This is a genomic window from Paracoccus sp. (in: a-proteobacteria), from assembly GCF_047605025.1.
Classification (GTDB): Bacteria; Pseudomonadota; Alphaproteobacteria; order Rhodobacterales; family Rhodobacteraceae; genus Paracoccus.
The window spans coordinates 1-54,342 of the sequence record NZ_JASGGO010000020.1; the positions used below are offsets into that span (position 1 = coordinate 1).

58 protein-coding genes and 2 pseudogenes (1 of these 60 only partly in view) are annotated in these 54,342 nt (G+C 67.3%); 27 read left to right on the plus strand and 33 right to left on the minus strand.

Going from position 1 to position 54,342, the window contains the following annotated elements; genetic code table 11:
• Positions 1-148: 148 nt before the first annotated feature.
• Genes bluB through leuD form a run of 3 tightly spaced genes read right to left on the minus strand, consistent with a single transcriptional unit; the run spans position 149 to position 2,467 of the window.
• Entirely contained in the window at positions 149-772 is a 624-nt protein-coding gene (gene bluB, locus QM682_RS12175) for a 5,6-dimethylbenzimidazole synthase (RefSeq protein ID WP_415130091.1), read from the minus strand.
• Positions 759-1,859, minus strand: a complete 1,101-nt coding sequence (locus QM682_RS12180; RefSeq protein WP_415130093.1) for an endonuclease/exonuclease/phosphatase family protein — start codon at positions 1,857-1,859, stop codon at positions 759-761. The genes bluB and QM682_RS12180 overlap by 14 nt, the downstream gene beginning before the upstream one ends.
• Positions 1,860-1,861: 2 nt before the next feature.
• Positions 1,862-2,467 (minus strand): 3-isopropylmalate dehydratase small subunit, encoded by a 606-nt coding sequence (leuD, locus tag QM682_RS12185; protein ID WP_415130095.1) that lies wholly within the window; start codon positions 2,465-2,467, stop codon positions 1,862-1,864.
• An 88-nt stretch (positions 2,468-2,555) separates the two neighbouring features.
• Between leuD and QM682_RS12190 the strand changes: the two genes are divergently transcribed.
• Entirely contained in the window at positions 2,556-3,200 is a 645-nt protein-coding gene (locus QM682_RS12190) for a hypothetical protein (RefSeq protein ID WP_415130097.1), read from the plus strand.
• Here the strand turns inward: QM682_RS12190 and leuC are convergent.
• Complete coding sequence (gene leuC, locus QM682_RS12195) at positions 3,151-4,575, minus strand: 3-isopropylmalate dehydratase large subunit (RefSeq protein ID WP_415130099.1); 1,425 nt, start codon at positions 4,573-4,575, stop codon at positions 3,151-3,153. The genes QM682_RS12190 and leuC overlap by 50 nt on opposite strands.
• Positions 4,576-4,765: 190 nt before the next feature.
• Between leuC and QM682_RS12200 the strand changes: the two genes are divergently transcribed.
• The 4 genes from QM682_RS12200 to QM682_RS12215 all read left to right on the plus strand — a co-directional run bounded on the left by QM682_RS12200 (position 4,766) and on the right by QM682_RS12215 (position 6,821).
• Positions 4,766-5,146, plus strand: a complete 381-nt coding sequence (locus QM682_RS12200; protein WP_415130101.1) for a hypothetical protein — start codon at positions 4,766-4,768, stop codon at positions 5,144-5,146.
• Between the two features lie 2 nt (positions 5,147-5,148).
• Positions 5,149-5,655 (plus strand): ribosome silencing factor, encoded by a 507-nt coding sequence (gene rsfS, locus QM682_RS12205; RefSeq protein ID WP_415130233.1) that lies wholly within the window; start codon positions 5,149-5,151, stop codon positions 5,653-5,655.
• Between the two features lie 3 nt (positions 5,656-5,658).
• Positions 5,659-6,126, plus strand: a complete 468-nt coding sequence (gene rlmH, locus QM682_RS12210; protein WP_415130103.1) for a 23S rRNA (pseudouridine(1915)-N(3))-methyltransferase RlmH — start codon at positions 5,659-5,661, stop codon at positions 6,124-6,126.
• A 113-nt stretch (positions 6,127-6,239) separates the two neighbouring features.
• Entirely contained in the window at positions 6,240-6,821 is a 582-nt protein-coding gene (locus QM682_RS12215; RefSeq protein ID WP_415130105.1) for a hypothetical protein, read from the plus strand.
• Between the two features lie 165 nt (positions 6,822-6,986).
• Here QM682_RS12215 and QM682_RS12220 read toward each other — a convergent pair whose 3' ends face one another.
• Positions 6,987-7,274, minus strand: coding sequence for an IS66 family transposase (locus QM682_RS12220; RefSeq protein WP_415130107.1), 288 nt, complete (start codon positions 7,272-7,274; stop codon positions 6,987-6,989).
• A gap of 48 nt (positions 7,275-7,322) precedes the next feature.
• On the opposite strand from QM682_RS12220, the pseudogene QM682_RS12225 reads away from it, so the two are divergent.
• Positions 7,323-7,568, plus strand: a pseudogene (locus QM682_RS12225) (integrase core domain-containing protein); the annotation flags it as partial.
• Between the two features lie 412 nt (positions 7,569-7,980).
• Here QM682_RS12225 and QM682_RS12230 read toward each other — a convergent pair.
• Positions 7,981-8,721, minus strand: coding sequence for an N-formylglutamate amidohydrolase (locus QM682_RS12230; RefSeq protein WP_415130109.1), 741 nt, complete (start codon positions 8,719-8,721; stop codon positions 7,981-7,983).
• 121 nt (positions 8,722-8,842) lie between these two features.
• Between QM682_RS12230 and pyk the strand changes: the two genes are divergently transcribed.
• Together pyk and QM682_RS12240 are read left to right on the plus strand one after the other, a co-directional pair.
• Positions 8,843-10,288 carry a pyruvate kinase gene (gene pyk / locus QM682_RS12235; RefSeq protein ID WP_415130111.1) on the plus strand — a complete coding sequence of 482 codons (1,446 nt, stop codon included), beginning with the start codon at positions 8,843-8,845 and terminating at the stop codon, positions 10,286-10,288.
• Positions 10,289-10,373: 85 nt separating this feature from the next.
• Positions 10,374-10,985, plus strand: a complete 612-nt coding sequence (locus QM682_RS12240; RefSeq protein ID WP_415130113.1) for a hypothetical protein — start codon at positions 10,374-10,376, stop codon at positions 10,983-10,985.
• A gap of 25 nt (positions 10,986-11,010) precedes the next feature.
• Here QM682_RS12240 and QM682_RS12245 read toward each other — a convergent pair whose 3' ends face one another.
• Positions 11,011-12,177 carry an aminotransferase class V-fold PLP-dependent enzyme gene (locus QM682_RS12245; protein ID WP_415130115.1) on the minus strand — a complete coding sequence of 389 codons (1,167 nt, stop codon included), beginning with the start codon at positions 12,175-12,177 and terminating at the stop codon, positions 11,011-11,013.
• An 89-nt stretch (positions 12,178-12,266) separates the two neighbouring features.
• On the opposite strand from QM682_RS12245, the gene rpmI reads away from it, so the two are divergent.
• The 7 genes and pseudogenes from rpmI (at position 12,267) to QM682_RS12280 (ending at position 17,896) form a co-directional block, all read left to right on the plus strand.
• Positions 12,267-12,467, plus strand: coding sequence for a 50S ribosomal protein L35 (gene rpmI, locus QM682_RS12250; protein WP_024843601.1), 201 nt, complete (start codon positions 12,267-12,269; stop codon positions 12,465-12,467).
• Between the two features lie 12 nt (positions 12,468-12,479).
• On the plus strand, positions 12,480-12,839 hold the full coding sequence (gene rplT, locus QM682_RS12255) for a 50S ribosomal protein L20 (RefSeq protein ID WP_155062999.1): 360 nt from the start codon (positions 12,480-12,482) through the stop codon (positions 12,837-12,839).
• A 175-nt stretch (positions 12,840-13,014) separates the two neighbouring features.
• Complete coding sequence (locus QM682_RS12260) at positions 13,015-14,364, plus strand: cytochrome P450 (protein ID WP_415130118.1); 1,350 nt, start codon at positions 13,015-13,017, stop codon at positions 14,362-14,364.
• Between the two features lie 32 nt (positions 14,365-14,396).
• Positions 14,397-14,741, plus strand: coding sequence for an arsenate reductase family protein (locus QM682_RS12265; protein WP_415130120.1), 345 nt, complete (start codon positions 14,397-14,399; stop codon positions 14,739-14,741).
• Between the two features lie 57 nt (positions 14,742-14,798).
• A complete protein-coding gene (gene pheS, locus QM682_RS12270; RefSeq protein ID WP_415130122.1) occupies positions 14,799-15,881 on the plus strand; it encodes a phenylalanine--tRNA ligase subunit alpha in 1,083 nt (360 codons plus the stop codon).
• Between the two features lie 203 nt (positions 15,882-16,084).
• A pseudogene (locus QM682_RS12275) lies at positions 16,085-16,291 on the plus strand (IS5/IS1182 family transposase); the annotation flags it as partial.
• A gap of 471 nt (positions 16,292-16,762) precedes the next feature.
• Entirely contained in the window at positions 16,763-17,896 is a 1,134-nt protein-coding gene (locus tag QM682_RS12280) for a Hint domain-containing protein (RefSeq protein ID WP_415130124.1), read from the plus strand.
• A 793-nt stretch (positions 17,897-18,689) separates the two neighbouring features.
• On the opposite strand, the gene QM682_RS12285 is transcribed toward QM682_RS12280, so the two are convergent.
• Positions 18,690-19,016, minus strand: coding sequence for a TM2 domain-containing protein (locus tag QM682_RS12285; RefSeq protein WP_415130126.1), 327 nt, complete (start codon positions 19,014-19,016; stop codon positions 18,690-18,692).
• Between the two features lie 90 nt (positions 19,017-19,106).
• Complete coding sequence (locus QM682_RS12290) at positions 19,107-19,415, minus strand: TM2 domain-containing protein (protein WP_415130128.1); 309 nt, start codon at positions 19,413-19,415, stop codon at positions 19,107-19,109.
• Positions 19,416-19,623: 208 nt separating this feature from the next.
• Between QM682_RS12290 and pheT the strand changes: the two genes are divergently transcribed.
• Positions 19,624-22,011, plus strand: a complete 2,388-nt coding sequence (pheT, locus tag QM682_RS12295; RefSeq protein WP_415130130.1) for a phenylalanine--tRNA ligase subunit beta — start codon at positions 19,624-19,626, stop codon at positions 22,009-22,011.
• A 42-nt stretch (positions 22,012-22,053) separates the two neighbouring features.
• Here pheT and QM682_RS12300 read toward each other — a convergent pair whose 3' ends face one another.
• The 3 genes from QM682_RS12300 to QM682_RS12310 form a co-directional block, all read right to left on the minus strand.
• Positions 22,054-22,425 (minus strand): hypothetical protein, encoded by a 372-nt coding sequence (locus QM682_RS12300; protein WP_415130132.1) that lies wholly within the window; start codon positions 22,423-22,425, stop codon positions 22,054-22,056.
• A gap of 89 nt (positions 22,426-22,514) precedes the next feature.
• Positions 22,515-23,000 carry an NUDIX hydrolase gene (locus tag QM682_RS12305; RefSeq protein WP_415130134.1) on the minus strand — a complete coding sequence of 162 codons (486 nt, stop codon included), beginning with the start codon at positions 22,998-23,000 and terminating at the stop codon, positions 22,515-22,517.
• Positions 23,000-23,701 carry a glutathione S-transferase C-terminal domain-containing protein gene (locus QM682_RS12310; protein ID WP_415130136.1) on the minus strand — a complete coding sequence of 234 codons (702 nt, stop codon included), beginning with the start codon at positions 23,699-23,701 and terminating at the stop codon, positions 23,000-23,002. The genes QM682_RS12305 and QM682_RS12310 overlap by 1 nt, the downstream gene beginning before the upstream one ends.
• A gap of 83 nt (positions 23,702-23,784) precedes the next feature.
• Here QM682_RS12310 and mscL point away from each other — a divergent pair, with 83 nt between their 5' ends.
• The gene (mscL, locus tag QM682_RS12315; RefSeq protein ID WP_415130138.1) at positions 23,785-24,219 is read left to right on the plus strand and encodes a large conductance mechanosensitive channel protein MscL; all 435 of its coding nucleotides are present in this window, start codon (positions 23,785-23,787) and stop codon (positions 24,217-24,219) included.
• 118 nt (positions 24,220-24,337) lie between these two features.
• The gene (locus QM682_RS12320) at positions 24,338-24,796 is read left to right on the plus strand and encodes an Lrp/AsnC family transcriptional regulator (protein WP_415130235.1); all 459 of its coding nucleotides are present in this window, start codon (positions 24,338-24,340) and stop codon (positions 24,794-24,796) included.
• Between the two features lie 197 nt (positions 24,797-24,993).
• On the opposite strand, the gene rpsU is transcribed toward QM682_RS12320, so the two are convergent.
• Positions 24,994-25,200, minus strand: a complete 207-nt coding sequence (gene rpsU, locus QM682_RS12325) for a 30S ribosomal protein S21 (protein WP_011748553.1) — start codon at positions 25,198-25,200, stop codon at positions 24,994-24,996.
• Positions 25,201-25,308: 108 nt separating this feature from the next.
• On the opposite strand from rpsU, the gene QM682_RS12330 reads away from it, so the two are divergent.
• Positions 25,309-25,980, plus strand: coding sequence for a COQ9 family protein (locus tag QM682_RS12330; RefSeq protein WP_415130143.1), 672 nt, complete (start codon positions 25,309-25,311; stop codon positions 25,978-25,980).
• The gene (locus tag QM682_RS12335) at positions 25,977-26,969 is read left to right on the plus strand and encodes an NAD(P)H-quinone oxidoreductase (RefSeq protein WP_415130145.1); all 993 of its coding nucleotides are present in this window, start codon (positions 25,977-25,979) and stop codon (positions 26,967-26,969) included. The genes QM682_RS12330 and QM682_RS12335 overlap by 4 nt, the downstream gene beginning before the upstream one ends.
• A gap of 229 nt (positions 26,970-27,198) precedes the next feature.
• Here QM682_RS12335 and QM682_RS12340 read toward each other — a convergent pair whose 3' ends face one another.
• Positions 27,199-27,819: a ribonuclease T2 family protein gene (locus QM682_RS12340; protein ID WP_415130147.1), complete on the minus strand. Its 621-nt coding sequence runs from the start codon at positions 27,817-27,819 to the stop codon at positions 27,199-27,201.
• A gap of 169 nt (positions 27,820-27,988) precedes the next feature.
• Here QM682_RS12340 and QM682_RS12345 point away from each other — a divergent pair, with 169 nt between their 5' ends.
• A complete protein-coding gene (locus QM682_RS12345; RefSeq protein ID WP_415130149.1) occupies positions 27,989-28,735 on the plus strand; it encodes a DUF1013 domain-containing protein in 747 nt (248 codons plus the stop codon).
• Positions 28,736-28,767: 32 nt separating this feature from the next.
• Here QM682_RS12345 and QM682_RS12350 read toward each other — a convergent pair whose 3' ends face one another.
• The 3 genes from QM682_RS12350 to QM682_RS12360 all read right to left on the minus strand — a co-directional run bounded on the left by QM682_RS12350 (position 28,768) and on the right by QM682_RS12360 (position 30,892).
• Positions 28,768-29,286, minus strand: coding sequence for a hypothetical protein (locus tag QM682_RS12350; protein ID WP_415130151.1), 519 nt, complete (start codon positions 29,284-29,286; stop codon positions 28,768-28,770).
• A 78-nt stretch (positions 29,287-29,364) separates the two neighbouring features.
• A complete protein-coding gene (locus QM682_RS12355; RefSeq protein ID WP_415130237.1) occupies positions 29,365-29,496 on the minus strand; it encodes an aldehyde dehydrogenase family protein in 132 nt (43 codons plus the stop codon).
• Positions 29,497-29,911: 415 nt separating this feature from the next.
• Positions 29,912-30,892 carry a P1 family peptidase gene (locus QM682_RS12360; protein WP_415130153.1) on the minus strand — a complete coding sequence of 327 codons (981 nt, stop codon included), beginning with the start codon at positions 30,890-30,892 and terminating at the stop codon, positions 29,912-29,914.
• Between the two features lie 105 nt (positions 30,893-30,997).
• Here QM682_RS12360 and msrA point away from each other — a divergent pair, with 105 nt between their 5' ends.
• Together msrA and QM682_RS12370 are read left to right on the plus strand one after the other, a co-directional pair.
• Positions 30,998-31,582, plus strand: a complete 585-nt coding sequence (msrA, locus tag QM682_RS12365) for a peptide-methionine (S)-S-oxide reductase MsrA (protein WP_415130155.1) — start codon at positions 30,998-31,000, stop codon at positions 31,580-31,582.
• The gene (locus QM682_RS12370) at positions 31,582-32,451 is read left to right on the plus strand and encodes a 50S ribosomal protein L11 methyltransferase (protein WP_415130157.1); all 870 of its coding nucleotides are present in this window, start codon (positions 31,582-31,584) and stop codon (positions 32,449-32,451) included. The genes msrA and QM682_RS12370 overlap by 1 nt, the downstream gene beginning before the upstream one ends.
• Before the next feature lie 150 nt (positions 32,452-32,601).
• On the opposite strand, the gene QM682_RS12375 is transcribed toward QM682_RS12370, so the two are convergent.
• Together QM682_RS12375 and QM682_RS12380 are read right to left on the minus strand one after the other, a co-directional pair.
• Entirely contained in the window at positions 32,602-32,796 is a 195-nt protein-coding gene (locus tag QM682_RS12375) for a DUF1127 domain-containing protein (protein ID WP_415130159.1), read from the minus strand.
• Positions 32,797-33,036: 240 nt separating this feature from the next.
• Positions 33,037-33,756 (minus strand): 16S rRNA (uracil(1498)-N(3))-methyltransferase, encoded by a 720-nt coding sequence (locus QM682_RS12380; protein ID WP_415130161.1) that lies wholly within the window; start codon positions 33,754-33,756, stop codon positions 33,037-33,039.
• 15 nt (positions 33,757-33,771) lie between these two features.
• Between QM682_RS12380 and ubiA the strand changes: the two genes are divergently transcribed.
• The 3 genes from ubiA to QM682_RS12395 all read left to right on the plus strand — a co-directional run bounded on the left by ubiA (position 33,772) and on the right by QM682_RS12395 (position 37,401).
• Positions 33,772-34,728: a 4-hydroxybenzoate octaprenyltransferase gene (gene ubiA / locus QM682_RS12385; protein WP_415130163.1), complete on the plus strand. Its 957-nt coding sequence runs from the start codon at positions 33,772-33,774 to the stop codon at positions 34,726-34,728.
• Positions 34,729-34,790: 62 nt separating this feature from the next.
• Positions 34,791-37,019 carry an OmpA family protein gene (locus QM682_RS12390; protein WP_415130165.1) on the plus strand — a complete coding sequence of 743 codons (2,229 nt, stop codon included), beginning with the start codon at positions 34,791-34,793 and terminating at the stop codon, positions 37,017-37,019.
• Positions 37,020-37,068: 49 nt separating this feature from the next.
• Complete coding sequence (locus tag QM682_RS12395) at positions 37,069-37,401, plus strand: hypothetical protein (RefSeq protein ID WP_415130167.1); 333 nt, start codon at positions 37,069-37,071, stop codon at positions 37,399-37,401.
• On the opposite strand, the gene QM682_RS12400 is transcribed toward QM682_RS12395, so the two are convergent.
• From QM682_RS12400 to QM682_RS12450, 11 genes are all read right to left on the minus strand, one after another.
• Positions 37,398-38,459 carry a glycosyltransferase family 8 protein gene (locus QM682_RS12400; protein ID WP_415130169.1) on the minus strand — a complete coding sequence of 354 codons (1,062 nt, stop codon included), beginning with the start codon at positions 38,457-38,459 and terminating at the stop codon, positions 37,398-37,400. The two genes, QM682_RS12395 and QM682_RS12400, sit on opposite strands and share 4 nt — an antisense overlap.
• A gap of 133 nt (positions 38,460-38,592) precedes the next feature.
• On the minus strand, positions 38,593-39,777 hold the full coding sequence (locus QM682_RS12405) for an aromatic amino acid transaminase (RefSeq protein ID WP_415130171.1): 1,185 nt from the start codon (positions 39,775-39,777) through the stop codon (positions 38,593-38,595).
• Complete coding sequence (sseA, locus tag QM682_RS12410; RefSeq protein ID WP_415130173.1) at positions 39,778-40,638, minus strand: 3-mercaptopyruvate sulfurtransferase; 861 nt, start codon at positions 40,636-40,638, stop codon at positions 39,778-39,780. It lies immediately after the preceding gene.
• Positions 40,639-40,712: 74 nt separating this feature from the next.
• Complete coding sequence (gene smpB / locus QM682_RS12415) at positions 40,713-41,183, minus strand: SsrA-binding protein SmpB (RefSeq protein ID WP_415130174.1); 471 nt, start codon at positions 41,181-41,183, stop codon at positions 40,713-40,715.
• 41 nt (positions 41,184-41,224) lie between these two features.
• A complete protein-coding gene (locus QM682_RS12420; protein WP_415130176.1) occupies positions 41,225-41,695 on the minus strand; it encodes a low molecular weight protein-tyrosine-phosphatase in 471 nt (156 codons plus the stop codon).
• A 167-nt stretch (positions 41,696-41,862) separates the two neighbouring features.
• Entirely contained in the window at positions 41,863-43,329 is a 1,467-nt protein-coding gene (locus QM682_RS12425) for an inorganic phosphate transporter (RefSeq protein ID WP_415130178.1), read from the minus strand.
• On the minus strand, positions 43,329-43,802 hold the full coding sequence (locus QM682_RS12430) for an NUDIX hydrolase (RefSeq protein ID WP_415130180.1): 474 nt from the start codon (positions 43,800-43,802) through the stop codon (positions 43,329-43,331). Before QM682_RS12430 ends, QM682_RS12425 begins: the two co-directional genes overlap by 1 nt.
• Positions 43,799-44,230, minus strand: coding sequence for an alternative ribosome rescue aminoacyl-tRNA hydrolase ArfB (gene arfB, locus QM682_RS12435; protein ID WP_415130182.1), 432 nt, complete (start codon positions 44,228-44,230; stop codon positions 43,799-43,801). The genes QM682_RS12430 and arfB overlap by 4 nt, the downstream gene beginning before the upstream one ends.
• A 46-nt stretch (positions 44,231-44,276) precedes the next feature.
• Complete coding sequence (gene pbpC / locus QM682_RS12440; RefSeq protein ID WP_415130184.1) at positions 44,277-46,349, minus strand: penicillin-binding protein 1C; 2,073 nt, start codon at positions 46,347-46,349, stop codon at positions 44,277-44,279.
• 88 nt (positions 46,350-46,437) lie between these two features.
• Entirely contained in the window at positions 46,438-47,556 is a 1,119-nt protein-coding gene (locus QM682_RS12445) for a YcjF family protein (RefSeq protein WP_415130186.1), read from the minus strand.
• 15 nt (positions 47,557-47,571) lie between these two features.
• Positions 47,572-48,939: a YcjX family protein gene (locus tag QM682_RS12450; protein WP_415130188.1), complete on the minus strand. Its 1,368-nt coding sequence runs from the start codon at positions 48,937-48,939 to the stop codon at positions 47,572-47,574.
• Between the two features lie 157 nt (positions 48,940-49,096).
• On the opposite strand from QM682_RS12450, the gene hrpB reads away from it, so the two are divergent.
• Positions 49,097-51,514, plus strand: a complete 2,418-nt coding sequence (hrpB, locus tag QM682_RS12455; protein WP_415130190.1) for an ATP-dependent helicase HrpB — start codon at positions 49,097-49,099, stop codon at positions 51,512-51,514.
• A gap of 112 nt (positions 51,515-51,626) precedes the next feature.
• On the opposite strand, the gene fmt is transcribed toward hrpB, so the two are convergent.
• The 3 genes in view from fmt to QM682_RS12470 are tightly spaced (at most 23 nt apart) and all read right to left on the minus strand, a layout consistent with a single transcriptional unit that may run on beyond the window.
• Positions 51,627-52,520 carry a methionyl-tRNA formyltransferase gene (fmt, locus tag QM682_RS12460; protein ID WP_415130192.1) on the minus strand — a complete coding sequence of 298 codons (894 nt, stop codon included), beginning with the start codon at positions 52,518-52,520 and terminating at the stop codon, positions 51,627-51,629.
• 23 nt (positions 52,521-52,543) lie between these two features.
• Positions 52,544-53,425, minus strand: a complete 882-nt coding sequence (locus QM682_RS12465; RefSeq protein ID WP_415130194.1) for a dienelactone hydrolase family protein — start codon at positions 53,423-53,425, stop codon at positions 52,544-52,546.
• Positions 53,410-54,342, minus strand: the 3' portion of a protein-coding gene (locus tag QM682_RS12470) for an alpha/beta hydrolase (RefSeq protein ID WP_415130196.1). Its footprint extends 705 nt past the window's final position; only the last 933 of its 1,638 coding nucleotides appear in the window; its start codon lies beyond the right edge, outside the window — the gene reads right to left on this strand; it ends in the stop codon at positions 53,410-53,412. Before QM682_RS12470 ends, QM682_RS12465 begins: the two co-directional genes overlap by 16 nt.

Genomic DNA, 54,342 nt, shown 5'->3' on the forward strand with positions numbered 1-54,342 from the left:
GAAGATGGCTGCCTGAAGTCTACTTCTGTGCCCCGTTAAAACGGGGAAGATTACCCTCCGTGAAACACTCCGTCAAGCATACAGTCGCTTATTCTGCCCCGCGCCGGATCTCTGCGGTCATGCTGTCCGCGCCGATACGGTTCGCCGATCAGCGGGTTTCCCAGCCGTTTCGAATATTTTCCTGCCAGCCATCGCGATGCAGAAGAGGCAGGTCGTCAGTGCATTCGGGCCAGCCGAGGCAGAGCCAGGCGCTGAACTCCCAATTCGGGGGTGCGTCCAGCAGCGGGCCGATCCTGGTCGGATCCAGGATCGAGACCATGCCCAATCCAAGATTGCGCGCCCGTGCCGCCAGCCAGAGCGTGTGAATGGCCATGGCGGTGGATTGGCGCAGCGTCTCGGGCATGGTGGCGCGCCCCAGGCCGTGGCCCTCGGCGGGGTTGGTGCGGGTGAACACCGCCAGTTGCAGCGGCGCCTGTTCCAGCCCCGCGAGCTTCAGCGACAGGTAATGCGCGCGGCGCTCGTCCTGGTAGGTGCGGGCTGCGGCCTGGTTGCAGGCCGCGTGATCCCGGCGGATGGCGGCGCGCAGGGCGGGATCATCGACGCGGATCACCCGCCAGGGCCGGGAATTCCCGACCGAAGGCGCAAGCTCCATCGCCTGCCGCAGATCCCGGATCAGGGCCTCGGGAATGGGATCGGGGCGGAAATGCCGGACATCGCGGCGCCAGCGCAGGACGCGGTCCAGCGCGGCGCGGTCATCTTCAGTCAGCCGCATCCCCAGCCTCCTGATCGGGCAGGCCGGGCCAGTCCAGGTCCAGCCAGACCAGCCTGTGGCGCGAGGCGGTGCGTGCCAGGGTGGCCAGGGGCTCTTCGGCGGGCCAGAAGACGCCCGCGCCCAGAACGGCCAGATCCTTGCGCGGCAACAGATAATCGACCCGCATATTGCCTGGCGGCCTGTCGTCGGGCCAATCGGCGGTGTCCAGCGCCGGATCGCCGCGATGGCCGGCATTGACGCCAAGGCTGCCCGCCTGCCGGGCGCCTTCGCTGGCGGGGCGCGGATCCTGGACATGATCCATCAGGCGCGCCAGTGCCTGGGGGCGGCCGTCGCCATCGGCGGGGTCCAGGTTCAGGTCGCCGGCCAGGACGAAAGCCGCATCGGGCAGATGCCTTAGCCAGAAGGCCAGCTCGTCATGGTTGCGCCGGCCGTTCCGATCCTCGGGACCGTCGAAGACCGGGGGCGTCGCGGCCATGGCCAGCAGATGCAGTGGCCTTGTTCCCGCCGTTATGGTCACGTCCCAATGCGCGACCGAGGAGAGCCGCTGGATCGCAGCCGCCTCGGGCGGGGTCGGGGGCATCAGGTGACCGGGCAGGTCGCGCCACAGAAAGGCGCTATGGTCGCGGATCTCGGCCAGCGGAAAGCGCGACAGCAGCGCCATGCCACCTTGGCCCGGAAAGCGGCCAAAGCCCTGCCGGTCCCTGGCCTTGCCCAGCCGGCCGTCGCCGTCCAGGTCCAGCCCGCTGGGCATCCCGGCATTGGGCGGACCCGCGAAGGCATGGTCATAGGGAATGGCGGCCTGTTCCAGCCGCTGGCGCAGGGCCGCAAGAGCCAGCCCCTCGTGGTCCCAGTCCAGGCCGGTCAGCAGCAGGATGTCGGGCCGCGTCCGGGCGATGACCTGGATCACGGCGGCGATCTGGGCATCCTCGCGGCCCAGGTCGCGCAGCAAAAGCCCCGGCCCGTCGCGGGACAGGTCGGGGCTGAAGGTCGCGATCCGCAAGGGACCGGCCGGCGCCGTCCCCGCCCAAAGCCCGCAGGCCAGCGCGAAAACCGCCGGCAGCAGCAGCCGGACGGGACTGGTCGCCAAGATCAGATCCAGGGCCGGCTTTGCGCCATCCGGTTTTCGAAGGCGTCGATCGAGGGCGATTTCTCCATCGTCAGGCCGATATCGTCCAACCCGTTCAGCAGGCAGTGGCGGCGGAACGGGTCCAGTTCGAAGCTGAAACTCTCTCCGTCCGAGGTGGTCACGGTCATCGCCTCAAGGTCCACGGTCATGCGGGCATTGGCGCCCTTGCGGGCATCCTCCATCAGCACGTTCACCACCTCTTGCGGCATGACGATGGGCAGAATGCCGTTCTTGAAGCAGTTATTGTAGAAGATGTCGGCGAAGCTGGTCGAGATGACGCAGCGGATGCCATAGTCCAGCAATGCCCAGGGCGCGTGCTCGCGCGATGAGCCGCAGCCGAAATTGTCGCCGGCGATGATGATCTGGCTGGCGCGCCAGGCCGGCTGGTTCAGCACGAAATCGGGGACCTCGCTGCCGTCCGGGTTGAAGCGCATCTCGTCAAACAGGTTCTTGCCCAGGCCCGAGCGATGGATCGTCTTCAGGAACTGCTTGGGAATGATCATGTCAGTGTCGATATTGACCAGAGGCATCGGTGCCGCGATTCCGGTCAGCGTGGCGAATTTGTCCATTTCTTGATCCTTGCAGAATTGACGGGCTGCCTGGCCCGGCGTTAGCCTTGCAGGCAGTTTTTCAGTTTCCCTCATGGGAATGTTTGTGATGTTCGGTTTTATCAATTTTGCCGTTTTGCGGTCTTGCATGGGCCATGGCTGGACGCCCGTGATCGGGGATCCCGAGATCACGGGCTGGCTTACGGTGATTTCCTATGGCTTGTGCTTTGTCCTGGCGACGGCGGTTCTGCTGCGCCGCCCGGTCGGAGCGGCGCTTGGGCTGTGGTTGGCGATCACCCTGCTGATGGCTTTCCTGGGTGTCAACAAGCAGCTTGATCTGCAAACCGCGCTGACCGCGACGGGGCGCTGCGTGGCCCATACCCAGGGTTGGTATGACGACCGCGCCTGGGTGCAGCTTAGTTTCATCGCCCTGCTGGTTGCGACCGTGGTTCTGGCGCTGTGCATGGCCCTGCGCCAGTTGCGCGGCCGATTGCGCCGCAATGGCCTGGCCCTGCTGGGCCTGACCGTGCTTTGCGGCTTTGTGCTGGCGCGCGCGGTGGGGTTTCATGATGTCGACAGCCTCATCAGCATGAATTTCGCGAATGTGAAGTTCAACTTCTGGTTCGAGAATTCCGGCTTGGTCCTGATCGCGGTGAATGCCTGGCGGCTTATCGGGCGGGGCAGGGCGCCCCGCCCGAACCCGCTTAGACCGCCTCGGCCATCATTTCACGAACATCTGTCAGATGGCCCTTGATCCCGGCGGCTGCGGCCATGACCGGCGACATCAGATGCGTCCGGCCACCCCGGCCCATGCGGCCCTCGAAATTGCGGTTCGAGGTCGCGGCGCAGCGTTCGCCCGGCGCAAGCTGGTCGGGGTTCATGCCCAGACACATCGAGCAGCCCGCCAGCCGCCATTCGAAGCCGGCATCGGTAAAGATCTTGTCCAGCCCTTCTTCCTCGGCCTGCATCCTGACCAGGCCCGAGCCGGGCACGACCATGCCGCGCACGCCGGCGGCCAGGTGCCTGCCCTTGAGAATGCCGGCGGCGGCGCGCAGATCCTCGATCCGGCCATTGGTGCATGAGCCGATGAATACCGCGTCGATCTTTACCTCGGTCAGAAGGGTGCCGGGCTGAAGGTCCATGTAGTCCAGGCTGCGGCGCGCGGCCTCGACCTTGCCGCCCTCGAACTCCTCGGGGGCGGGAACGCGGTCGGTGATCGCCAGCACGTCCTCGGGCGAGGTGCCCCAGGTGACGACGGGGGCGATGTCCTCGCCGCGGATGGTGACGGTCTTGTCGAAATGCGCGCCCTCATCGGTGAAAAGGGTCTTCCACCAGGAAACGGCGGCCTCCCAGGAGGCGCCCTTGGGCGCATGGGGGCGGCCCATGCAATAGGCGAAGGTGGTCTCGTCCGGGGCGATCAGGCCGGCGCGGGCGCCACCCTCGATCGCCATGTTGCAGACGGTCATGCGGCCTTCCATCGACAGTTCGCGGATCGCCTGGCCGCAATATTCGATGACATAGCCGGTGCCGCCGGCGGTGCCGGTCTTGCCGATCACCGCCAGGGTGATGTCCTTGGCGGTGACGCCGGGACGCAGGCGGCCGGTGATTTCCACCTTCATGTTCTTGGATTTCTTCTGGATCAGCGTCTGGGTGGCCAGGACGTGCTCCACCTCCGAGGTGCCGATACCATGCGCCAGCGCCCCGAAAGCGCCATGGGTCGCGGTGTGGCTGTCACCGCAAACCACGGTCATGCCGGGCAGGGTCCAGCCCTGTTCCGGGCCGACGATATGCACGATACCCTGGCGGATGTCCGACATCGGGTAATAGTTCAGGCCGAAATCGCGGGCGTTCTTGTCGAGTTCGGCGACCTGGATGCGGCCCTCGGGGTTCTCGATCCCTTTCACGCGGTCGGCGGTGGTCGGCACGTTATGGTCCGGCACGGCGATGGTCTGGTCGGGACGGCGCACCTTGCGCCCGGCCATGCGAAGCCCCTCGAATGCCTGGGGGCTGGTCACCTCATGAACCAGGTGGCGGTCGATATACAGGATGCAGGTGCCATCCTCTTGCCGGTCCACGACATGGGCGTCGAAGATCTTGTCGTAAAGCGTGCGGGGGGTATTGCCGGTCATGGCTGTCTCTTTCCGAAAGAGTAGCTGGGAGAGTGAGGATAAAACGCGCCGGGCTGGGCCACGGCAATGACGCGCATGCGTCCGCGACCGTCAAAGTCGGGCAGTGACGGAATGGCTTACGCCATAGAAGCGACCCGGCAGCCTGGCCCGGTCATGGATATCGAAATAGACGAATCCTTGCATGATGGCCATGTTACGCCGATTTTCGGTCGGTTTCAATATCGCACACGGGATTGCACACGGGGCTGTTAATTCCATGTTGAGAATTGCGCCCTATCCTCGCCGGCAACGATGGAAAAAGGGAATGGGCATGCTGATTCGGGTCCTGCTGCGGGCGATTCCGCTGATTTGCGTGGGCGTTTTCACGCTGGGGGTCTATCTCGTGGACGGTCCCGGCCAGCGGGGGCAGCAGGTCGCGCGGCTGGAAACGCAGCAACTGACCTGGGCCGTGGGCCTGGTCAAATGCCCGGATCCATGGGGAAATCTTCCGCTTTCCGCCTGCCGGCCAGCGAATGAGGCCAGAAATCCACCTCTCCCGGCATTGAGCGGGCCGGAATCCGTGTTACATTGAACATGCCCTTGCGCCGGGGGAGAGCGGCGCGCCGACCGGAGGATGAACCCCTGTCCAATACCGTCTCGCCGGCCTCTTCGCCGGCTGCGACTTTCGCGCAGTCCGATCTGACCAGCGATCAGCTTCTGGCCTGCATCCTTGCCTCGCTGGACGATGACAAAGCCGAGGAGGTCGTGACCATCGACCTGCGCGGTCGCTCCGCCATGGCCGATCACATGGTGATCGCCTCGGGCCGTTCCTCGCGCCAGGTGGCCGCCATCGCCGAGAAGCTGGTCCAGCGCCTGAAGGAAAAGACCGGCCGCAGCGCCCGGATCGAGGGCAAGGACACCGGCGACTGGGTGCTGATCGACACGGATGACGTGATCGTCCATGTCTTCCGCCCCGAGGTCCGCGAGTTCTACCAGCTTGAAAAGATGTGGATGCCGGCCGATGCGCTGCGCTCGGCCACGCTGGAGCGCCTGCGCGCCGATCACGCCGCCGAGGAAGCCGCCCGAATCCCGCGCGTCTGATCCATGCGGATCGTCATCGCCGCCGTTGGGCGGCTGCGGCAGGGCCCCGAGGCGGCGCTGATCGCCGACTACCTTGAGCGCCACGCCAAGGCGGGCCGCGCCTTGGGCCTGCCGCCGGTGACGGTCGTAGAGGTCGAGGACAAGCGCGGCGGCGGCATGGCCGCCGAGGCACCGCTTCTGATGCGCGCCATCCCAGAGGGCGCCGCCCTGGTGATCCTGGACGAGCGCGGCCAGATGCTTAGCTCGCCCGAGCTGGCCGCGGGGATCGCCGGGTTCCGCGACCAGGCCCGCGACATCGCCTTTGTTATCGGCGGGGCGGATGGGATCGATCCCGCGTTGCGGGCGCGGGCGGATCTGGCGATCAGCTTTGGGCGCATGGTCTGGCCGCATATGCTGGTGCGGGTGATGCTGGCCGAACAGATCTATCGCGCCACCACGATCCTGGCCGGCAGCCCCTATCACCGGGTCTGAGCCCTGTCGCCGGGAACCCTCGATCATTAAAATGCCGGGCAAAGAACGGACGGGAATGGCGCCGGACGGTGTTAGATTCGAACCATGCCAGATGAACGAATCCCCGGTTTCCCATGTCCATACCAGCCATCACGCCCCTGGCCGCCTCGGCGGTGATCCCCCCGCGCGGCGAGGCCGCGCAAGACCCCGCTCAGCGCGATGTGTCCCGTCCCGTGTCCGGTCCTTCGGCGGGGGGCGAAGCCGGGACCGCGCAACTGGCCGACGCTTGGCCGCAAGGCCGGCACAAGACCCGGCGGGACGATCCCGGCGCCGACGGCCAGGGCCGCGATGGCTTCCGCATGAGCGATGAGATGGTCGAGCGTCTGGCCGAATCCGATCCGGCTCTGGCGCGGCTGCTGCGCGAGGCAACTCAGCCCGAGACGACCGACGTGTCTCCGGCCCCGATGGATCAGATCGCCTTCCGCGCCAAGGTCATCGCTTATCTGAAATCGGTCTATGGCGATGATCCCGGCTTTCAGCGGGCGCTGAAGCTGGGCACGATCACCGTCCGCGCCGTTCCCGGCGATGAAGAGGCCGAGTTGCAGGACAGCGCCACACATCAGCTTTACCGCAGCACTGCGCGAGAGGCCACAGCCGCCGCCGGCAACCCTCTGCGTCCGGGCCGAGGGGATTTCATCGCCTGGTGGCCGAAGTAAGCTCCGTGGCGGGCGGATCTGGATCTCGCTCGCCCGGTAGTCAGTGTCAGAAGCGGGCGGGGTGGGTTCTGGTCATCCTCGCCCTTCCCAAGCCTCTTTTTCAGATACAGCTTGGGGGCATCGGCATCGGCATCGGCATCGGCATCGGCATCGGCATCGGCTGGCTCAGGCGCCGGTCTTGCAGCGGAACCCGCCGAGCAGGATGGATCTCATGGCGGTCAATGTCGTTCGCGCCAATAGGGTCTTGCCAGTGCCAGGCGCCAGCATCCGCACCGTCGTGTCATCAGCAAGGATCGCTTCGGCCGACAGGACATGGCGACCGATGGCGTCGGTCAGGGACTCCAGCAAGGCGGTGGTCTTGCCGACCCGATCGGCGAGGGGCGAACGATCCAGATGGAGCCCCTTAGCGGTCGAAGATCTGGCTCTGGCGATAGAGTGGCAGATGATCAGCATATTTGCTGACCCGGTCCGCCATTGGTCTGAGGACAATGGTCGAGGGGGATCGCACGCCGCCTGACCAAGATCTGCCATCCCTGGGCCAATCGTCAGGTCGAGCGGATGAACCGCACCATCAAGGACGCGACGGTCAAATGCCGCCACGACGAGAACCACGACCAGTTGCGCAGGTGTCTTTCCGACTTCATGGCAGCTTACAACTTCGCCCGCTGCCTCAAGACGCTCGGCGGCCTCGCGCCTTATGAATACATCTGCAAAATCCGGGCATCAGAGCCAGATCGATTCATCCTTCAGATACAAGGACCGAAAAGCCGGCAGCCAAGCGAAAGGCGCCTTTCATCTTGCCGGGCATGTTGTCATGGCTTTGCCATGCAAAATCCCGGCATGACGATTTCAGCCAATTCGATTTTTCCTGCCGGGACCTCTCCGGTTCGATGGGTGCTTGCCGCGCTCCCTTTCTCTGTCATCCGGCCGATGCCGTGACAGGGGGTTTGAGCGGTCCCTTCATGTGCCGCCGAAGCGGCTGTTCAACCAGCCTTGAGGTCGGCCTTGGTGCCGTTCTCATTGGTCAGTGGGGTGCCCGACAGCCGGCCGGCGCTTGCCGCGTGCGGCCCTTGCTATCGACCAGGATATGGAAGGCGGGCCTTATGTCCGCCCTCCAAAGCCGGATCCGGCTGGTGGAAGGCGGCGCGGGTGTCGTGGATCAGATGCCCTCACGGTCCAACAGGCCCGCCAGAACGCCTGCCAGGCGCTCGGCCCATTCCTCTTGCCCCACGGCATCCGCGATCAGGTCGTTGCGCACCTCGATCAGCAGGTTGGGGCGGCCCTGCGCCAGGGCGTGGCGGTCGATGGAATCGCCGTCCAGATGGCCGGAATAGGGTTCGTTGTCGCCGGTGACCCAGCCCAGTTCCCGGCATTCGCGCACCATGGCCTTGCCCAGCCGCTCGTCGCGATGGGAATAGAGCACGCCCACCGACCAGGGCCGGCGCGGGCGCCCGCGCAATTGCCGGGTAAAGCTGTGAATGGCGCAGATCGCCCGGCGCGGATGCGCGTCTGCCAGCGTCCCCAGCGCCGCGTGATAGGGCCGGTATAGCCGGTCCAGCCGCCGCTCGCGCTCGGCCGTGTCGGCATGGCGGTTCGCGGGGATGACGGTCCCGTCATAGATCTTCATCAAAAGCGTCGGATCGTCCTCGCCCCGGTTGGGGTCGATCACCAGCCGCGAGAAGTCGGACAGGATCGCCGGCGCGTCCAGCTTTTCGGCCAAGCGCAGGCTTAGGCCCGCCGCGCCCACGTCATAGGCGATATGACGCTCCATGTCTTCGGGCGCGATGCCCAGATTTCCGGCATTGATCCAGCCGGGCACCCGGTTCGTGGCGTGGTCGCAGGTCACAAGCCAGCGCGAGGGGCGATCCGTGCCCAAGGTCGTATAAGCTTCGCTCGTCATCATCTCTTCGCCTTGCATGGCTGGCGGTTTAGTGCAAGCCAAGGGTAAGGCACCAGTTGCCGCAATGGTGGGAATAGGTCTATAAATCCCCTGCTAGCGCAAACATCGATGGGAGAAATGGATGAGACGGCATCGCAAGGTCAAGATCGTGGCAACGTTGGGGCCGGCATCCAGCGACTTCGCCACCATCCGTTCGCTGTTCGAGGCTGGAGCCGACGTGTTCCGCCTGAACATGAGCCATGGCTCTCATGCCGAGCAGCGCGCGCGCTATGACATCATCCGCCGGGTCGAGGCCGAATCGGGCCGCCCCATCGCGGTGCTGGCCGATCTTCAGGGGCCGAAACTGCGTGTCGGCACATTTGCCGAAGGGCCGCATGAATTGCAGATCGGCCAGGCGTTCCGCTTTGACCTGGACGACGCACCGGGCACCGCCGCGCGCGTGCAACTGCCCCATCCCGAGATTTTCGCCGCGCTGGAACCGGGCGCCGAGCTTCTGGTCAATGACGGCAAGATCCGGCTGCGGGTGGAAAGCTGCGGTGCCGATTTCGCCGATTGCGTGGTGAAGGCGGGGGGCGCGATCTCGAACCGCAAGGGCGTGAACGTGCCCGATGTGGTGCTGCCTCTGGCCGCGCTTTCGGACAAGGACCGCGACGATCTGGAGTTCGCCTGCCAGCTTGGCGTGGATTGGCTGGCGCTTAGCTTCGTCCAGCGCCCCGAGGACGTGATCGAGGCGCGCGAACTGGCCAAGGGCCGGGCTGCGATCCTCTCCAAGATCGAGAAGCCCGCCGCCGTCCGCGCCTTCTCCGAGATCCTCAAGGTTTCGGACGGGATCATGGTGGCGCGGGGCGATCTGGGGGTCGAGCTTCCGGTCCATTCCGTGCCGCCGATCCAGAAACGGCTGGTGCGGGCCTGCCGCTCTGCCGCCAAGCCCGTGATCGTCGCGACGCAGATGCTGGAATCGATGATCGAAAGCCCGATGCCGACGCGGGCCGAGGTTTCGGACGTGGCGACCGCGATCTATGAGGGCACGGATGCGATCATGCTTTCGGCCGAAAGCGCCGCCGGCGCTTATCCGATCGAGGCCGTCAGCACCATGGACAACGTGGCCCGTTCGGTCGAATCCGATCCGACCTATCGTGAGATCATCGAAAGCTCGCGCCAGGCCAGCCGCCAGACCGTCGCCGACGCCATTGTCGCCGCCGCGCGCGAGATCGCCGAGACGACCGACATTTCCGCGATCTGCGCTTATACTCAATCCGGCACCACCGGCAGCCTGGTGGCCCGCGAACGCCCGCGCGTGCGGATCATCGCCCTGTCCTCGCAAGAGCGCACGCTGCGCCGGCTGTGCCTGACCTGGGGCACGCATTGCGTGCTGACCCCCTCGCTGGAGCGTTTCAAGCAGGCCGTGGTCAATGCCGCCAAGGCGGCGCGCGATTTCGGCTTCGCCGACGAAAACAATCAGATCGTCGTGATGGCGGGCGTGCCCTTCAACCAGTCCGGCACCACCAATATCCTGCGCATCGCGCCTTGTGACGAACGCTTGATCTATCGCACCGATCCAGAATAACTCCCTGAAGGTAAGGGCCTCGGCCGGGAAACCGGCCGGGCTTGATGGGGCGCTCTGGCCGCGGGGCGAGGAATAGGGGAATGCCATGGTCGATCTTCTGCTTTTGCTGGGTGTGGCGCTTTGCGCGCTGTCGGTGATCATGGCGATCATCTCGGTCGCCCGGACCCGCGCGCCTCGGGGCGCTGCCCTGGCCCTGGTGGCGGGCGTGGTCGTGCTGTTCGCGGCAAGCTGGTTCGGTGGGCGTCCCCTGGGCGCTGGCAGTGTCGGCGAAAGCTGGGACCGCCTGACCAGCGGCCAGGCGTTTGGCACCAATACCGTCAGCGCCCCGCCCCCTGCCGTCACCCCCGAGCAGACCGGCGGAGACAGCACAACCAGCGCCCCCTCGGCTGAGGCCCCGCTGCATGAGGGCAGTTCGGGCGAGACCCCCGGCGCGGAAACCCCGCCCCCGGAAAGCGTGCCGACACAGGCCGTCGAGGTGCCTGAAACGGCCCCCGCCGCGCCCGTCGCCGATGCGCCCGCCAGTGAAGCACCGGCCAGTGAAGCGCCCGCCGCCGAGATTCCTGCGGCGGAAAGCCCGGCTGAAACCGCCGTGGAGATCCCGGCGACCGAGGCCCCCGTGTCTGAAGCCCCCGTGTCTGAAGCCCCCGTATCCGAAACTTCGACCGAGGTTCCTGTTCAGCAGGCGCCCAGCCAATAAGCCGTGCCCCTGCCGTGGCGGAGGGCTAACCCGCCAGGACGGCCGCCAGGGCCTCGGCTTCGGCGTCGTCGTTATAGAGATGCGGCGTGATTCGCAGCAGTGCCCGGTCCTGCGCGCGTGCGGCTTGGGATAGCGGCTCCTCCACGCTGGGTGTCGGCCATTTCACCAGGATGCCCGCTGCCTGAAGCCGCGCCTCGATCCCCGGCTTTTCGGCCAGGGGCACCGACAGCACCACATGGCCCGGCGCGATTTCGCCGCCTTGCCCCGTGTCCAGCCATTCCGCCAGCCGGTCATGCGCCGCCAATGCCGCGCGAAAGCGCAGGGCGATCCGGGCCAATGCGGCGGCATGGGCGGGCACGCCCAGGGCCAGCACCTCGTCCAGCGCCACGTTCAGGCCCAGCCGCAGCGCCAGATTGGCGTCCAGCGGCTCCAGCGCCCGTGCCTCCAGCCCCAGCACCGTCTCGGCCCGGTCCGAGAGCGCCAGAATTGCCGTGGCGCGCGGGCCGCGCAGCCATTTCCGCCCGGTCGAGACCACCACATCCGCACCCAGTTCATCCAGCCCGACCTGCACCCGGCCCAGGGCCTGGGCGGCATCGACCAGGACCAGCGCCTGTTCGGGGCGGGGCAGGGCGGCGATGCGCGCGACCGGATAGACCAGGCCCCGCGCGCTGGTGACATGCGGCAGCAGGATCGCGCCCAGGTCCGGCCCGATCCGGGCGGCCCAGGCGGCGGGGTCCAGCGCCTCGGATTCGGGGATGACATCCAGCCGCAGGCCGCGATCCGGCGCGACCTGGCGCAGGAACCGGACATGCGTGCCCCATTCATGCGGCGACAGAAGCACCCGCCGACCCCCGAGGGGCATCCGCGTCAGCGCCGCCAGCCAGAATTGCGTTGTGGTATGGCCCAGTCCCACCCGCCGGGGCGCGGTGCCGAGAAGCCGCGCGGCCTTGCCGCGCAATTCCGCCAGTTCCGGCTGAGCGGCGTCGATGGCGGCCAATACGCCCGCCTCGGCTTCCAGCCGGGCATGGGCCAGCAGCCGCGCGCGCTGCGCCTGGGATGGCAGGCCGTGCCCGCCAGCGTTCAGATAGGTTGACATCCTGGCCTCTGCCTGGTCCGGTTCGGCATTCTGGTCCATCGCGCCGCGCTTTTCCAGTGCGCGCGGCCGCGCCTGGGGCCTTGCCAATCCAGCCATGTGGCCTTATAGGGCACGCTTCCACCCGCGCGGCCGGCCGATATGGCATTGCCGAGTCGTGCGTTCACTCTGACCGCAAGGAGAGTAAAATGCCGAAGATGAAGACCAAATCGGCCGCGAAAAAGCGGTTCTCGATGACGGCCTCGGGCAAAGTGAAAGCTGGCCCGGCTGGCAAGCGCCACGGTATGATCAAACGCTCGACGAAATTCATCCGCGATGTGACCGGGACCATGATCCTGTCCGATGCGGATGCGAAGATCGTCAAGAAATACATGCCTTACAACCGCTAAGGAGAACCGGACATGGCACGAGTCAAATCGGGTAAAGTCACCCACGCCCGCCACAAGAAGGTTCTTGACGCGGCGAAAGGCTATTACGGCAATCGGTCGCGCAACTTCCGCACCGCGACCCAGGCCGTCGACAAGGCGAACCAATACGCGACCCGCGACCGCAAGGCACGCAAGCGCAATTTCCGCGCGCTGTGGATCCAGCGCATCAACGCCGCGGTCCGTGCGGTCGATGCCGAGATGACCTATTCGCGCTTCATCGCCGCCCTGGCGAAAGCCGGTATCGAGGTGGATCGCAAGGTTCTGGCCGACCTGGCCGTGCACGAGCCGGAGGCTTTTGCCGCCGTCGTGGCCCAGGCCAAGGCTGCCGCCTGATTTTCCAGGCTGCTGGCGAAGGAAACGGACCCGCGCCAAGGCGCGGGTTTTTCTTTTTGCTTGGGGGGCTTTGCCCCCATGCCGGGCGGTGCCCGGCATTCCCCCAGGATATTTAGGCAAGAAAGACGCATGAAGGGGACTGGAACCGCCGGTGCGAATGGTGGTTGCTGAGAGGATGGATCAGCCGCGTCATCCCGCCCGTGTTTCCCTGCATCGCAAGCCCCTGGGCGTGATCGCCTCGGCCATGGTCGCGCGGCGCAATGTGCTGGAGCTGATCCCCGAGATCGCCACGCGTCAGCCGATGGTTTCGGGCAAGACCGGCAAACGCTGGCACATGGTCATGGATCCAGAGGCATTGCGGATCGTGCTGAAGGATCGGGTGGAGGACTATCCGAAATCGCTGGTGACGAAGCTTTTGCTTGAGCCGGCCATCGGGCAATCGCTTTTCGTCGCCGAGGGTGCGCATTGGCGCTGGCAGCGCCGCGCCGCCGCGCCTGCCTTTGCGCAGCGTCATGTCGAGGCGCTGGCCCCGGTCATGACCGGGGCCGCCGAGGCCGGCGCCCGGCGGCTGGCGGCATCGCGGGGGCCGGTCGATGTCTTTGCCGAGACGGTGGCGGCGACCTTCGAGGTGATCTCGGACGTGACCTTTTCCGGCGACGAGGGTTTCGACCGCAATGCCGTGCATCATGCGATCAACGCCTATATCGAAAGCTCGGCGCGGATTTCGGTGCTGGACATCCTGGGCCTGCCGGGCTGGATCCCGCGTCCGGGGCGGCTGCGCACGGGGGGCGATCTGCGGCGCATGAAGCGGGTGGCCGACCAGGCGATCGGCGCCCGCGCCCGAACCGGCCCGCGCCCCGTGCCGGATCTTCTGGACCTGCTGCGCGCGGGCGAGGATCCCGAGATGCATCGCCGCATGTCCCCGGCCGAACTGCGTGACAACCTTCTGACCTTCATCGTCGCCGGGCATGAGACGACCGCGCTGACCTTGGCCTGGGCGCTGTATCTGTTGGGGTTCGACCCTGCCGTCCAGGCCCGTGCCGCCGCAGAAGCCCGTGCCGTGCTGGATGGCCGGGCGGCGACGGCGGCGGACCTGCCCAGGCTGTCCTATATCCGCCAAGTGGTGGACGAGGCGCTGCGGCTTTATCCGCCCGCCGCCTTCCTGTCGCGCACCGCCCGCATCCACGACACTTTAGGCGGTCGCGAGGTTCGGCCCGGCGATACGATCATGCTGCCGATCTATGCATTGCACCGCCATCATCTGCTGTGGGATGAGCCCGACGCCTTCGACCCGGACCGCTTCGCGCCGGGCGTGATCCGCGACCGCTTCGCCTTCCTGCCCTTCGGTGCCGGCCCCCGCATCTGCATTGGCGCGAGCTTCGCGCTGCAAGAGGCGGTGATCATCCTTGCCACCTTGCTGGATCGGCTGGAATTCGCGCTGACCTCGCGGCTGCCGCAGCCGCGCATGATCCTGACCCTGCGCCCGCATGGCGGCGTCTGGCTGAGCATCCGCGAACGCGCTTGAAATCCACCCCGCCGCGCGGCAAGGTCGCGGCCATGATCACCATCTATCACAAGCCGACCTGTTCGACCTCGCGCAAGGTGTTGCAGATGATCCGCGATGCAGGGATCGATCCGCATGTCGTTGATTATGTCAAGGAAGGCTGGACCCGGCCCCAACTTTTGGGCCTTTTCGCCGCCGCCGATCTGACGCCGGCCCAGGCCCTGCGCGTCAAGGGCACCGACGCGGCCGAGCGCGGGCTGCCCGGTGCCGATGACGAGACGATCCTGGATCACATGGTCCAGAACCCCGCGCTGGTCGAGCGTCCCATCGTCTGCGGCCCCGGCGGGGTTCGTCTGTGCCGGCCGGTCGATCTGCTGGCCGAAACCCTGTCCCGCTAGGCTTTTCCCGGTCGTCTTCGCGTGCTAATCGGCGCGAGAACCGCAAGGAAAGCCACCATGTCCGATCTGAACACCCTTCGCCAGTCCTATCTCGACCGCATCTCGGGCGCCGCCGATGCCGATGCGCTAGAGCAGGTCCGCCTGGCAGCCCTTGGCAAGAAGGGCGAGATCAGCGGCAGGATGAAGGAACTGGGCCGGATGACCCCCGAAGAGCGTCAGACTACCGGCGCCGCCCTGAACCGCCTCAAGGACGAGATCGACAGCGCGCTTCGTGCCCGCAAGCAGGGGCTTGAGGATGCGGCGCTGGATGCCCGCCTGAAAGGCGAATGGCTGGACGTGACCCTGCCCGGCCGCCCGCGTCCGCAGGGCAGCATCCACCCCGTCAGCCAGGTGACCGAGGAGGTCACCGCGATCTTCGCCGATATGGGTTTCCGCGTCGCCGAGGGGCCGCAGATCGAATCCGACTGGTTCAATTTCGACGCGCTGAACATTCCGCCCGAGCATCCCGCCCGGCAGGAGCACGACACCTTCTTCATGGCGCGCGCTTCGGACGATCCGCGCCCGCCGCATGTGCTGCGCACCCACACCTCGCCGGTGCAGATCCGCGCCATGCAGTCGACCGGCGCGCCGATCCGCGTCATCGCGCCGGGCCGCGTTTACCGCATGGACATGGACCAGACCCATGCGCCGATGTTCCACCAGGTCGAGGGGCTGGCCTTGGGCCGCGACATCTCCATGGCGAACCTGAAATGGACGCTGGAGGAGTTCTGCCGCGCCTTCTTCGAACTGGACGAGGTGGAGCTGCGTTTCCGCGCCAGCCATTTCCCCTTCACCGAGCCCTCGGCCGAGGTCGATATCCGCTGCTCCTGGGAGGGTGGCAAGCTGACGCTGGGGCAGGGGAATAGCTGGCTGGAAATCCTGGGTTCCGGGATGGTCCATCCCAAGGTTCTGGCGGCGGGCGGGATTGATCCCGATCAGTGGCAGGGCTTTGCCTTCGGCATGGGCATCGACCGGATCGCGATGCTGAAATACGGCATCCCGGATCTGCGGGCCTTCTTTGAAAGCGATCTGCGCTGGCTGCGGCATTATGGCTTTGCCGCGGGAGATGTGCCGAGCGTGGCGGGCGGTCTTAGCCGCTGACCGCACGGCGGCGGTCTGATGATCCCAAAATAAGGCGAAACCTAACGCCCCATGCCCGCGCCCCCGAACAGGACGACCTTCTGCGCCGCAGGCTGGTGAAGGTTGGCGCCTTGATCGACTGGGCATTTTTCAAGCGGGAATGGGCCGGGTTCTTCCCCGCAACGACGGGCCGCCCGGCGACTTCGCCGGGCTGATATATCTGCGTCCTGATCAGTGCTCAGCGACGCGACATCACCCCGGTGTTGGCAAAGCTCCTCAAACGGCGAACTGCCATCGGGTCCGAAATCGGCCACATGAAATCAGAGGGCGGATTGGCCAGATGTCCCCTGAAGGGCAGGACCGGAGATGCGATCTTTGCCGTGCTCTGCGCCTGCGGGCATAACATCCGCAGGATCCTTGCCCATCTCAGGGCTGACGACTTAGGGTGGTCGCATCACCCCAATGGCTTAATCCTTCTGCCATGCATCGGCGCCGGAGCGGACGCCGGCATTGCCGCCATGTTCGCCGACCTGAAACCCATCGAAATGGCGTTCGCCAGGCTTAAGGCGCATCTGGAGCGCATCGGCGCCCAGGTCTTTCAGCCCGTCGCCGAGCTCCGCTATTTGTCCCATCCCCAGGGTGCCGGATCTGTTTTCAGCCGCGGGATGTTCCCGGTTGGGGGCGAGGCTTTGGCCCGGTGCGGCGCAAGTTCAGGCGTGAATCTGTGCTCGGATTTGCAACATGGGGTGAGCATTGATGTGGTCTTTATGGACAAATATGCTTTCGTATGGTTTGATATTCAAGGATGCCAGATCGGCCGATTTATGAATGGAATCATAGGCATTTTTGCGTATGCTCAATCGGTCCTTAGCGGCCAGAGTCTTGTATAAGTTGGAGTAATAATGGCATATTCCGATACCGGGCCGCTGCTGTTCTTTGGTAACAACCTTGCCACCGCTACGGGCTATACCCAGACCGGCAATCCCGGCGATGCCAATTTCAGCATGACGATGAATAATTTGCAGGCCGTCGGCACGGCCGAGGATATCTATCGCGTCGTCTGGTATCAGAACGTCAACAATCCCGACACGACATCCGCGTTCCAAAACGGCCAGATGTGGCGGGTCGATGTCTATGACGCTTCGGCCGATGATGACGACGACCCGACAACCGGCGATGCCGGCTGGGCGCAGGTTTATACCGGCCAGGTGCCCAAGGACGACATTGCGGCCGGCCTTGGTTCTGGTGGCACCTATGTCGTGTTCGAATCCGGCGGGAGCTATCTTGTCCTGGACGTGGCGGCGGATTTCACCTCTGGAACGGCTTCCACCGTATATGATGCGAGCGATGGCTCGGGCACGCTGGCTTTCGATACGGTGCAGGATGCCTATGAGGCAGAGATCGCCCGCCGCGAAAATGCCATCTGCTTCGCTCGGGGCACGCTGATCAAGACGCCGCAAGGGGTGTCGGCCATCGAGGGGCTGCGCCCCGGCGACCTGGTGCTGACCCGCGACAATGGCGCGCAGGTGATCCGCTGGATCGGCGCGGTCCAGGTCGGCGCCGCCACGCTGGCCGCGTCGCCCCGGCTGCGGCCCATCCGCATCCGCGCCGGTGCCCTGGGCGAAGGTATTCCATCGGCCGATCTGGTCACCTCGCCCCAGCATCGGGTGCTGGTCCGCTCGCGCATCGCACGGCGTATGTTTGGCGCCACCGAGGTGCTGGTCGCCGCCAAGAACCTGCTGGCGCTGGACGGGATCGAGGTCGCCGAAGACCTGACCGAGATAGAGTATTTCCACATGCTGTTTGATCGGCATGAACTGGTGATTTCGAACGGGGCCGAGACGGAATCCTTGTTCACTGGCCCCGAGGCGCTGAAATCCGTGGGTCTGGCCGCCCGGCAAGAGATATTGGCGCTGTTCCCCGAACTGGCCGAGCTGGAAGACCTGCCCGTGGCCGCCCGGATATTGCCGCCGGGCCGTCGCGCGCGGCGCATGGCCGAGCGGCATCAGTCGAACCGGATGCCGCTGCAAGCCTGATGGTCGGCGGGTGGGCGGGGGTTGCCCCCGCGATGCTTGGTGACCAACCCCGCCATAAGGGATCGTCGCCGGGCCGGAAGGAAGTCCGGGGCGATCAGGACATCGGCGTGATATTGGGCTTCGGCCCCGATGGTCAGCCTGGAGGATATCGACCGGCATTTGCCGAGGAAGATCCCATGGGGCAAGCTGCCCCCGCCTGTGTAAGCGCCGTCCCGGCCCCACCTTCCTGCTGGAACCGCAAGCAGCGATCCCGCTCCGAGTGGGGTTTGCGAAAGGTATCAGGGTTCCTTCATCGGAAACGTAATATGGAGGCCGCCGGGTCCGCGCAGTTTCCTGCGGCTCTGTCAGCCAAGCTGCGCCAGGTCGGCTAAGGCAAAGGGCCGGATCGTTGCCGAAACGTCGATGGTGGTTACTGCCAATCGGCGCGCAAAACGACCCTTATAAATGTCCAAAATCGACCTTTTCCGTGAGAGGTCGAGATCAGCGTCTGATCGGGCGGAGGCGATCAAATAGCGGGGGGCGGCTTACGCTTTGATTGGGGTCAGGGACGGTTTTTGCATTGCGGGACTCGTGGTCGATTTCGATGACATTGCGGCAACGGGACGGGCGGTGCGAGGCGCGCCGTGACCCGCCGGCGGGCGATGTCGGCGATGTCGATGATCTAAGCTGCGCCCGCACAGGCGGCTGATCAGATGAAGCCCCTTTAAGCGATTTGCATAAGCGCTTTCACCGCTTTTTTGGGCGGCCTTTTCGTTCGGAAAGGAATGCCCGCCTTGGCGGATATTTTGTCGGATCAGGGCATGGTCGCGAATTCGCTTTGCAATTGCCGTCGCAGTCCGGCGCGCTGTTCGTTCACCATGCCAGGGATCAGGAACAGGTCCACCAGCATCCAGATCCCCAGCACCAGCAGAAGGATCAGGCCGACCGCAATGGGCAGTGTCAGGAACCCCAGGATCAGCAGCACCAGCATGGCCGCGCCCGATCCCGTCCGGCCAAGGTAAAAGCGGTGAATGCCCAGCCCGCCGGCAAAGATCAGCAAAAGATAGGCCAGAAGCGGCGACTTGGCTTCGTTCGACAGGCGCTGTTCGATCAGGATCTGCTGCTGGGTATCAAGTGACATGAATGCTTCCTTTGGAAAACTGATCGGAGGGTAAGAGCCTGCCGCCAGTTCAACCACAGGAATGCTAAAATATGGTTAAGGCGCGCATCCTTACCAACCCGACCCCAACCGCCTGCGGATTTCGTCCTTGTCGTTCTGGATCATGCCGGGGATCAGGAACAGGTCGATCAGCGCCCAAAGGCAGACCAGCCCGACCAGCGGCCATCCGATCAGGATCGGCGCGGTCAGCCAGCCCAGGCCCCACATCGCCAGCATCACCAGCCCGCTGATCCAGCGCCCCAGATAGATCCGATGCACCCCGAAACCCCAAAGCAGGATCGCCAGCAGATAAGCGACCAGGGGCGATTTCGCGTCATTGGCGACCCGTTGCTCGATCAGCATTTCTCGTTGCGTGTTCATGGGCTCCCATGCCTATGTTAACTCTATTCACATATAGGTGGCGTCAAGGGCGTTGCAAGGTCCGCCGGGCTGTCCCAATCTGCGGCGAATGCTGGAAATCCGCAGCACGGCCCGCGCGGTGGCGCACCACCCTACCATTCTTCGCCGCCATGCGTTAAGGGACGCCGAACCGCCGATATTTCGGTGCCCGAACCTGCGGAGCCGCGCCATGAAATTCACCCTCTCCTGGCTCAAGGAGCATCTCGACACCACCGCCACGCTGGACGAGATCACCGAGGCGCTGACCGACCTGGGCCTTGAGGTCGAGGGCGTGACAGACCCGGCCAGCCGACTGAAATCATTCACTCTTGCCAAGGTGACCGAGGCCGTTCAGCACCCCGATGCCGACCGGCTGCGGGTCTGCAAGGTGATGACCGACGAGGGCGAGAAGCAGATCGTCTGCGGCGCCCCGAACGCCCGCGCGGGCATCACCGTGGTGCTGGCCAAGCCCGGCGATTACGTTCCCGGCATCGACGTGACCCTGGGCGTCGGCAAGATCCGGGGGGTCGAAAGCCACGGCATGATGGCCTCGGAACGCGAGTTGGAGCTTTCCGAGGAGCATGATGGCATCATCGAGCTTCCCTCGGGCGAGGTGGGGCAGAAATTCGTCGATTGGCTGGCCCTGAACCGTCCCGAGGCGGTCGATCCGGTGGTCGAGATCAAGATCACCCCGAACCGCCCCGACGCGCTTGGCGTCCACGGCATCGCCCGCGATCTGGCGGCGCGCGGCCTGGGCGTGCTGAAAGCCGTGGCCGATGTCACCGTGCCGGGCACATTCGCCAGCCCGATCAAGGTGGTGATTGCGCCGGAGGTGGCGGAAAAGGCGCCGTTCTTTGCCGGCCGGGTGATCCGGGGGGTGAAGAACGGTCCCTCGCCCGAGTGGTTGCGGAAACGGCTGACGGCCATCGGGCTGCGCCCGATCAACGCCTTGGTGGACATCACCAATTTCTTCACCTTCGACCTGAACCGGCCGCTGCATGTCTTCGACGCGGCCAAGGTGCGGGGCGATCTGGTCGTGCGCGCTTCGGTCGCGGGCGAGGAATTGCTGGCGTTGGACGGCAAGACCTATGCCTTTGTCCCCGGCACCATGATCATCGCCGATGAAAACGGCCCCGAAAGCATCGCCGGCATCATGGGCGGCGAGGCGTCCGGCTGCGACGAGGCGACCGCCGATGTCTTCCTGGAAAGTGCCTATTGGGACCCGATCGCCATCGCGACGGCGGGCCGGGCGCTTAAGATCAACTCCGATGCCCGCTATCGGTTCGAGCGCGGCGCGGACCCTGCCTTCACGCGTCCGGGGCTGGAACTGGCGACGCGGATGATCCTGGATCTTTGCGGCGGCGAGCCGTCCGAGGTCGTCACCGCCGGCGCCGTCCCCGACACCACCCGCGCCTATAAGCTGGACCCGGCCCGCGTCTCCAGCCTGGTCGGCATGGAGATCCCCGAGGAAACCCAGCGCGCCACGTTGCAGGCGCTTGGCTTCCGGTTGGAAGGCGATCAGGCTTTCGTGCCGTCCTGGCGCCCCGACGTGCTGGGCAGCGCCGATCTGGTCGAAGAGGTCGCCCGCATCGCCAGCCTGACCAAGCTGCAAGGCCAGCCCCTGCCGCGTCCGCAGGCGGGCGTGCCCCAGCCGGTGCTGACCCCCTTGCAGCGCCGGGAATCGGCGGCGCGGCGCATGGCGGCGAGCCTGGGCTATAACGAATGCGTCACCTACAGCTTCATCGACCAGCCGGCGGCGGCGCTGTTCGGCGGCGGCCAGGACGCGCTGCGGATCGAAAACCCGATCAGCAGCGAGATGACGCATATGCGCCCCGACCTGCTGCCCGGCCTGCTGGCGGCGGCGGCGCGCAACCAGGCGCGCGGCTTCATGGACCTGGCGCTGTTCGAATGCGGCCCCGTCTTCGGCGGCGGCGAGCCGGGTCAGCAGGACCTGCACCTGACCGCGATCCTGGTGGGGGCGAATGCGCCGCGCGACCCCTTCGCCTCGCGCCGCAAGGTGGACATCTACGACGCCAAGGCCGATGCCGAGGCGGTGCTGTCGATCATCGGTGCGCCCGCCAAGGCGCAGATCAACCGCAAGCTGGCCGCCTGGTGGCATCCCGGCCGTGCCGGCAATATCGCGCTGGGGCCGAACACGCTGGCCACGTTCGGCGAGGTGCATCCCAAGGTGCTGCGGCATTTCGGCATCAAGGGTTCAGCCGTGGCCTTCACCGTGCGCATCGCGGCGGTGCCGCTGCCCAAGGTGAAAACGCCCTCGCGTCCCGCGCTGGCGCTTTCCGGCCTGCAAGCGGTCGAGCGTGATTTCGCCTTTGTCGTGGACCCGCAGGTCGAGGCGCTGACCCTGGTCAACGCCGCCGCCGGCGCCGACAAGGCGCTGATCGAGCGGGTGACGGTCTTTGACCAGTTCACGGGGCTTGAGGGCGGCAAGAAATCCATCGCCATCACGGCGCGGCTGCAACCGAAGGACAAGACCCTGACCGAAGCCGAGATCGAGGCGGTTTCAGCGAAGATCGTCGAGAAGGTCGGCAAGGCGACGGGTGGGGTGCTGCGGGGGTGATGCGGCCAGCGTCCGGCCCGGTCCCGTGTCTGGGGCCGGGTGTCAGGGCACCGTGACCGAAACGCAACCTTTCAAGGTGCCCGGCATCCCGGCGGCGGAATTGCTGGTGCAGAACTTGTCGGTGCCCTTGAAGCCCGCGGCGGGCGTATAGATCAGACCCCGAGGCGACAGGGCGATCTTGCCCGATTTCGGGGCGCGGGTCAGTTTGACCTGCGTGGCCGGTGTCTTCTTTGTGCCATTAATGAAGCTGGGATAGCCGATCAGGCAAGAAGCATCGCCGGGTGCCATCTGGAACTTGCCATTGCCCTGTGCGCTGGCCCAGCCGCGCCCGTTGCTGCCCGAACATTCGGCATGGGCCGCGCTTGCCGTCAGCACCCCTGCGGCTAGAAAAATCGAAAAAGCACGATAAAACATGATGCAACCTCGCCCTGATGGTGCGGGCAGGGTATCGCAGAAACGTGATATTGGCAAATGGCCATGAGACCGCCAGCCGAACAGGCCCCTTAGGCGGGATCGACGATCCGCTCATGTCCTGGGGCGGTCGGCGGGCCGTCGCGCAGGTAGTCGCCGATGATGCGGGCGGTCGCCTGTGGGGTCAGCCGCTCGTCGGTCCGGCGCAGATCCTCGGGTGACCACCAGCGGAACTCCAGAAGCGTCCCAGCCTCGGCCTTGTCGCGCATGGCCGGGGTAAAGCGGGGGACATGCACTACGAAATATTGCTCGGATTGGCGAAAGCGCCGGCCCTGCCAGGTCAGTTCATGCTCGCGCCGCCACAGGATCGGCCCCGGATCGAAGGCGGCCAGGCCAAGCTCCTCGTCCAGTTCACGGCGCAGCGCCGCCTCGGGGGACTCGGCCGGGCGAAGGCCGCCGCCCGGCGCGATCCATACACTTGCCCCATCGGGCAAGCGGACACGCATCAGCAAAAGCCCGTCCTCTGGACAAAGCAGGAAGGCGCGCACCGCTTTCCTGATCAGTAGGCCGTCGCCCATCAGGCCGCGCCGACCAGAATCCCCCGCTGCACCGCCGGCCGGGCCAAAAACCGATCCAGATACGCCTGCACATTGCCGAAACCGTCCATCCCCGTTTCCGCCTCGGCCTCGTAATTCACCCGCACCGTGCGCAGCCAGGGCGCGATCGCCATGTCGGCGATGGAATATTCGCCGGTGATCCAGTCGCGACCCTCAAGCTGGCGGTCCAGCACGCCCAGCAGGCGGCGGGCCTCGGTGAAATAGCGGGTCCGGGGGCGGGGATCCTCGATCTCGCGGCCCTTGTAGCGGTGGAAAAAGCCGACCTGGCCCAGCATCGGCCCAAGGCCGCCCATCTGCCACATCAGCCACTGGATGGTGTGATAGCGCGCGGCGCCACTGGTCGGCAGGAACTTGCCGGTCTTGTCGCCCAGATAGATCAGCATGGCCCCCGTCTCGAATAGCCCGATGGGCTGGCCGTCCGGCCCGTTCGGGTCGATCATCGCCGGGATCTTGTTGTTGGGGTTCAGCGACAGGAATTCGGGGGTGAACTGGTCCTCGGGGTTGCCGATGCTGATGCGATGGGCGTCATAGTCCAGCCCGCATTCCTCAAGCATGACCGAGGTTTTGATGCCGTTGGGTGTATTCAGTGTGTACAGCTGGATGACATCGGGCCGGCGGGGCGGCCAGCGGTGAGTGATCGGAAAAGCGGCAAGGGCGGTCATGGAAATCCTCTTTGGGCTGGATTTGCGCAATTTGTTATGTGCAGAGTTGTCCGCAGGTGCGACAGGTTAGAAAAGGTAAGCACATGATCAAGGAATTCAAGGAGTTCATCGCTAGAGGCAATGTCGTCGATCTTGCGGTGGGTATCATCATCGGTGCCGCCTTCACGGCCATCGTCAACTCGCTCGTGGCGGATCTGATCAATCCGATCATCGGTCTTCTGACCGGCGGCACGGATTTCAGCGGCCATTACCTGGTGCTGAAGGGCGAGGTCCCGGACGGCGCCAGCCTGAATGCTGCGCGCGATTCCGGCGCGGCCGTCTTTGCCTATGGCTCGTTCCTTTCGGCGGTCATCAACTTCCTGATCATCGCCTGGGCGGTGTTCCTGCTGGTCAAGGGTGTTAACAAGCTGCAAAACGCCGCGATCAGCAAGAAAGAGGAAGAGCCGGCTCCGACCGGCCCGACCCAGGAGGAACTGCTGGTGCAGATCCGGGACGAGCTGCGCGCCAACCGCGCCTGAACCAGGTAAGGCGGCGCCGGTCCTTGCGGGCCGGCGCCGTTTTTCTTTGCGCGAGGCGCGGTTCAGGGCAAGAATGCGACGCAGAAATCCGGTTTTCGCCGCAGGAGATCCCATAATGATCGATATCGACGCAACGGATCGCCGCATCTTGTCGGTGCTGCAACGTGACGGGCGCATCACCAATGCAGAGCTTGCGGCCGAGGTTGCTCTTTCGGCCAGCGCCTGCCATCGCCGGGTCCAGCGGCTGGAGGAAACCGGGTTGATCCGAGGCTATGTCGCGCTGCTGGACGCCCGCAAGCTTGAGCGCCCGACCACCGTTTTCGTCGAGATCACGCTTTCGGGCCAGGCCGATGAACTGCTGGAAGCTTTCGAGCGGGCCGTCCGCACCATCCCCGACGTGCTGGAATGCCATCTGATGGCCGGTTCGGCGGACTATCTTCTGAAGGTCGTGGCCCAGGACACGGACGATTTCGCGCGCATCCACCGCCAGCGCCTGGCCAAGCTGCCAGGCGTGCGGCAGATGCATTCATCCTTTTCGCTTAAGACCGTGGCGCAGACGACGGCGCTGCCGATCTAAAGCATCTCTTTCTACCTGGAGGCATCCCCTGCGGCTGGAAGTGCAGCCGGCATTCCAAAGGAGGAAACCGCAGGGCAACTTGTCGGGGAACCCGCCGAAAAAGGCGCCGGGCCGAAAAAGGCGCCGGGATGAGGCGTCAGGCAAAAGAAAACCCCCGCCGGGGCAGGGGTTTTCCTGAAACGAACGTGTCGCTCGCCTTACAGCGCGCCTTCGCGTTGCGCTTTTTTGCGCGCCAGCTTACGGGCGCGGCGGACGGCCTCGGCCTTTTCACGGGCCTTCTTGACCGAGGGTTTCTCGAAATGCTGCTTGAGCTTCATTTCGCGGAACACCCCTTCGCGCTGAAGTTTTTTCTTCAGAGCACGAAGCGCCTGTTCGACGTTGTTGTCGCGAACACTTACCTGCATGTGGTTGTCACCACCTTCCTAGATTAGAGTTGAACTGAATTGCAGGACGCGGCCTTCTATCAGTGCGAATCGGCTTTGTCCAGAATTTCCGGCCCCGAGGAGGGAACCATGACGCAAGAACGTGACAGATTGATCGACGCCGCCCTGTCGCATGTGACCTTTGAGGGCATGGGCGACAGGGCTGTGGCCGAGGGCGCGCGCGATATCGGCATCTCGGCCGAGCTGGCGCGGGTCTATCTGCCGCGCGGGGGGGCGGATCTTGCGGCGGCCTATCACCGCCGGGGTGATCGGGCGCTGCGGGATTGGCTGACGCGATCACCGCCCGCCGGACGCTTCCGCGACCGGGTTGTGGATACGGTGATGCATCGCCTGGCGCTCTCGGACCGCGAGATGGCGCGGGCGGGTGCGGTGGTGCTGGCGCTGCCGCAGCATGCCGCACTGGGCGCGCGGCTGATCTGGGAGACCGCCGATGCCGTCTGGGAGGGGCTGGGCGATACGTCCGAGGACGTGAACTGGTATTCCAAGCGCGCGACCCTTTCGACCGTATATGGCGCAACGGTGCTTTACTGGCTGGGCGACGACTCCGCCGATGCCGAGGACACCCGTGCCTTCCTGGAGCGCCGGATAGAGGGGGTGATGCGCTTCGAAAAGCTGAAGGGGCAGGTCAAGGCGGTGCCGGGCGTTTCGTCCCTGCTAGGCATGGCGACCGGCTGGATCCGCCGACCGAATCGCGGTGCCCGACCCGGTCGGGTGGATCTGACGGGCGGAGCCGGCGCATGATCCCCGATCTGATGCAGGCGGTCGCGATCTCGGCCCACGGGGCCGCGGATGTGCTGAAGCGGGTCGAGCGCCCGGTGCCGGTGGCGGGCCATGGCCAGATCCTGATCCGGCTTGTCTGGGCGGGTGTGAACCGGCCCGATGTGCTGCAACGCATGGGGGCCTATGCGCCGCCGCCGGGCGCTTCGGATCTGCCTGGCCTCGAATGCGCGGGTATTGTCGCGGGCGTGGGCATGGGCGTGACGCGCTGGAAGGTCGGCGACAGGGTCTGCGCGCTGCTGCCGGGCGGGGGATATGCCGAATATGCGACCTGCTCCTCCGATCATGCACTGCCTATCCCCGACGGGTTGGATCTGCGCGAGGCGGCCGCTCTGCCCGAGACCGCTTTCACCGTCTGGTCCAACGTGGTGAGCCGGGGCGCCTTGCGCGCGGGTGAGCGATTCCTGGTCCATGGGGGCAGCTCGGGCATCGGCACCATGGCGATCCAGGTCGCGCGTGCTCTGGGCGCTTCGGTCTGGGCCACCGCCGGATCGGATGAGAAATGCGCGGCCATGGCCCGGCTCGGCGCCCAGCCGATCAATTACAAGACCGAGGATTTCGTCCCGATCCTGCAACAGGCGGGCGGAGCCGACCTGATCCTGGACATGGTGGGCGGCGATTACATCCCTCGCAACATCAAGGCACTGGCTGATGATGGCAGGCTAGTCTTCATCGCCTTCCTCGGCGGACCCAAGGTCGAGCTGAACTTTGCTCAGGTGATGACGCGCCGTCTGACCATCACAGGTTCGACGCTGCGCCCTCAGTCCGAGGCCGCCAAGGCCGTGATCGCCGAAGATCTGCGCCGTTGCCTTTGGCCTCTGGTCGAAGCGGGCGCCGTGCGGCCCCTGATCGACAGCATCTATCCCTTGGCCGAGGCAGCCGCAGCCCATCGTCACATGGAGGCGAGCAGCCATATCGGCAAGATCCTGTTGCAGGTGGGTTCCGAGGATTGATCCGGCCGGCCCGCTGGCAAGCCTGGGAGCCTCCGGCGGGGATATTTGAACAAGAAAGAACGATTAACCGAATCGAAAGAATTTGGTGTCAGTCTCAGCTTACGGTACAGGCGGGGACGCCGATGACCGTCAAGGAAGACGCCACACCCCGACCCTTTGCTTCGGCGGGCGGGGTGTGTGCGTGTCTTTCTTGTTCAAATATCCCCGCCGGAGGCTCCCGAGCCTGAAGTCAGCGCGGCGCTCGGATCTTCAGATCGCCGGCGCAATCCTTCCGCGCATCCGCTCCACATGCGCGTGGCTGCAAGTTCTTCGTCAGACAAATCCTCACCTCCTGCAAGGCCCGGCTCTGGCAGGTGACGGTGACGCCATCCGCCATGAGCGAGGGATTCGCGCGTAGAAACGCGGCCTCGACCACAGGCGAGGGCAGGGTGGTATCCCGGCGCATTTCGGCCAACTCGGGCGGGGTCTTGATCCCGGCTGCGGCGCGGCGCAGCAGGGCGAAATAATCCTCGACCATAAGACCGGCGCAACTGCCGTGCTTCTTCCATTGATACCATGCCAAGCCCGCCGATCCCATGATGTCGGCCATGGCGGCGGTCTCGCGCCGCGAGGGGTTGCGGAGGGGGCTGCGGCAGTCCGATGGCCAGCCGCGTTCATATTGTGGCCAAAGCCCATGCACGACGAAGCCCAGCCTGCGACCAGGATCGCATTGCTCGGCCTTCTCGTTCTGTCCCTGGCGATCGCACCAGTTCGGTGACCAACTCAGCGACAGGACATAATAGTCGAAGCGCCCCGGCGCATCTTCCGCCACAGCCACGCTTGCCAGGCCCAGGGCCAGAGAAAGAGCCATCCGTATCATGCCGGCAAGACTAGCGGCCAGTGCGGGCGGGCGCTATGAAATTCAGGCTTTATTCCAGTCCCGCAAAAGCCTATATACCCAGCCAATCCCCCCTGAAAATGGAATGGCACCTGCCAAAAGCCGTTTTCCCGGCTGAAGAACTATTGTTAAGGAGAAGGTCATGAACAAGCCGCTGATGGCCCGCGCCACCGCAGTCTGGCTGGTCGACAACACCACGCTGAGCTTCAAGCAGATTGGCGATTTCTGCGGCATGCATGAGCTTGAGGTCCAGGGCATCGCGGATGGCGATGTCGCGGCGGGCGTCAAGGGCTTTGACCCGATCGCCTCGAACCAGCTTGACCAGGCCGAGATCGACAAGGGCCAGAAGGATCCGCGCTACAAGCTGCGGCTCAAGCACAATCCTGCCGCCGAGGGCGAGGAGAAACGCCGCGGCCCGCGCTATACGCCGCTTTCGAAGCGCCAGGACCGGCCCGCCGCCATCCTCTGGCTGGTCAAGTTCCATCCCGAACTGGCCGATGCCCAGATCGCCAAGCTGGTCGGCACGACCAAGCCCACCATCGCCTCGATCCGTGAGCGCACGCATTGGAACATCCAGAATATCCAGCCGATCGATCCGGTCGCGCTGGGCCTCTGCCGGCAGTCGGAACTGGACGCGACGGTCCAGAAGGCCGCCAAGCGCAAGGCGGCTGAGGGCGGCACCATGACTGATGACGAGCGCCGCAAGCTGCTTTCGACCGAGACTTCGCTTTCCATGTCCGACGAGCCCCGCATGCCGAGCGCAATCGCCGGCCTGGAAAACTTCAGCCTTACCCGCGATGATGAGAGGTCGAAGCCCGAGGAACGACTGGACGCCGACAGCTTCTTCAACCTGCCCGAGCAGGATGACGAGGACGAAGACGACCGCTGATTACAAAGGGGCGGCTTGTCCGCCCCCGCCTGTCAGGCTGAACGACTGATATATTTAAGTCCCAGATAGTCTTCGATCCAGTGGCGCGGGCCTTCGCGGTCCAGGCCCTGTATTTGGCTCCACCGAAGGGCACCACCTCGGCAGAGATCAGGCCCGTATTCACGCTGACATTGCAATGTTTCCTGGATATGGGACAGGTGATCGGTCGCGGGCTTGGCGATAGAGGTGCCGAAGATCGTGTCATTGGCGCGGCCCGCCAGGGCGTCGGCGATATGGCCCTCGACTTTCTCGGTGGCGGCAGCGAGCTTTCGGGCGAAGGCTTCATAGATCCTGGCTTGGACATGGATGCGATAGACGCAGGCGTGTGCCTGGCGGCTGCTGCGGAATTTCGAGGCATGTCGTCCTTGACTGTCGCATTCGGATCGGCATCCTTGACGACGAGGAAAGGGGCATGACCGCCTGGTTTCATGCTGCATTCCAGTATCTTCCCGGTTGCTTGGGTCATCGGCGCGCGCCGGCCGGATCGCACCGATGAGGGTCAGCTTGCGCATGAGCGGGCTCTCGCAACGCCCTTGCCGATCCCGGAGGACCAGGACGATGCTGGACAATTCCTTGCGTGGGCCGGGTCGCTAGGCCGGCACCACCAGCGCCAGGGAGGATAGCGGCGTCTCTGAGTCGGGGCGGACGACGAAGCCGCAGCCCTTCGCGATGGCTGGGCCGCATGTGTGGGCGATCATCGTGCTCGGGTGCATCCACGGTATGAGCGCCGGCTACACCCATGGCCCGCTTCGGCACGGTCGGGCGCTTGTGGGTGGTGGGCGGGAATGATCTCGGCGCAGATACGCTTTGCCTCTGGGCCCAACCATTCGATGAAACCGGCTCTATAGGCGCGATATTGCCCTTGGCCCCGGCTCCATGTGGGGCAAGGGGAGGGCTCGTGGGCTTCGGCGTTCGGCGCAGGATAGGCCAAAAGATGCGCATGAGCATGTTCCGATGAACCGAAGCCCGCCCGTCCGCGTTTTGCCCCCATCGTCAGGTTTTCCCTCTTGGCGAAATCAGACTGTGGGGCGGCGGATCTCTCTCCTGCCGCCCCATTTTCTTTCTTGCCCAAATATCCCGGGGGGCGTCTGGTCCACCCCATTGAGGGGTGGACCAGACGCGGGGGCAGAGCCCCCGTCAACCCTGCCAGCAGGGTTGGAGGTCGCCTTCTTCAGGGCTGGCTGCGTGGACCCCGCGCGCGATGGCGCGTGCAAGCGTCGCGGCGGCTGCATGGCCCAGCAGGAAGGGCGTCACCGCCGGATCGGGCAGGGGCTTGGCCCCGGTCGAGACGGCAAAGACCAGATCCCCGTCATAGGGCGTGTGGCTGGGCACGATGGCGCGGGCCATGCCGTCCTGCGCCGCCGTCGCCAGCCGCGTCAGCCCGGCCTTGTCCAGCGCGGCATCGGTGGCGACGATGGCGATGGTCGTCGCCTCGCCCAGGCGCTTGGCCAGGGCCGGCTCGGCCTGCGGGTCGTGATTCCCGCCCATGCCCAGTCCGCCGAACTCGGCCCCGATCTCCCAGGGGGCTGCCCAGAAATGCCGGCTCTCGCCCACGGTTACCGATCCCAGCGCATTGACCGCGACCAGGGCGCCGACCGTCACCCCGCAGTCCAGCACCGCCGAGGCGGAACCCAGCCCGCCCTTCCAGCGATGTGTCATCGCGCCCGTGCCCGCGCCTGCGGTTCCCAGCGCGAAATCCGGTCCCGCCGCCCCCAGCGCTCTCCGGCCCAAGGCGGGATAGGGGTTTTCCCGCCAGTCCTTGTCCCCGCCGTTCAGCAGGTCGAATACGATGGCGCCGGGCACGATGGGCACCCGCGCCGGGCCGACCGCGAAGCCCCGGCCTTTGGCCCGCAGCCCCGCCATCACCCCGTCGCAGGCGGCCAGCCCAAAGGCCGAGCCTCCCGACAGCACCAGCGCATCGACGCCCGGCACCAGCTTGTCGGGGGCCAGAAGCGCGGTCTCGCGCGTGCCCGGCGCGCCGCCCATCACGTTTAGCCCGCAGGGCAGGGGGCCATCCCCCAGCAGCACCGTCACGCCCGAGCGCAGGCCGTGATCCCTGGCATTGCCCACAAGCAGGCCGGCGACATCGGTGATCAGGTTGCGGGGTCCGGGGCGCATCGGGGGCTTCCTAAAGGGGGCCGGGAAACCCTGGCCTCGGCTTTGCGTTGCACCAGCCTAGGGCTGCGCCTAGATAGGGTGCAACAGCTTTGAAAGGACGCGACCATGACCGCTCCCCTCCACCGCATCTTCAATCGCCCCCTGGATGCCGAGATCCCGAAAGGGTTCGAGCAGGCGATCTTCGGCATGGGTTGCTATTGGGGCGTCGAGCGCCTGTTCTGGGAACTGCCGGGGGTCTGGACCACCTCGGTGGGCTTTGCCGGCGGCTCCGTCGCCGATCCCAGCTACAAGCAGGTCTGCGCGGGCGGCACGGGGCATGCCGAGGTGGTCCATCTGGCCTACGATCCCTCGCGTATCAGCTATGAGCGGCTGCTTCAGATCTTCTGGGAGAACCACAATCCCACCCAGGGCAACCGCCAGGGCAACGATGTCGGCTCGCAATACCGCTCGTTGATCATGTATTACACCGACAGCCAGAAAGCCGCGGCCGAACGCAGCAAGACCGATTACGGAAATCGCCTTGCGGTCGAGAGTTTTCCCAACATCACCACGCAGATCCTGCCCGCCGGTCCCTATTACCCCGCGCATGGGGATCACCAGCAATATCTGGACCGCTATCCCGATGGCTATTGCGGGCTGCGCGGCACCGGCGTAGAGGCGCCCCTGGCCAACCCCGCCGAGGAGATCTGATGTCCACCTGGACCGCGCTGACCAAGACCGCCGGACGCGAGGCGGCCGAAGCCCTTGCCGAAATGGGCGAGGAACTGACCCCCGAACCCGTCGGCAGCGGCGTCTTCGAGATCGAGGACGGCTCGGATCAGTGGGAGGTCGGGCTTTATTTCGACGAGGCCCCGGACGAGGTGACGCTGGCCCTGATGGCGGCGGCCTTCGGCACCGATCCCTTCGTCATCTCGGAACTGCCCGAGGTGGATTGGGTCGCGCATGTCAAGCGCGAGCTGTCCCCGGTCGAAGCCGGCCGCTTTTTCGTCCATGGCAGCCATGACGCCGAGCGAGTCCCCGATGGCGCCGTGGCATTGCTGATCGAGGCCGCGATGGCTTTCGGCACCGGCCATCACGCGACGACCAAGGGCTGTCTGCTGGCGCTGGACCGGCTGATCGCCCAGGGCGCGGCACCGCGGCGCATTGTCGATATCGGCTGCGGCACGGCGGTTCTGGCCATGGCCGCCGCGCGGGTCTGCCCGGTCACTGTGCTGGCGGGCGACATTGACTCGCAGGCTGTCGATGTGGCGCGCGCCAATGTCATCGCGAACGGTCTTGACGGCCGTGTCGAATGCGTCGAGGCGGCGGGCTTCGACCACCCGCTGATCGAGGGCGCGGCCCCCTTCGACCTGGTTTTCGCCAATATCCTGAAACAGCCGCTGATCGACCTTGTGCCCGACATGACGCGCTATGTGGCGCCGGGGGGGAAAGCCATTCTTTCGGGCATTCTGACGACCCAGGCCGATGAGGTCGCGGCGGCCTATGCGGCTGGCGGGCTGGCGTTGGAGCAGCGCGACGATCACGGCGACTGGTCCACGCTGGTCGTGATCCGGGCGTGAGGCCCGCGCGCCTGCGATTCCTTTGGCCCGCGCGCCTCGCGCGGGCTTTTTCATGCGCGGCTCTGGCCGGAGGAAGGCCGTGCCCTGGGCATGAAAAAGGCCCCAGAACCGTGGTCCAGAGGCCAAATTCGCTTTGTTTCGCTGGGCTTATCAGCGCGCACTTGCGATGTGCTGAATATCACCGCGGCACAGACCGATATCGTCCAGTTCGCGGTCGGTCAGACGGCTAAGCGCGTTCTTGGTGACGCGGGCATCGTTCCAGGCAGCCAGGGCCGCCATGAGTTTCGAGCCAAAACCGAAAGAGCCATTTCCGCCAACGACGCGGTTCGTGTCGATCGCCGACATGATTTTCACCTTTATATTAACTTGCCCGATCCTGGGCGGTTTGCTTGATGGACAGCATATAGTTCGGGCAATTTGAAAACTCTACGTCCGCAATCGGCATTCCAGCTATGCAGCGCACGCATAAGGCGCCGTTTTCATTAAATTTTTATGAAATCGGCGTGATCAGCCGAAAACAGCGCAATTCTGTATCGTAAAATGCCATTCAGGCGCTTGAGAGTTGCGATCCAGCCTCGACCGGGCTTAGCGCCAATCGCCAAGCTCGGCCTGCCACAATGCAAGTGACGCAACGGCAGCCGTATCGGCGCGCAGGATTCGCGGGCCCAACGAGACGCGGGTGACGTGCTCCAGCCCCGAAAGGCGCGCGCGCTCTGATTCGGACCAGCCGCCTTCGGGGCCGATCAGAATCGCCCAGGGGCCTCGGTCCAGCCCGCGCAGGGTCTGGGCGGGGCCGGCCAGGGCCTCGTCCGCCCACAGGATGCGCCGGGATGCGTCCCAGCCGTCCAGAAGACGCGAGAGCGGCATCAGGTCGGTCACTTCGGGGACGAAGGTGCCGCCGCATTGCTCGGCCGCCTCGACGGCATGGGCCTGCAGGCGGTCCTGGCGGATGCGCTCGGAATTGGTGTGGTCGGTCTGGACCGGCAGGATGCGGGCCGCGCCCATCTCCGCGGCCTTCTCGACGATGAAATCGGTGCGCGCCTTCTTGATCGGCGCGAAGATCAGCCACAGGTCCGGCGGATCAAGCTGCGGCGCGCTTTGGCGCAAGAGGGTCAGTTCGGCGCTGCGCTTGGCGATCCGCTGGATCCGGGCCAGCCATTCGCCGTCCCGGCCGTTGAAAAGCGATATCTCGTCCCCCGGCGCCTGCCGCATGACCGAGGCCAGGTAATGGGACTGGTCGGGGTTCAGCGCGATGCCTTGTCCCTCGGCCAGCGGGTGCTCTATGAACAATCTGATTTTCGCCATGATGGGGGCAGCTTAATGCAGACCGACCGCAGGACGCCAGAGGCCCATCAGGCCGTTGCCGACGCCCCCGCCGACAATTGGGTGGACCGCCATGCGCCGCCGCGCTGGAGGCCCTGGCTGCGGCTTTCGCGCGCGGACCGGCCGATCGGCACCTGGCTGCTGCTGCTGCCTTGCTGGTGGGGCGTGGGCTTGGCGATGATCGCCGACCGGCCGCGCTGGTTCGATCTGTGGCTGATCGTCGCCTGCGGGCTGGGCGCGATCCTGATGCGGGGCGCGGGCTGCACCTGGAACGACATCACCGACCGCGATTTCGACGCGCAGGTGGCGCGAACGCGGTCGCGGCCCATCCCTTCGGGGCAGGTCACTGTCAGGGGCGCGCTGGCCTGGCTGGGCGCGCAGGCGCTGGCGGCCTTCCTGATCCTGCTGACGCTGGGCCAGACCGCGATCTGGCTGGGCGTCGCCTCGCTGGCGCTGGTGGCGATCTATCCCTTCGCCAAGCGGTTCACCTGGTGGCCGCAGGTGTTTCTGGGTCTGGCCTTCAACTGGGGCATCCTGCTGGCCTGGGGCGCGCATATGGGCGGCGTGGGGGCGGCGCCCTTCGTGGCCTGGCTTGCGGGGATCTGCTGGACCATCTTCTATGACACCATCTATGCCCATCAGGACACCGAGGACGACGCGCTGATCGGCGTCAAATCCACCGCGCGGCTTTTCGGCCGGGACAGCGGGCTGTGGCTGGCGCGCTTTGGCTTCTGCGCCGTGGTGCTGCTGATCGCGGCCGTCGCCCTGACCCGTCCGCAGGGAGCGGCGGTCTGGCTTTGCGCTACCGGCATCCTGGGCTTCGCGCTGCATCTGCTTTGGCAATTGCGCCGCTTCGACATGTCGGACCCGGAGCGCTGCCTGCGGCTTTTCCGCGCGAACCGGGATGCCGGACTGTTGATCGCGCTGTTTCTTGCCATCGCGGGACTGGTCTGATTGTCCAAGCGGCAACGCTGCTTTAAAAGCGGCGGATCGGAAACAGCCCGAAGGTTCCCCGGATGGCCAATCCCAAAGCGCGCCGCGCCCCTGCGGTCCTTGCCAGCCTGATCGTCCTGGCCGCCGCTGGCGGCCTGTCCTGGTTCGGTGCGCGCGAGGCCGCCGATTTCCTGGAACGCCAGGCCAGCGCCGAAGTCGGCGCGGCATTGCGGGATGCCGGCCATGGCTGGGCCGAGGTCGCGGCCTCGGGGCTGCAAGTGCGTCTGACCGGCACGGCCCCCGACGAGATCCAGCGTTTCCGCGCCAAGTCCCGCGCCGAGTCGGTGGTCGAGCCGGGCCGCGTCGTCGATGAGATGACCGTGGCCGCCCGCGCCGCCCTTGGCACGCCAGGTTTCAAGATCCAGCTTCTGCGCAATGATGACGGCATCTCGATTGTGGGGCTGGTGCCCGCCGTGCTTGATCGGGACGCGATGGTGACGGCGCTTCAGCGCCAGACCAATGCGAAATCGGTTTCGGATCTGGTCGAAACGGCGGATTACGCCATCCCCGAAGGTTGGGAATCGGCCTTTTCCTATGGGTTGAAGGCGGCGCAACTGGCGCGGCACGGCAAGGTCTCGATCGCGCCGGGCAAGGTCGTGGTCGAGGCGATCACCGACAGCCCCGGCGAAAAGGCCGGGCTGGAAGAGGCGCTGCGCCGCGCCCGTCCCGCCGATGTCCAGCTTGACGCCCGGATCAAGGCGCCCCGCCCGGTGATGGCGCCCTTCACTTTGCGTTTCGTCAAATCCGGCGAGGCCGCGCGTTTCGACGCCTGCGCGGCCGATAATCAGGCCGACCGCGACCGCATCCTTGCGGCGGGTGTCGCGGCGGGTATCCCCGGCGCGCCGCAATGCGCGCTGGCGCTTGGCACGCCCAGCCCCGTCTGGGCCGATGCGGCGGTCGCGGGCATTCGGGCGGTGCAGGCCCTGGGCCAGGGCTCGGTCACGCTTTCGGATACGGATGTCGCGCTTTTCGCCCCCGCCGGGGTCGATGCCGCGCGCTTCGACGAGGCGGTCGGCCGGCTGGAAGGCGGGCTGCCCGCCGGCTTCACCCTGACATCGGAACATGAGAAACCCAGCGACCCGGTGCCGCAGCCGGCCGAGTTCTCGGCCAGTCGCAGCGGCGCGGGGGTGATCCTGCGCGGCCGGATCAGCGACGAGCGCATGCGCGATGCGGTCGAGAGCATGGCCCGCGCGCGCTTTGGCCATGTGGACAGCGCGCTGCGCCTTGACCAGGGCGTGCCGGATGGCTGGACGCTGCGCGCCATCGCGGCGCTTGAGGCGTTGGCGGGACTGGACCAGGGCGCGGTCACGGTCACGCCGCAACTGATCCGGCTGTCGGGCGTGGCCGGCAGCCAGACCGCCTCGGACACGGCGGCGGCGCGGCTGTCGCAGCGGCTGGGCGCCGGTGCCCGATACGAGCTTTCGATCCGCTATGACCGCTGGCTGGACCCGCTGCTGGCGCTGCCTTCGGGTGCGGAGTGCGTCGATCGGCTGAATGCGGTGATGACCGAATCCGAGATCGGCTTCGAGCCGGGCAAGTCCATCATCGCCGGTGATCCCCAGCCCACGCTCAAGCGGCTTGGCCAGGCCATGGCCGATTGCGGCGCCTATCGCATCGAGATCGGCGGCCATACCGACAGCCAGGGCTCGGACGCGCTGAACGCCGAACTGTCGCGCGCCCGCGCCCAGGCGGTGCTGGACGCGATGGCGGCCGATGGCATCGACACCGCGCGGATGCAGGCCAAGGGCCATGGCGAAACCCAGCCCATCGCCGCGAACGACACCGATGCCGGCCGCGAGGCGAACCGCCGGATCGAGTTCCGGCTTCTGGCCGAGGCACCCGCCGTGGTCGAGACCCCCCGCCCCGTCCAGAAGGTCAGCGGCGTCACCGACAGTCCCGGTGTCGCGGTCGCCCGTGCCGCCCGCGCCGCGAGCGATGCGGCGACGGGCGCGGTGGCTCCGGTCCTGGGACCGCCCGTCGCCGTGCCGGCGATGCCGGTCGAAACCCCGGCCATGTCGGCGGCGACGGCGGCGGTCCAGGCGGTGGCGCGGGGCCGTCTGCTGCTTTCGGCCATCGACGCCGCGACCCTGCCGGCGCTGGAAACCGCCTTCCCCGACCCCGAGGCCGGGGCGGATGGCCTGCTGGTCGCCCAGGATGCGCTTGTCGATGCCGCGGCTGGCGTGGCGCTGCGCGTCATCCAGGGACAGGCCGCCGGTGCCGATGTGCCCCAGACCGGACAGGGGGGCGAATGACCCGGCCCGCCCGCCCGCTGATCCGCCCGCCGAAAAACAGGAACCCCGCATGAACCGCAACGAATTCATCATCGCCACCGCGATCATCCTGTTCGCCGCCTTCCTGCTGGGCTGGTTCGCCAGTTGGCTGATCCACCGCCTGTCCCGCGTCACCCGCGCCGAGATCGGCGAGCTGGAAAGCATGGCCCAGCAGCTTCATGACGCCGAGGAGGCGCGCGACAAGGCGGTGCAGGAACTGGAAGAGCGCGAGGCCGAATTGGTGGACAAGCTGGGCGCCACCGAATCCGAACTGCGCGCCGCTCAGGACGAGTTGCGCGAAGGCCAGGCCGAAATCGCCGAGTTGCGCGACTATATCGACCGCAAGCTGGGCAGGAAAAGTTAGCGCGTGGCCTTGGGGTCGGTGCCGCCTTCCCGATCCCATTGGCTCAGCGCGGCCGTCATGCGCGCCGTCGCCTCGGGCTCAAGCCGGGCGTGGCTGGGCGTTCTGGCGCAGATTTCCCACCAGCGGCGCAGATAGGGCAGATGCGCCGCGCGCAAGGGCAGCCGCTGGTTCAGCCGAAGGATCGGGCTGCCGCTGCGGCGCAGGCGATCCAGGACCAGACACTCATGTTCCTTGCTCAGCCGCCAGAAGGCCGGTTTCAGGACCTGGCCGGCGAAATGGATGACGGCGGGGTCGCGCATGATGCGTTTGGGGGATTCGGCGTAAAAGCGATGGTTGTAGCGGTCGTGCAGCCGCGTGTAATGGCTGCCATGGGTCAACGAGAACAGCCCCTGATCCCCGAAGCCCAGCCGCAGCCGGTCATGCGCCCATTCGGCTGTGTCGAGATAATGCCCGATCCCGATCCCGTCGCGGCGGAGCTTGCGCAGGTTCAGCACGATCGCGCCGCTGTTGATCAGCCCGCGCGAGATGTGCCGGATCAGCCCCGAGGGCAGGCCACAGGCATGGGCGCGGCGCGCGCCTCCGATCAGAAGCGGCGGCAGGTCCGTGAACTCGCGGCAGGCGATCAGGTATTTCCCCATGAAGGGATGATGCAGCAGCGGCACCAGATCGCCCGCCACGATGATATCCGTCGCATCCAGATAGATCACGCGATCCAGATCGCCGGGCAGGTGCTGATGCGCGACGAACCACAGGAAGCGCGCGCTGTCCGGCTTGCCGCCCAGTTCCCTCAGCCGGCCGAAGGCGGCGGCATCTGGCACCCGCACCGGATGCAGCGTCACATTGCCAAGGCCGGCGCAGAACTCGGCCAGGGCCCGGATCTGCGGGGCGGGGATGTTCTGCTCGAACAGCCAGAACCGGATTTCGTCGCGGGGATGGGCATCGGCCAGCGACAGGATCATCACCTGCACCATGTCCAGGTCGCGCCCCGCGAACGAGGTCATCACGTCCAGCCGCGCCGGCGTCCTGCCGCGGCATCGGCGCCGCAGATGCAGGTCCATCGCGGGCGCCCAGATCCCCGGTGCGCGCCGAAAAAGATGCCTGGCGGTCGAAAGGGCGTTCTGGGACGGCATTGGGCACCGGAATTGATCGCCGGAGAAGCAGCGCCGGATCGGTCCGGCGCCGCTGGTGTCGTCAGATGCCGGCCTCGATGATGGCGCGGGCCAGGATCGGCACGGTGGAATCGTTCAGCCCCGCGATGTTCAGCCGCGAATCGCCGACCATGTAGATGCCGAATTCTTCCTTGATCCGGGCCACCTGCTCGGCCGAGGCGCCAAGGCGCGAGAACATGCCGCGATGCTGGGCGATGAAGTCGAAACGGTCCGAGCCGGACAGGGCGCGCAGTTCCGCCGCCAGTTGCCCGCGCAGCTTCAGCATGCCGCCGCGCACCTCTTCCAGTTCCGCCGTCCAGTCGGCGCGCAGCGCCGCGTCGTTCAGGATGGTCGAGACGATCTTGGCGCCGTGGAAGGGCGGGAAGGAATAGGTCTGGCGGTTCAGATAGGCCATCGTGCCCTGGGCCAGGTCCTTGGTCGCCGTGTCGGCGCACAGTGCCAGCAGGCAGCCGGTCCGTTCGCGATAGATGCCGAAGTTCTTGCTGCACGAGGCCGCGATCAGCACCTCGGGAATGCGCGAGGCGATCAGGCGGGTGCCCGCCGCATCCTCTTCCAGCCCGTCGCCGAAGCCCTGGTAGGCCAGGTCGATCAAGGGGGTCGCGCCTGTTTTCTCAAGGATTTCGGCGACCTCGGCCCATTGCTCCAGCGTCAGGTTCGCGCCGGTCGGGTTGTGGCAGCAGCCGTGCAGCAGCACCACGTCGCCCTTTTTCGCGGCCGAGATGTCGGCCTTCATCCCCTCGAAATCGACGCCGCGCGTGGCATTGTCGAAATAGCGGTAATCCGCCATCGGCAGGTGCATGAAATTCATGATCGAGACATGGTTCGGCCAGGTCGGGTCCGAAACGAAGACGCGCAGGTCGGGGTTCGCCAGCCGCGCCAGTTCCAGCGCCTGTCGGATCGCGCCGGTGCCGCCGACGGTGGCCAGGGCCGCGGTCGTCTCGGGCTTGTAGCCATCGGCCAGGATCATCAGGCTCATCGCCTTCTGGAAATCCGGCTCGCCCGCCAGACCGGCATAGGTCTTGGTCGTCTCGGTCTCAAGCATCCGCTTTTCGGCTTCCAGGACGGCGCGCATGATCGGCGTGTGGCCGGTCGCATCCTTGTAGACGCCCACGCCCAGGTCGATCTTGCCCTGGCGGGGATCGGCCCTGAATTCGCCCATCAGGGCCAGGATCTTGTCGGGGGCCTGCGGTTTCAGATTACCCAGCATTCACGCATCTCCGGTTGCGATTTTAAGATCCGGGAAGCTGCCCCATTCGGCCCAGCTTCCATCGTAAAGCGAATGGTCCCGATGCCCGACCCGGTCCAGCGCCAGAAACAGGATCGCCGCCGTCACGCCCGAGCCGCAGGTGGTGATCGCGGGCCGCGACAGATCGACGCCCGCCGCCTGGAACTCGGCGCGCAGCGCGTCGGGGGATTTCATCGTGCCGTCCGCCTCGAACAGCCGGCCGAAGGGCAGGTTCCGCGCGCCGGGGATGTGGCCCGCGCGCAGGCCGGGCCTGGGCTCGGGCACCTCGCCGCGAAAGCGGGGCTCGCCGCGCGCGTCGATGATCTGATGGCTTCCCAGCTTGCTCGCGGCGGCAACCTGGGTCACGTCGCGCACCAGGCCGGCCTGGCGCTGCACGGTGATGTGACGGTCGCGCAGCACGGGGGGCATGTCCTCGACCGGGCGACCCTCGGCCTGCCATTTGGCAAGCCCGCCGTCCAGCACGGCCACGTCGGTCTTGCCCATCAACCGGAAGGTCCACCAGACCCGCGCGGCCGAGCGCACCGGCGAATTGTCATAGATCACGACCTGATGGCCGTCGCCGATGCCCATGGCGCGCAGGCGGCTGACGAACATCTCGGGCGGGGGGGCCATATGCGGCAGGCCCGACCGTTGATCCGAGATCGCGTCCAGGTCGAAGAAACGCGCGCGGGGGATATGCGCGGCCTCGTATTCGGCGCGCGCGTCGCGGCCCGGTTCCAGAAACCAGGTCGCATCGATCACGCGCAGGTCGGGATCGTTCAGATGCGCGGCCAGCCACGCGGTCGAGACGAGCGTTCTGGGATCGTCGGCTGTGGCGGTCATGGGCCTTCCCTCCGGTAGACGCAAAGGCGCGTCCATCTAACCGGAGCGGGCAGGGCGCGCAATGGCCGCGCGGCCTAGCCCTGCTTCAACAGGCGTTGTTTCTGCCGGTTCCAGTCGCGCTTGGCCGCCGTCTCGCGCTTGTCGGCGACCTTTTTGCCCTTGGCTGTGCCGATCTTCAGCTTCACCCGGCCGCGATCGTTGAAATACAGCAGCAGGGGCACCAGCGTCATGCCCTCGCGCCCGATGGCCTGCCAGAGCCGCGCCAGTTCCTTGCGGCTGACCAGCAGCTTGCGGCGGCGGCGTTCCTCATGGCCAAAGACGCCGGCCTGTTTGTAGGCGGCGATATAGCCGTTGATCAGCCACAACTCCCCTCCTTCGACCGAGGCATAGCTTTCGGCGATGTTGGATTGGCCGGTGCGCAGGCTTTTCACCTCGGAGCCGGTCAGGACGATACCGGCCTCAAGGTCGCTTTCGATGAAGTAATCGAACCGCGCGCGGCGGTTCTCGGCGATGATCTTGGAGTTGGGATCGGATTTGGCGGCCATGACCCGGCAGAGATAGGGCCGCGCGCCGCCCCTGTAAAGGCTTAGCGCAGCGGGACCAGCATCGCGGCAAGGCCGCGCACGCCCGCGCCGATATCGGCCCAGGTCTGGTCGAAATCGGCGTCCTGGCCGAAATAGGGGTCCGCCACCGATTGTCCCGCGCGGCCCGGAACATGGTCCAAAAGCAGCGAAAGCCGGGCCTTGCTGCCCTGGGGCGCGGCGTTGCGCGCCGCTTCCAGGTTGCTGTCATCCATGGCGACGATATGGTCGAATTCGTGGAAATCCCGAGGTTCCATCTGCCGCGCGCGGATGCGCGAGATATTCACCCCGTGCCGCTGGGCGACCTGCTGGGCGCGGCGGTCCGGTTCGCAGCCCACATGCCAGTCGCCGGTCGCGGCCGATTCGATCCGCATGTCGATCCCCGCCGTCTCGGCCAGAACACGCATCGCCCCCTCGGCCAGCGGTGAACGGCAGATGTTTCCCAAGCATACGAACAGCACCGAGGGGCGTGACATGAACAGAACTCTTCCTACTAGTGAAAAGATGCAAATCAATGCGATCTATTTCTTATATTCAAGCGGTTCGGCAAGAATGCCGCTGCGTATGAAAAGACATTATAGATAAATTCAGCGCAACGGGGCAAACGCCTCCGCCGCTTTCCCGCCTGCCGGCGTGGCGTTGCCTAAATTCGCAGCAGCCAGACCAGCGCCGCGGACAGGAGCGCGTTCAGCGGCACCGTGACCAGCCAGGCCCCCAGGATCGTCCGCAGGTATGAGCGGCGGACCAGGTGGCGGCGGTGGACCTCTTCTCCCGGCAGGGCCGGCCGGGCCTTTGCCATGCGGCGGTCGTGCCATTCGCGATAGAAGCCGACGCCAAAGACGCCCCCCACCGCGATATGCGTGGTCGAGACGGGCATGCCAAAGACCGAGAAGCCCAGCACCGTCATCGCCGCCGCCAGAGTCACGCAAAGGCCGCGCGCCGGGTTCAGGCGGGTGATGCTGCTGCCCACCATCATGACCAGCCTGCCGCCGAACAGCAGCATGCCCATGCCGATCCCCAGTCCCGCGATGGCCAGGATCGCGCGCGGCGGCACGGGCAAGGCGCCCTCCGCGTCCTGGGGCAGGGCCTTCAGGATGACCGTCAGCGGCGCCGCGATGTTCGAAACGTCATTGGCTCCATGCGCGAAGCCCATGACCATGGCGGCGAAGACCAGAGGCACGCCCAGAAGCCGCTTCACCGCCTTGCGGCCGTCGATCTGCCGGGCGATCTGGGCGCGCTGGCGGGCATCGGCATAAAGCCCGCCCAGCAGTCCGCCGCCCGCCGCCAGTCCCAGCACCGCGCCCGTTCCCAGCCCGGCGAAGGCCCGCGCGGCCACGCCGAACAGCATCGCCGCCACCAGCCCGACGATCACGGTCAGCCACAGCCCGCCCTCGCGCACGGGGTCGGCGCGGTCCAGCACCCGCGACTGCACGATGGACAGCAATGCCGCCGCCAGACAGCCCGAGACCAGGGGCGAGACGACCCAGCCGACAGCGACCAGCGCCAGCCCGCTCCAGTTCACCGCATCGACCCCGAAGGCGGTCATCCCCGCCCCGGTGATCGCGCCGACCAGCGCATGCGTGGTCGAAATCGGCGCGTCCAGCCAGGTCGCCAGGCTGATCGTGGTCGCGGCGCTTGTCAGCGCGGCCAGCATCACCAGCGCCATGGCCTGGCCCCCGCCGTGGATGCCCCCGCCTTGCATGCCCCCGGTTTGGATCCCGGCCTGGGCCACCAGCCCGCCGGTCAGAGTCGAGGTGACGGCGGCTCCGGCGATGACCGCGCCAAGGATCTCCATTCCCGCGACCAGCCAAAGCCCCAGCCCCAGCCTGATCGCCCCCGCGCCCACGGCGGGCGAAAGCGCGTTGGCCACGTCGTTCGCGCCGATGGACAGGGCCATGTAGACGGCGATGGCGACGGCGCCCGCGACGATCCCCAGCGCCGGCTGGCCCGCGATCAGCGTGGCCGCGATCTCGGCGGCGGTGGCGACGAAGACCAGCGCGATCCCCAGCCGCACTCGGGGCCGGGCCTGCGCCAGCGCGGCGTATTCGGCATTGTTCAGCCGTTCCAGGTCCTTGTCCAGGACGCGGTATTCCCGGCTGCCGCGCGGCATCAGTCGGGGCGCTCGGGCGAGGTGGGCCGAGCCGGCAGGCCGCGCAGCAATTCCTTCAGCCCCGTCTCGGCCACCAGTTCGGCGGCGCGCGTGGGCGGATACCAGCGCCGCCGGCGCTGCTTGGCCTCGGGATATTTCTCGGCCAGGCTCTCGACCGTCAGGGGATAGACCTTGACCTGCACCGGAATGACGAAGCCGCCGTCCTGATGCTTGTCATAATGATAGCTGCCGATCTCGGCCTGGGCGATGGGGCCGCGCGCGCCGGCCTCTTCCCAAGCCTCCTGGCCGGCGGCCTCGGCCAGGCTGCGGCCGGGCATGGGCCAGCCCTTGGGCAGGATCCAGCGCCCGGTGTCGCGGCTGGTGACCAGCAGCACCTCGCCCGTCCGGGCATCGCGGCACAGCGCGGCCACCTGCATCGCGGGGGGGCGGCGGCGCAGCATCCGGGCGATACGGTCGCGCGCACGCCCGATCATTCGCCGCCCTCGGGGTCGTGGTGCCGGCCGCGCAGTGATTTCACCTCGCCCCGCTGGGTTTTCGCGGCCAGGCGGCGGCGCTGGCTGCCCAGGGTGGGCCGGGTCGGGATGCGCTTTTTCGGCGCGACCAGGGCCTGGCGGATCATCTCGGCCAGCCGCTCGCGCGCGATCTCGCGGTTGCGGTTCTGGCTGCGGGTTTCCTCGGCGCGGATCAGGATGGCGCCGTCCTGGGTCCAGCGCCGCCCGGCCAGCCGCCGCAGCCGCGCCTTGACGGCCGGCGCCAGATGCGGAGACCGCTCGGCTTCGAAACGCAGCTCCACCGCCGTCTCGACCTTGTTCACGTTCTGTCCGCCCGGCCCCTGCGAGCGGCTGAACTGCTCGGACAGTTCCCAGTCCTGGATGATCAAGCTGTCGGTGATGCGTAACATGTCGCGAAATATGTCCCAGCGCGGCGCGGTGCAAAATGGCCTTTTGCTAGTTCTGCCCGTTTGCGGGCAAGTGCAACCGGATTGCCGCACTGGCCGAGGCGCCATCGGCGTCAATGACCGTCAATCGCGCGAATCCGGGGCCGGGATCGGGCAGATCTGCCTGCGGTTGCGTCAGCGCGATCCGCGCCGGCGCGTCATTGACCAGAAAGGTCCACGGCCCCCGCCCGCCCTGGGCCTTGGCGATCAGGCCCGCGCCCGCCTCGATCTCGGCTCCGTCGGGGGGATAGGTCAGGCGCAGCGCGTCCGGCGCGGCGGGGCGGGAAAGGCCGCGGCTGACCTCTCCAGGGGGGGCAAAGCGACGCAGCGGCAAGGGCAGGGCGCTGTTCGGCAGGGTCAGCACCTGCGGCGGCGGCGGAGGCAGGGCTACGGCGGGCAGCGCGTCGAACAGATCGAACAGCACCGGCGCGGCCAGATCGCCGCCGAAAGCGCCGGGAACGGGCGTCCCATCCGGCCGCCCCAGCCAGACCGCGCCCAGATGCGCGCCGTCGAAACCCACCGCAAGCGCATCGCGATGCCCGTAAGAGGTGCCGGTCTTATAGGCCATGGGCCGCAGCCGCGCGCCCCGCGGCGCCGGGTTGCGCGCCAGGATGTCGCCCACCTGCCAGGCCGCCGCCGCTCCGAAGATCGGCACTGGCAGCGCCCGCGCTTCCCCCGGCAAGGCCGAAAGGGTGATCCCCCGTCCGCCCCGCGCCAGCGCCGCATAGCCCTGCGCCAGCCCTTCCAGCGTGACCCCCGCCCCGCCCAGAACCATGGCAAGGCCCGGAGCCTCTCCGGGCAGGCGCAGTCCGATCCCGCCCCGCTCCAGCATCTGGGCGACCCGGTTCGGTCCCAACGCCTCGGCCAGCTTCACCACGGGGATATTCAGGGACCAGATCAGCGCGTTGCTCAGGCTCACCGAGCCGCGAAACATGTGGTCGAAATTCTGCGGCTGCCAGCGGCCGAAGGCGGTGGGCCGGTCCTCGATCAGCGTCTCGGGATGGGCCAGCCCCTGATCAAAGGCCAGCCCATAGACGAAGGGCTTCAGGGTTGAGCCCGGACTGCGCCAGGCCCGCGCCATGTCCACGAACCCGGCCGAGGCGCCATCCGTCCAATCCGCCGCCCCGACCTCGGCCAGGATCTCGCCCCGGCGGTGATCGGCCAGGATGATCGCCGCCGACAGCCGCCGCCCGGCGCCCCGCACCGCGCGCGAGGCCAGGGCCTCGGCCCGCGCCTGCAAGCGGGGATCGATGGTCGTCTCGATCCGGCCCGCGCCCGGATGCTCGCGCACCAGCCGCGCGGCCAGAAGCGGCGCCATCGCGGGAAAGGCGCGGCGCGCGCGCGGCACCGGCTCGGCCATCGCGGCCCGCGCGTCGCGCTCAAGGATCAGCCCGGCATCCGCCGCCCGCGCCAGCACCCGGTCGCGCGCGGCCTTGGCAGCTTGGGGGAAACGGTCGGGACGCCGTGTCTCGGGCGATTGCGGCAGTGCCACCAGCAGCGCCGCCTGGGCGGGGGTCAAACGGCGCGGCTCCTTGCCGAACCATTGCAGACTGGCCGCGCGGATACCCTCGACATTGGCGCCGTAAGGTGCCAGCCGCAGATACAGGCTCAGGATCTCGCGCTTTTCCAGCCGCCGCTCCAGGGCCAGCGCCAGCCGCACCTGCCGCAGCTTGCCCGACCATTGCCGCCTCGGGCCTTCCTCCAGCAGCCGCGCCACCTGCATGCTCAGCGTCGACCCCCCCGAGACCACGCGCCCCCGCCGTGCCGCCTGCATTCCGGCGCGCGCCATGGCCCAGACATCGACCCCGCCATGCCGCTCGAAGCGCCGGTCCTCCCACATCACCAGCATGTCCAGAAACAGCGGATCGACCGGGCCGGCATCCAGCCTCCAGCGCCCGTCCGCCACCTGGAAGGCCCGCAGCAGCGAGCCGTCGCGGGCCAGCACCTCGACGCCCACCGGAACTTCCAGCCGGGGCAGCGCCGTCGCCCGCACCCAATCGTCCAGCCGGTCCCGCGCCCCGGCCCCGATGCCCAGGGCCAGGACGGCGGCCAGCAGCGACAGGAAGGCGCGGCGCGAATTCATGCCGGCAAGGATAGACCAGCCGGAAGCGGCGCGAAACGCCCTCGCTTCTTCGTTTCCCAAATACCCATGCGGCACCGGCCAGAGGCGGCTACTTCGCCTCGTCCTCGCCGAACAGTCCCTTCAGCCCGCGCGCGATCAGATTGCCGACCGAGGGGCGGGGCTGGTGGACGAAGGGCAGGGGCCGGCAGACCTCCATCGCGGCGATCCCCACCCGCGCGGTCAGGGCGCCGTTCACCACCCCCTCGCCGAAGCGTTTCGAGACCTTGGCCAGGATCCCCCCGCCCGCCATGGTGTGGATCAGGTCGTCCCCCGCCGCCACCGCGCCGGTCGCGACCAGATGCGTGATCACCGTGCGGGCCAGGCGCCAGCCGCCGACGGCGCCGGCGCGCCCGCCATAGATCTCGGCCATGCGGCGGATCATGCGCAGGTTCGCGGCCAGGGCCGTGACCACATCGGCCAGCGCCAGCGGGATCAGCGCGGTCGCGGCGGCGACGGTGCGGGCGGCGGCCTCGATCTCGCGCCGGGCCTGGCGGTCCAGCTCGGCCAGCAGCTCGGCCTCGGCCATGGCGATCAGGGTCTCGGCCTCATAGGCATCTGCGCGCCGCTCAGCCAGGCGCTTCAATCCCCATTCCAGTTCGGGCCGGTGACGGTAAAGCGTTTCCAGCCGCCCGACCACGCCCTGCGCCGCCTTCACGTCGCCCGAGCCCATGGCGGCCACCGCGTCGCGGTTGATCCCGTCGATGGCGCCGAACCGTGCCCAGGCGCGATATTCGCGCCAGGCCATGCCAAGCGCCGCGATGCAGAACAGCGTCATCAGCGCGATGCCGATCCAGCCCAGCAGCGGATAGCTGTTCAGCAGGTTCGTCAGATAGTTCAGCGTCGCCACCGACAGCAGGAAGGTGAACAGCGCCAGGCCGGTATTGATGAAGAACCGTGTCAGCCGGCTGGGGCCGGCGCCCACCAGCCGCGCCACCATCTGCATCGTCCGGGGCTGGGGCGCGCCGGGCGGCAGCCCCTCGTCGATCATCGGCGCGTCGGCGGGCGAAGGCTCGTCCCCCGTCGACGCGCGCGGCGCCTTGCGCTCGCGCCCGTCCGAAGCGCCGCCAAGGCCGGGCGGCGGAGGCGTCTCCATCATCACCGGCTGGGCTTTCTGGGACTCGCCCCTCTCGACCAGCAGGGGGCCGCGGCGCTTTCCTGGTTCCGTCATCCTCTTCCCCACCTCTCAGATCTGGTCGCCGATCAGGAATTCCGCCGCCCGGTCCAGTCGGATATGCGGTGGACCGTCGCCGGGCCGCAGCGTATTCGGCGCCGGCGCGAAATCCATGATCGCGTAATCGGCCCCCAGCCAATGCGCTGCGCCCTGGCTTGCGGGCACCAGCAGTTCCGCCGGGTTCGAGGGCAGTTCCCCCGGATAGAAGGCGGCCTTGCGTCCGTCCATCAGCGTGCCGCGCACGGCGGGCAGTTCCTCGCCCTGCTGCTCGATCATCTCCTCGGTGGTCGAGCGTAGCGCGGCGATCGACATGGCTTCGGTCCGGGCGCCCTGGAAATCGGCGCGGTCGCGGGCCTCGCGCAGCATGGCACTGGTGATCCCGGTCAGGCGCGGATGCTGGATATGGTGCAGGTGATCGGCCTTGGTCGCGGCGAAAAGGATGCGGTTGACCCGCCGCGCGCCCAGCAATTGCGCCAGCCAGCCCGCGCGGCCGGGGCGAAAGGCGCTCAGGATGTCGGCCATGGCGCGGCGCATGTCCTCGACGGCCTGCGGCCCGGCATGGATCGCGCCCAGCACGTCCATCAGCACCACCTGCCGGTCGATCCGGGCGAAATGGTCGCGAAAGAACGGCCGCACCACCCGCGACTTGTAGGCGCCGAAGCGGCGGGCGAATTCGCGGCCCAGGGGACCGTCGCGCATGTCATGGGGCAGCGGCGTGAAGGTCAGCGCGGGCGAGCCCTCAAGCTCTCCGGGCATCAGGAAGCGGCCCGGCGTGCAATCCGACCAGCCCGCATCCCGCGTCTGGTGCAGGTGCCGCGTATAGGCGGTGGCCAGGGCCTGGGCGGCGGCCTCGTCGAAGCTGGCCGGGTCGGCGGCGGCAAGGGCGGCGCGGAAAGCCTCGGCACCGGGACGGCCCTGCATCCGGTCCAGGACTTCTTGCGACCATTCGCCGAAATCCTTCTCCATCAGGCGCAGGTCCAAAAGCCATTCGCCCGGATAATCCACGATATCCAGATGCAGCACCTGCGTGCCGCGCCAGCCGGACAGCAGGCCGCTGGGCTGGATCCGCAGCGACAGACGCAACTGGCTGACATGGCGCGTGCCTTCGGGCCAATGCGGATCGGGGCCGGTCATCGCCGCCAGATGCCGTTCATAGTCGAAGCGGGGCACGGTGTCGTCGGGCTGGGGCTGCAACCACGCCGCCTTGATCGAGCCGTCGGCGGCGGCCCGCAGCGCCGCCATCCGCCCCCGGTCCAGCAGGTTCGCGACCAGCGAGGTGATGAACACGGTCTTGCCCGCGCGCGACAGTCCCGTGACGCCCAGCCGGATCACCGGATCCGAAATTCCAAGCCCCTGCATCAGATCGTCGGCAATTCCCATTCCATCCCCCGCCTTTCGCCTGATCAAGATAGGCAGGCGCGGCACGGATGTGTAGGGGCCGCGCCCGGCCGCCCTTTCCCTTGGCCCAGCCTTTCCCTTGGCCAGCCTTTCCCCGACCTGCCCTTTCCCCGGTCCCCCGCTTTTGCCATAAGGCGGCATGGACCTGCCCGCCCCTCTGCCCATCGACGCCGTTCTGCCCGCGCTGATCCGGGCGCTGGAGGGCCATGGCCGCGCGGTGCTGATGGCCCCGCCGGGCGCGGGCAAGACGACGCGCGTGCCCCTGGCGCTTTTGCCCGTGATCCGTGATCGCATCGTCATGCTGGAGCCGCGCCGCCTTGCCGCCCGCGCAAGCGCCGAGCGCATGGCCGAGACCCTGGGCGAGCCTTTGGGCGCGACCGTCGGCTACCGCATCCGGGGCGAGGCCGTGCCGGGCCGTCGCATCGAGGTCGTGACCGAGGGCATTCTGACGCGGATGCTGCAATCGGACCCCTCGCTGGACGGCATCGGCTGCGTCATCTTCGACGAATTCCACGAACGCAGCCTGAACGCCGATCTGGGTCTTGCCCTGGCCTGGGAGGCGCGCCAGGCCCTGCGCCCCGATCTGGCGCTGCTGGTCATGTCGGCGACGCTGGATGCCGAGCCGGTCGCGGCGCTTCTGGACGCGGCCCCGGTGATCCGCTCTGATGGCCGCGCCTTTCCCGTCGAGACCCGCTGGCTGGACCGTCCCCTGCCACCCGGCGCCCGCCTGATCCCCGAGGCCGTGCGGCTGATCGCCCAGGCCCTGGCCGAGACGCGCGAACTGGGCGGCACGCTTCTGGCCTTCCTGCCGGGCGAGGGAGAGATCCGCCGCACCGCCGCCGCGCTGGACGTGGGCGTCGAGGTGGTGCCCCTGTTCGGCGCGATGGATTTCAAGGCGCAGCGCGCGGCCCTGCAACCGGCGCCGGGCCGGCGGGTGGTGCTGGCGACCTCGATCGCCGAGACTTCGCTGACCATTCCCGGCGTCAAGGTGGTGGTCGATGCCGGGCGGGCGCGGCGCGCGCGCTTCGATCCCGGTTCCGGCATGTCGCGGCTGGTGACCGAACGCGTCAGCCGGGCCGAGGCCGAGCAGCGCCGGGGCCGCGCCGGCCGGGTCGCGCCGGGGGTCTGCTATCGCATGTGGGCGCGGGCCGAGGAGGGCGCGCTGCCCGCTTTCGCCCCGCCCGAGATCGCCGTGGCTGACCTGGCCGGGCTGGCGCTGGAACTGGCGAACTGGGGTTCGGACGGGACGGATCTGGCTTTCCTGACCCCGCCGCCCGGGGGCGCGCTGGCCGAGGCCCGCGCCCTGCTGCGCGATCTGGGCGCGCTGGACATGGGCGACCGGATCACCGATCACGGCCGGGCGCTTGCGGCGCTGCCGCTGCATCCCCGCCTGGCGCATATGCTGCTGGTCGCGGGGCGGGGCGCCGCCGATCTGGCCGCGCTTCTGGCCGAGCGCGATCCGCTGTCGGGCGCGCCCACGGATCTGGCCCTGCGCCTTGGCGCGATCCGCGACGCCCGCGCCTATGCCGGGCGCCATCCCTGGCCCGCCAATCCCGCCACTCTGGCCCGCATTCGCGACGAGGCGAAGCGCCTGCGCCGCATGGCCACCGCGTCGCGCGACCTGTCCCCCGGCGCGATGGCCGCGCTTGCCTATCCCGACCGCATCGGGCTGCGCCGCAAGGGCGATCAGCCGCGCCATGTCCTGTCCGGCGGCAAGGGCGCGGTATTGCCCGAGGGCGATCCGCTGTCGGGACAGCGGCTGATCGTGGCGACCGATCTGGACGGCGACACGCGCGAGGCCCGCATCCGCATGGCCGCCCCCCTGGCCGAGGATGAGGTCCGCGCGCTGTTTGGCGACCGGATCGAACTGGTCGAGACGGTGGAATGGTCCCGGCGCGATGGCCGCATTCTGGCCCGGCGGCAGGAAAGGCTGGGCGCGCTGGTCCTGTCCGACCGGGCGCTGGACGATCCCGACCCCGCGGCGATGGCGCGGGCCGCCTTCGAGGGGCTGCGTCTGATCGGCCTGACCTTCACCCCCGCCGCTGCCCGGCTGCGGGCGCGGATCGCGCTGGTCCCCGATCTTGGCCCGGTCGATGACGCGAGCCTGCTGGCCGACGGGGATTGGCTTCTGCCCTTCCTGACCCGCGCCCGCAGCCAGTCCGATCTGCGCGCGCTGGACCTGACCGAGGCGCTGAAGGCCCGTATCGGCTGGGACGGCCAGCAGCGCCTGGACCGCGAGGCGCCGGCGCATTTCGTCACGCCCCTGGGCCGCAAGGTGCCGATCGATTACGACCATGAGACGCCCTCGATCGAGCTGAAGCTGCAAGAGCTGTTCGGGCTGGCCCGGCATCCGGTGGTCGGCGGGCGGGCGCTGCGGATCTTCATGCTGTCGCCGGGTGGCAAGCCTGTCGCGGTGACAAGCGACCTGCCCGGCTTCTGGGCGGGAGGCTATGCCGAGGTCAGGAAGGACATGCGCGGCCGCTATCCCCGCCATCCCTGGCCCGAGAACCCGCTGGACGCCGATCCGACCACGCGCGCCAAGCCACGCGGCACCTGACGGGCGCTTTTTTCGCCAGTCGGGTCGGCCAGTCGGGTCGGCCAGTCGGATCGGCCAGTCGGATCGGCCAGTCGGGCGGGGCGCGGTCAGGTCGGTTTCTGTTGGGCCGGTTTCAGTCAAGCCGGGCAGGCAGTGCCATGCCGCGCAGGATCTCCGCCGCCGGCATCGGGCGCTTGCCCTCGCGCTGGGCCTCAAGCACCTCGACCGCGCCGGTCCCGCAGGCGATGGCAAAGCCGGAAAGCACCGCGCCCGGCCGGCCCTGGCCGGGAACGAGGCGCGAGCGCAGAAGCTTCACCCGCTCGCCCCCGATCAGGCACCAGGCGCCGGGAAAGGGCGAAAGCCCCCGGATCAGCCGGTCCACCTGCGCGGCGGGAAGGGTCCAGTCGATCCGCGCCTCGGCCTTGTCGATCTTTCGGGCATAGGTCACGCCCTCGGCGGGCTGGGGGATGCGGGGCAAGGGTATCCGGTCCAGCACATCGGCGATCAGATCGGCGCCCAGGCCCGACAGGCGGTCATGCAGGTCGGCGGTGGTCTCATCGGTGCCGATGGGGGTGCGCGTCTCGGCCAGCACCGGGCCGGTATCCAGCCCCGCCTCCATCTGCATGATGGCGACGCCGGTTTCCGCATCGCCCGACATGATCGCGCGGTGGATCGGCGCCGCCCCGCGCCAGCGCGGCAACAGCGAGGCGTGGATATTGAGGCAGCCTAGCCGTGGAGCGTCCAGCACAGGCTGGGGCAGGATCAGCCCATAGGCCACGACGACCGCCACATCGGCCTTCAGCGCGGCGAAATCGGCCTGATCCTCGGGCGATTTCAGCCGTTCTGGCGTGCGGACGGGAATGCCAAGCTGCTGCGCCGCCTGATGCACGGGGGAAAGGCGCGGCTTTTGCCCACGCCCGGCGGCGCGAGGCGGCTGGGAGTAGACCGCGACGACCTGATGCCGCGCCGCGACGGCCCGCAGCGCCGGCACCGAAAATTCCGGGGTTCCCATGAAGATCACGCGCATATCGCCCTCCGTTCAGGCCCCTCTCATATGCCGGGGCGGGGCCGCGATGCAAACCCGGCCAGAAAATCCTGCACCAGCGCAGTGGCCCGCGCCCGCGCCGCCGCGTCGAACTCCAAGGGCGACAGGCTGGATCTTTCCCGCTGATCGAAGCCGTGATCGACGCCGGCCAGGGTCACGTCGCGCAGGTCGCTGCCCTTGGCGCGCAGATCGCCGGCCATCTCGCGGCAGGGCCGGGGGTTGGTGATGCTGTCCTCTTGGGCCAGGATCATCAGCCCCCGCGCCTGCCGGGGCCAGGTCGCGGCGGCGCCGCCGTTAAGAAGCCCGCAATAGGGATAAAGCAGCACCACCGGCCCGATTTGGCCGGCAAGCTCCTGGCGGGGCGCGGGCCAGGCGGTCAGGCCGGGGGGCGGGGCGAACCGCGCCAGTTCGGCCAGAAGCTCCATCACGGTCCAGCCGCCATGCGAGGCGCCCAGGATCGCCACGTCGCCGGGGTCGATCCCCGGCATCCAGCGCAAGGCGGCCAGCGCCACGGCCAGATCGCCCGCCCGCTCGGCCCCCGGCAGGATCTGGCCCGCGCAGACCGCGCGCCAGCTTTGCGCGACCGTCAGCCGGTGCGGCGCATGGCTGTCCAGGATCATCGCCGCCCGGCCCTGATCCAGCATCAGCCCCGCCCAAAAGGCCATGTTGTCATGCACCCCGTCGCAGCCCGACAGCAGGATCGCCGCCTTGTGCGGTCCCGGACCCGGCGGGCGAAGGATCCGCCAATGGGGCGCCAGCATGGCCTGACGCTGGGCCGGGCTTTGCGCCAGGGGCTGCCAGCCCAGGGCGTTGCGCGCCGTGTTCAGCGCCAGAAGCAGCAGTACCGCCGCCAGCACCGCCGCCGGGGGGATCAGCCATTGTCGCATCCGATAAGCCCGCCCTTGCCGCATTTCGCCTTGAGCCGCGCCGTGTCCGCCGCGGTCCACCCCTCGGGGGCGGTGACCGAGACCCAGCCGTCGATATATTCCCCGGCATCGTAGATATGGCCGAAGCCCGGCGGCGTCGAGGTCGAGACAAGCATGTCCACGGCCAGTTGAAGCTGCGTCACGATGGGCGTGAAGTTGAGCCGGGGCGAGACATCGGGTGCCGCCGGCTCGCGCATCCAGCCCGGCGCGCGCCAAAGCGAGGCGGCGTTGTAGAACACGATGGGGTCGCTGGCATGTTGCAGGAACAGGATGCGCAGCCGACCCCATTCGCGGCCCGAACGGTCGGGCGGCGCGAACTGGCTGGCATAGCGGATCACCTCGCCATCGTCGATCTCGGGCAGGATGAAGGGGCTGCCGGGATTGCGCGCCGCGTTCGACTGGCGCCACAGCGTCGAGGGAAAGGGCGGCCCCACCCAGAACGCGCCCGAGACCGGCTCGTTCATCATCTGGAACGGGTTGAACGCATACATCGAGGACCAGGCCCCAAGCGAGATCCCATGCAAGTAAAGCCGGGGCCGGGCCTGGGGCGGCAGGCGGCGCCAATGCTCATAGACAAGCCGCATCAGCGCGGTCGCCTGCTCCAGGCCCGAATCGGTCTCGAAGATCAGCGCCAGCGGGCTTTGCAGATAGGAATATTGCACCGCCACGGTCGCCACGTCGCCGCCCTGCATGTATTCCAGCGCGTCATAGCTGGCCGGATCCATCCAGCCGGTTCCGGTCGGGCTGGCCACGACCAGAACCTTGCGGTCGAAGGCGCCCACGCGCCGCATCTCTTCAAGCGCGAGGCGGGCGCGGGTCTCGGGGCTTTTGTCCTGGGCAAGGCCGACATAGATCCGCAGCGGCTCGCGCGCGGGGCG

Coding starts and splice junctions, on each gene's coding strand:
- bluB (WP_415130091.1), bottom strand. CDS start 772: ATGCGGCTGACTGAAGATGACCGCGCCGCGCTGGACCGCGTCCTGCGC.
- leuD (WP_415130095.1), bottom strand. CDS start 2,467: ATGGACAAATTCGCCACGCTGACCGGAATCGCGGCACCGATGCCTCTG.
- QM682_RS12190 (WP_415130097.1), top strand. CDS start 2,556: ATGTTCGGTTTTATCAATTTTGCCGTTTTGCGGTCTTGCATGGGCCAT.
- leuC (WP_415130099.1), bottom strand. CDS start 4,575: ATGACCGGCAATACCCCCCGCACGCTTTACGACAAGATCTTCGACGCC.
- QM682_RS12200 (WP_415130101.1), top strand. CDS start 4,766: ATGTTACGCCGATTTTCGGTCGGTTTCAATATCGCACACGGGATTGCA.
- rsfS (WP_415130233.1), top strand. CDS start 5,149: ATGCCCTTGCGCCGGGGGAGAGCGGCGCGCCGACCGGAGGATGAACCC.
- rlmH (WP_415130103.1), top strand. CDS start 5,659: ATGCGGATCGTCATCGCCGCCGTTGGGCGGCTGCGGCAGGGCCCCGAG.
- QM682_RS12215 (WP_415130105.1), top strand. CDS start 6,240: ATGTCCATACCAGCCATCACGCCCCTGGCCGCCTCGGCGGTGATCCCC.
- QM682_RS12220 (WP_415130107.1), bottom strand. CDS start 7,274: ATGCTGATCATCTGCCACTCTATCGCCAGAGCCAGATCTTCGACCGCT.
- QM682_RS12230 (WP_415130109.1), bottom strand. CDS start 8,721: ATGACGAGCGAAGCTTATACGACCTTGGGCACGGATCGCCCCTCGCGC.
- pyk (WP_415130111.1), top strand. CDS start 8,843: ATGAGACGGCATCGCAAGGTCAAGATCGTGGCAACGTTGGGGCCGGCA.
- QM682_RS12240 (WP_415130113.1), top strand. CDS start 10,374: ATGGTCGATCTTCTGCTTTTGCTGGGTGTGGCGCTTTGCGCGCTGTCG.
- QM682_RS12245 (WP_415130115.1), bottom strand. CDS start 12,177: ATGGCTGGATTGGCAAGGCCCCAGGCGCGGCCGCGCGCACTGGAAAAG.
- rpmI (WP_024843601.1), top strand. CDS start 12,267: ATGCCGAAGATGAAGACCAAATCGGCCGCGAAAAAGCGGTTCTCGATG.
- rplT (WP_155062999.1), top strand. CDS start 12,480: ATGGCACGAGTCAAATCGGGTAAAGTCACCCACGCCCGCCACAAGAAG.
- QM682_RS12260 (WP_415130118.1), top strand. CDS start 13,015: ATGGATCAGCCGCGTCATCCCGCCCGTGTTTCCCTGCATCGCAAGCCC.
- QM682_RS12265 (WP_415130120.1), top strand. CDS start 14,397: ATGATCACCATCTATCACAAGCCGACCTGTTCGACCTCGCGCAAGGTG.
- pheS (WP_415130122.1), top strand. CDS start 14,799: ATGTCCGATCTGAACACCCTTCGCCAGTCCTATCTCGACCGCATCTCG.
- QM682_RS12280 (WP_415130124.1), top strand. CDS start 16,763: ATGGCATATTCCGATACCGGGCCGCTGCTGTTCTTTGGTAACAACCTT.
- QM682_RS12285 (WP_415130126.1), bottom strand. CDS start 19,016: ATGTCACTTGATACCCAGCAGCAGATCCTGATCGAACAGCGCCTGTCG.
- QM682_RS12290 (WP_415130128.1), bottom strand. CDS start 19,415: ATGAACACGCAACGAGAAATGCTGATCGAGCAACGGGTCGCCAATGAC.
- pheT (WP_415130130.1), top strand. CDS start 19,624: ATGAAATTCACCCTCTCCTGGCTCAAGGAGCATCTCGACACCACCGCC.
- QM682_RS12300 (WP_415130132.1), bottom strand. CDS start 22,425: ATGTTTTATCGTGCTTTTTCGATTTTTCTAGCCGCAGGGGTGCTGACG.
- QM682_RS12305 (WP_415130134.1), bottom strand. CDS start 23,000: ATGGGCGACGGCCTACTGATCAGGAAAGCGGTGCGCGCCTTCCTGCTT.
- QM682_RS12310 (WP_415130136.1), bottom strand. CDS start 23,701: ATGACCGCCCTTGCCGCTTTTCCGATCACTCACCGCTGGCCGCCCCGC.
- mscL (WP_415130138.1), top strand. CDS start 23,785: ATGATCAAGGAATTCAAGGAGTTCATCGCTAGAGGCAATGTCGTCGAT.
- rpsU (WP_011748553.1), bottom strand. CDS start 25,200: ATGCAGGTAAGTGTTCGCGACAACAACGTCGAACAGGCGCTTCGTGCT.
- QM682_RS12330 (WP_415130143.1), top strand. CDS start 25,309: ATGACGCAAGAACGTGACAGATTGATCGACGCCGCCCTGTCGCATGTG.
- QM682_RS12335 (WP_415130145.1), top strand. CDS start 25,977: ATGATCCCCGATCTGATGCAGGCGGTCGCGATCTCGGCCCACGGGGCC.
- QM682_RS12340 (WP_415130147.1), bottom strand. CDS start 27,819: ATGGCTCTTTCTCTGGCCCTGGGCCTGGCAAGCGTGGCTGTGGCGGAA.
- QM682_RS12345 (WP_415130149.1), top strand. CDS start 27,989: ATGAACAAGCCGCTGATGGCCCGCGCCACCGCAGTCTGGCTGGTCGAC.
- QM682_RS12350 (WP_415130151.1), bottom strand. CDS start 29,286: ATGCGCAAGCTGACCCTCATCGGTGCGATCCGGCCGGCGCGCGCCGAT.
- QM682_RS12360 (WP_415130153.1), bottom strand. CDS start 30,892: ATGCGCCCCGGACCCCGCAACCTGATCACCGATGTCGCCGGCCTGCTT.
- msrA (WP_415130155.1), top strand. CDS start 30,998: ATGACCGCTCCCCTCCACCGCATCTTCAATCGCCCCCTGGATGCCGAG.
- QM682_RS12370 (WP_415130157.1), top strand. CDS start 31,582: ATGTCCACCTGGACCGCGCTGACCAAGACCGCCGGACGCGAGGCGGCC.
- QM682_RS12375 (WP_415130159.1), bottom strand. CDS start 32,796: ATGTCGGCGATCGACACGAACCGCGTCGTTGGCGGAAATGGCTCTTTC.
- QM682_RS12380 (WP_415130161.1), bottom strand. CDS start 33,756: ATGGCGAAAATCAGATTGTTCATAGAGCACCCGCTGGCCGAGGGACAA.
- ubiA (WP_415130163.1), top strand. CDS start 33,772: ATGCAGACCGACCGCAGGACGCCAGAGGCCCATCAGGCCGTTGCCGAC.
- QM682_RS12390 (WP_415130165.1), top strand. CDS start 34,791: ATGGCCAATCCCAAAGCGCGCCGCGCCCCTGCGGTCCTTGCCAGCCTG.
- QM682_RS12395 (WP_415130167.1), top strand. CDS start 37,069: ATGAACCGCAACGAATTCATCATCGCCACCGCGATCATCCTGTTCGCC.
- QM682_RS12400 (WP_415130169.1), bottom strand. CDS start 38,459: ATGGACCTGCATCTGCGGCGCCGATGCCGCGGCAGGACGCCGGCGCGG.
- QM682_RS12405 (WP_415130171.1), bottom strand. CDS start 39,777: ATGCTGGGTAATCTGAAACCGCAGGCCCCCGACAAGATCCTGGCCCTG.
- sseA (WP_415130173.1), bottom strand. CDS start 40,638: ATGACCGCCACAGCCGACGATCCCAGAACGCTCGTCTCGACCGCGTGG.
- smpB (WP_415130174.1), bottom strand. CDS start 41,183: ATGGCCGCCAAATCCGATCCCAACTCCAAGATCATCGCCGAGAACCGC.
- QM682_RS12420 (WP_415130176.1), bottom strand. CDS start 41,695: ATGTCACGCCCCTCGGTGCTGTTCGTATGCTTGGGAAACATCTGCCGT.
- QM682_RS12425 (WP_415130178.1), bottom strand. CDS start 43,329: ATGCCGCGCGGCAGCCGGGAATACCGCGTCCTGGACAAGGACCTGGAA.
- QM682_RS12430 (WP_415130180.1), bottom strand. CDS start 43,802: ATGATCGGGCGTGCGCGCGACCGTATCGCCCGGATGCTGCGCCGCCGC.
- arfB (WP_415130182.1), bottom strand. CDS start 44,230: ATGTTACGCATCACCGACAGCTTGATCATCCAGGACTGGGAACTGTCC.
- pbpC (WP_415130184.1), bottom strand. CDS start 46,349: ATGAATTCGCGCCGCGCCTTCCTGTCGCTGCTGGCCGCCGTCCTGGCC.
- QM682_RS12445 (WP_415130186.1), bottom strand. CDS start 47,556: ATGACGGAACCAGGAAAGCGCCGCGGCCCCCTGCTGGTCGAGAGGGGC.
- QM682_RS12450 (WP_415130188.1), bottom strand. CDS start 48,939: ATGGGAATTGCCGACGATCTGATGCAGGGGCTTGGAATTTCGGATCCG.
- hrpB (WP_415130190.1), top strand. CDS start 49,097: ATGGACCTGCCCGCCCCTCTGCCCATCGACGCCGTTCTGCCCGCGCTG.
- fmt (WP_415130192.1), bottom strand. CDS start 52,520: ATGCGCGTGATCTTCATGGGAACCCCGGAATTTTCGGTGCCGGCGCTG.
- QM682_RS12465 (WP_415130194.1), bottom strand. CDS start 53,425: ATGCGACAATGGCTGATCCCCCCGGCGGCGGTGCTGGCGGCGGTACTG.